This is a genomic window from Haloarcula sp. CBA1115, assembly GCF_000827835.1.
GTDB lineage: Archaea > Halobacteriota > Halobacteria > Halobacteriales > Haloarculaceae > Haloarcula > Haloarcula hispanica.
Window position 1 is genome coordinate 1,681,433 of record NZ_CP010529.1, and the last position, 53,761, is coordinate 1,735,193.

At 65.3% G+C, this 53,761-nt stretch carries 62 protein-coding genes and 1 pseudogene (2 of these 63 cut by a window edge); 32 read left to right on the forward strand and 31 right to left on the reverse strand.

The features are described from left to right. On the reverse strand, positions 1-244 hold the start of the coding sequence (locus SG26_RS08330; RefSeq protein WP_023843053.1) for a DUF99 family protein. Its footprint begins 308 nt before the window's first position; 244 of the gene's 552 nt are visible here — the first part of the coding sequence; it begins with the start codon at positions 242-244; its stop codon lies off the left edge, out of view. After that, positions 241-426 (reverse strand): DUF5786 family protein, encoded by a 186-nt coding sequence (locus tag SG26_RS08335; protein WP_004515979.1) that lies wholly within the window; start codon positions 424-426, stop codon positions 241-243. Before SG26_RS08335 ends, SG26_RS08330 begins: the two co-directional genes overlap by 4 nt. Positions 427-586: 160 nt before the next feature. Between SG26_RS08335 and SG26_RS08340 the strand changes: the two genes are divergently transcribed. Together SG26_RS08340 and SG26_RS08345 are read left to right on the forward strand one after the other, a co-directional pair. Then, a complete protein-coding gene (locus tag SG26_RS08340) occupies positions 587-1,198 on the forward strand; it encodes an MBL fold metallo-hydrolase (RefSeq protein WP_050037333.1) in 612 nt (203 codons plus the stop codon). A 50-nt stretch (positions 1,199-1,248) separates the two neighbouring features. Next, complete coding sequence (locus SG26_RS08345) at positions 1,249-2,154, forward strand: hypothetical protein (protein ID WP_014039108.1); 906 nt, start codon at positions 1,249-1,251, stop codon at positions 2,152-2,154. A gap of 50 nt (positions 2,155-2,204) precedes the next feature. On the opposite strand, the gene SG26_RS20740 is transcribed toward SG26_RS08345, so the two are convergent. Further along, entirely contained in the window at positions 2,205-2,354 is a 150-nt protein-coding gene (locus SG26_RS20740; RefSeq protein ID WP_004960523.1) for a 50S ribosomal protein L40e, read from the reverse strand. Between the two features lie 126 nt (positions 2,355-2,480). Here SG26_RS20740 and SG26_RS08350 point away from each other — a divergent pair, with 126 nt between their 5' ends. Continuing rightward, complete coding sequence (locus SG26_RS08350) at positions 2,481-3,554, forward strand: enolase (RefSeq protein WP_050037334.1); 1,074 nt, start codon at positions 2,481-2,483, stop codon at positions 3,552-3,554. Positions 3,555-3,723: 169 nt separating this feature from the next. On the opposite strand, the gene SG26_RS08355 is transcribed toward SG26_RS08350, so the two are convergent. Then, positions 3,724-4,239, reverse strand: a complete 516-nt coding sequence (locus SG26_RS08355; RefSeq protein ID WP_014039110.1) for a DUF367 family protein — start codon at positions 4,237-4,239, stop codon at positions 3,724-3,726. A gap of 87 nt (positions 4,240-4,326) precedes the next feature. On the opposite strand from SG26_RS08355, the gene SG26_RS08360 reads away from it, so the two are divergent. Together SG26_RS08360 and SG26_RS08365 are read left to right on the forward strand one after the other, a co-directional pair. Beyond that, positions 4,327-6,054 carry a redoxin domain-containing protein gene (locus tag SG26_RS08360; RefSeq protein ID WP_050037335.1) on the forward strand — a complete coding sequence of 576 codons (1,728 nt, stop codon included), beginning with the start codon at positions 4,327-4,329 and terminating at the stop codon, positions 6,052-6,054. Next, entirely contained in the window at positions 6,051-6,428 is a 378-nt protein-coding gene (locus tag SG26_RS08365) for a nuclear transport factor 2 family protein (protein ID WP_014039112.1), read from the forward strand. Before SG26_RS08360 ends, SG26_RS08365 begins: the two co-directional genes overlap by 4 nt. Positions 6,429-6,455: 27 nt before the next feature. Here SG26_RS08365 and SG26_RS08370 read toward each other — a convergent pair whose 3' ends face one another. From SG26_RS08370 to SG26_RS08380, 3 genes are all read right to left on the reverse strand, one after another. Next, on the reverse strand, positions 6,456-7,166 hold the full coding sequence (locus tag SG26_RS08370; protein WP_050037336.1) for a class I SAM-dependent methyltransferase: 711 nt from the start codon (positions 7,164-7,166) through the stop codon (positions 6,456-6,458). A 111-nt stretch (positions 7,167-7,277) separates the two neighbouring features. After that, positions 7,278-8,660 carry a serine--tRNA ligase gene (serS, locus tag SG26_RS08375; protein WP_014039114.1) on the reverse strand — a complete coding sequence of 461 codons (1,383 nt, stop codon included), beginning with the start codon at positions 8,658-8,660 and terminating at the stop codon, positions 7,278-7,280. 85 nt (positions 8,661-8,745) lie between these two features. Beyond that, positions 8,746-9,189 (reverse strand): universal stress protein, encoded by a 444-nt coding sequence (locus SG26_RS08380; RefSeq protein ID WP_014039115.1) that lies wholly within the window; start codon positions 9,187-9,189, stop codon positions 8,746-8,748. A gap of 107 nt (positions 9,190-9,296) precedes the next feature. Between SG26_RS08380 and SG26_RS08385 the strand changes: the two genes are divergently transcribed. Continuing rightward, the gene (locus tag SG26_RS08385; protein ID WP_050037337.1) at positions 9,297-10,205 is read left to right on the forward strand and encodes an MBL fold metallo-hydrolase; all 909 of its coding nucleotides are present in this window, start codon (positions 9,297-9,299) and stop codon (positions 10,203-10,205) included. A gap of 110 nt (positions 10,206-10,315) precedes the next feature. Further along, positions 10,316-12,220 (forward strand): cation:proton antiporter, encoded by a 1,905-nt coding sequence (locus SG26_RS08390; protein WP_014039117.1) that lies wholly within the window; start codon positions 10,316-10,318, stop codon positions 12,218-12,220. Here the strand turns inward: SG26_RS08390 and SG26_RS08395 are convergent. Both SG26_RS08395 and SG26_RS21555 read right to left on the reverse strand, forming a co-directional pair. Beyond that, on the reverse strand, positions 12,217-12,669 hold the full coding sequence (locus tag SG26_RS08395) for a PaaI family thioesterase (RefSeq protein ID WP_050037338.1): 453 nt from the start codon (positions 12,667-12,669) through the stop codon (positions 12,217-12,219). The two genes, SG26_RS08390 and SG26_RS08395, sit on opposite strands and share 4 nt — an antisense overlap. 90 nt (positions 12,670-12,759) lie before the next feature. Further along, positions 12,760-12,906: a hypothetical protein gene (locus SG26_RS21555; RefSeq protein WP_008307084.1), complete on the reverse strand. Its 147-nt coding sequence runs from the start codon at positions 12,904-12,906 to the stop codon at positions 12,760-12,762. A gap of 246 nt (positions 12,907-13,152) precedes the next feature. On the opposite strand from SG26_RS21555, the gene SG26_RS08400 reads away from it, so the two are divergent. Beyond that, positions 13,153-13,620 (forward strand): NUDIX domain-containing protein, encoded by a 468-nt coding sequence (locus SG26_RS08400; protein ID WP_014039119.1) that lies wholly within the window; start codon positions 13,153-13,155, stop codon positions 13,618-13,620. A gap of 111 nt (positions 13,621-13,731) precedes the next feature. Here the strand turns inward: SG26_RS08400 and SG26_RS08405 are convergent, their stop codons facing one another. From SG26_RS08405 to SG26_RS08415, 3 genes are all read right to left on the reverse strand, one after another. Beyond that, a complete protein-coding gene (locus tag SG26_RS08405; protein ID WP_023843054.1) occupies positions 13,732-14,865 on the reverse strand; it encodes a thiolase family protein in 1,134 nt (377 codons plus the stop codon). Between the two features lie 109 nt (positions 14,866-14,974). Next, positions 14,975-15,445, reverse strand: a complete 471-nt coding sequence (locus SG26_RS08410; RefSeq protein WP_014039121.1) for a pyridoxamine 5'-phosphate oxidase family protein — start codon at positions 15,443-15,445, stop codon at positions 14,975-14,977. An 87-nt stretch (positions 15,446-15,532) separates the two neighbouring features. Next, positions 15,533-17,134, reverse strand: coding sequence for a DUF1508 domain-containing protein (locus SG26_RS08415; RefSeq protein ID WP_050037339.1), 1,602 nt, complete (start codon positions 17,132-17,134; stop codon positions 15,533-15,535). Between the two features lie 118 nt (positions 17,135-17,252). On the opposite strand from SG26_RS08415, the gene SG26_RS08420 reads away from it, so the two are divergent. The 4 genes from SG26_RS08420 (at position 17,253) to SG26_RS08435 (ending at position 20,240) form a co-directional block, all read left to right on the forward strand. After that, on the forward strand, positions 17,253-18,602 hold the full coding sequence (locus SG26_RS08420) for an ATP-binding protein (protein ID WP_008307079.1): 1,350 nt from the start codon (positions 17,253-17,255) through the stop codon (positions 18,600-18,602). An 84-nt stretch (positions 18,603-18,686) separates the two neighbouring features. Continuing rightward, a complete protein-coding gene (locus SG26_RS08425) occupies positions 18,687-18,962 on the forward strand; it encodes a hypothetical protein (protein WP_050037340.1) in 276 nt (91 codons plus the stop codon). 44 nt (positions 18,963-19,006) lie between these two features. After that, on the forward strand, positions 19,007-19,882 hold the full coding sequence (locus tag SG26_RS08430; protein ID WP_050037341.1) for an MBL fold metallo-hydrolase: 876 nt from the start codon (positions 19,007-19,009) through the stop codon (positions 19,880-19,882). A 61-nt stretch (positions 19,883-19,943) separates the two neighbouring features. Beyond that, on the forward strand, positions 19,944-20,240 hold the full coding sequence (locus SG26_RS08435; protein ID WP_014039125.1) for a hypothetical protein: 297 nt from the start codon (positions 19,944-19,946) through the stop codon (positions 20,238-20,240). 19 nt (positions 20,241-20,259) lie between these two features. Here the strand turns inward: SG26_RS08435 and SG26_RS08440 are convergent, their stop codons facing one another. The 3 genes from SG26_RS08440 to SG26_RS08445 all read right to left on the reverse strand — a co-directional run bounded on the left by SG26_RS08440 (position 20,260) and on the right by SG26_RS08445 (position 22,468). After that, positions 20,260-21,210, reverse strand: a complete 951-nt coding sequence (locus SG26_RS08440; protein ID WP_050037342.1) for a DUF5787 family protein — start codon at positions 21,208-21,210, stop codon at positions 20,260-20,262. 42 nt (positions 21,211-21,252) lie between these two features. Continuing rightward, positions 21,253-21,429 (reverse strand): hypothetical protein, encoded by a 177-nt coding sequence (locus SG26_RS21560; protein ID WP_175055148.1) that lies wholly within the window; start codon positions 21,427-21,429, stop codon positions 21,253-21,255. Positions 21,430-21,580: 151 nt separating this feature from the next. Then, positions 21,581-22,468, reverse strand: a complete 888-nt coding sequence (locus SG26_RS08445; RefSeq protein WP_050037343.1) for a helix-turn-helix domain-containing protein — start codon at positions 22,466-22,468, stop codon at positions 21,581-21,583. 357 nt (positions 22,469-22,825) lie between these two features. Here SG26_RS08445 and SG26_RS08450 point away from each other — a divergent pair, with 357 nt between their 5' ends. From SG26_RS08450 to SG26_RS08470, 5 genes are read left to right on the forward strand one after another with little or no spacing between them, the layout of a single operon-like run. After that, positions 22,826-24,055, forward strand: a complete 1,230-nt coding sequence (locus tag SG26_RS08450) for a translation initiation factor IF-2 subunit gamma (protein WP_050037344.1) — start codon at positions 22,826-22,828, stop codon at positions 24,053-24,055. Next, the gene (locus SG26_RS08455) at positions 24,055-24,432 is read left to right on the forward strand and encodes a DUF188 domain-containing protein (RefSeq protein WP_014039130.1); all 378 of its coding nucleotides are present in this window, start codon (positions 24,055-24,057) and stop codon (positions 24,430-24,432) included. Before SG26_RS08450 ends, SG26_RS08455 begins: the two co-directional genes overlap by 1 nt. 3 nt (positions 24,433-24,435) lie before the next feature. Continuing rightward, on the forward strand, positions 24,436-25,014 hold the full coding sequence (locus tag SG26_RS08460; protein ID WP_004516007.1) for a DNA-directed RNA polymerase: 579 nt from the start codon (positions 24,436-24,438) through the stop codon (positions 25,012-25,014). Next, positions 25,014-25,211, forward strand: coding sequence for a transcription elongation factor subunit Spt4 (gene spt4, locus SG26_RS08465; RefSeq protein ID WP_004516008.1), 198 nt, complete (start codon positions 25,014-25,016; stop codon positions 25,209-25,211). Before SG26_RS08460 ends, spt4 begins: the two co-directional genes overlap by 1 nt. 1 nt (position 25,212) lies before the next feature. Continuing rightward, entirely contained in the window at positions 25,213-25,752 is a 540-nt protein-coding gene (locus SG26_RS08470) for a GTP-dependent dephospho-CoA kinase family protein (protein ID WP_014039131.1), read from the forward strand. A gap of 28 nt (positions 25,753-25,780) precedes the next feature. Here SG26_RS08470 and SG26_RS21125 read toward each other — a convergent pair whose 3' ends face one another. Further along, positions 25,781-25,936, reverse strand: coding sequence for a rubrerythrin-like domain-containing protein (locus tag SG26_RS21125; RefSeq protein WP_129755853.1), 156 nt, complete (start codon positions 25,934-25,936; stop codon positions 25,781-25,783). Positions 25,937-26,025: 89 nt separating this feature from the next. After that, positions 26,026-27,056: pseudogene (locus SG26_RS08475) on the reverse strand (TIGR01177 family methyltransferase). A gap of 87 nt (positions 27,057-27,143) precedes the next feature. Between SG26_RS08475 and SG26_RS08480 the strand changes: the two are divergent. Together SG26_RS08480 and SG26_RS08485 are read left to right on the forward strand one after the other, a co-directional pair. After that, complete coding sequence (locus tag SG26_RS08480) at positions 27,144-27,533, forward strand: hypothetical protein (protein WP_050037345.1); 390 nt, start codon at positions 27,144-27,146, stop codon at positions 27,531-27,533. Positions 27,534-27,643: 110 nt separating this feature from the next. After that, complete coding sequence (locus SG26_RS08485) at positions 27,644-27,898, forward strand: HalOD1 output domain-containing protein (RefSeq protein WP_014039134.1); 255 nt, start codon at positions 27,644-27,646, stop codon at positions 27,896-27,898. Positions 27,899-27,927: 29 nt separating this feature from the next. Here the strand turns inward: SG26_RS08485 and hisG are convergent, their stop codons facing one another. Beyond that, the gene (gene hisG / locus SG26_RS08490) at positions 27,928-28,776 is read right to left on the reverse strand and encodes an ATP phosphoribosyltransferase (protein ID WP_014039135.1); all 849 of its coding nucleotides are present in this window, start codon (positions 28,774-28,776) and stop codon (positions 27,928-27,930) included. 66 nt (positions 28,777-28,842) lie between these two features. Next, the gene (locus tag SG26_RS08495) at positions 28,843-29,985 is read right to left on the reverse strand and encodes an MFS transporter (protein WP_050038260.1); all 1,143 of its coding nucleotides are present in this window, start codon (positions 29,983-29,985) and stop codon (positions 28,843-28,845) included. 214 nt (positions 29,986-30,199) lie between these two features. Between SG26_RS08495 and SG26_RS08500 the strand changes: the two genes are divergently transcribed. The 4 genes from SG26_RS08500 to SG26_RS08515 all read left to right on the forward strand — a co-directional run bounded on the left by SG26_RS08500 (position 30,200) and on the right by SG26_RS08515 (position 34,731). After that, positions 30,200-31,498 (forward strand): amidohydrolase, encoded by a 1,299-nt coding sequence (locus SG26_RS08500; protein ID WP_050037346.1) that lies wholly within the window; start codon positions 30,200-30,202, stop codon positions 31,496-31,498. A gap of 138 nt (positions 31,499-31,636) precedes the next feature. After that, positions 31,637-32,605 (forward strand): hypothetical protein, encoded by a 969-nt coding sequence (locus SG26_RS08505; protein WP_050037347.1) that lies wholly within the window; start codon positions 31,637-31,639, stop codon positions 32,603-32,605. Between the two features lie 44 nt (positions 32,606-32,649). Then, positions 32,650-33,927: an adenosylhomocysteinase gene (locus SG26_RS08510; RefSeq protein ID WP_050037348.1), complete on the forward strand. Its 1,278-nt coding sequence runs from the start codon at positions 32,650-32,652 to the stop codon at positions 33,925-33,927. Between the two features lie 348 nt (positions 33,928-34,275). After that, entirely contained in the window at positions 34,276-34,731 is a 456-nt protein-coding gene (locus SG26_RS08515) for a DapH/DapD/GlmU-related protein (RefSeq protein ID WP_050037349.1), read from the forward strand. A gap of 103 nt (positions 34,732-34,834) precedes the next feature. Here SG26_RS08515 and SG26_RS21565 read toward each other — a convergent pair whose 3' ends face one another. Continuing rightward, on the reverse strand, positions 34,835-34,987 hold the full coding sequence (locus tag SG26_RS21565; protein ID WP_008307040.1) for a hypothetical protein: 153 nt from the start codon (positions 34,985-34,987) through the stop codon (positions 34,835-34,837). A 291-nt stretch (positions 34,988-35,278) separates the two neighbouring features. Between SG26_RS21565 and priL the strand changes: the two genes are divergently transcribed. Beyond that, the gene (gene priL / locus SG26_RS08520; protein ID WP_050037350.1) at positions 35,279-36,355 is read left to right on the forward strand and encodes a DNA primase regulatory subunit PriL; all 1,077 of its coding nucleotides are present in this window, start codon (positions 35,279-35,281) and stop codon (positions 36,353-36,355) included. Here the strand turns inward: priL and SG26_RS08525 are convergent. After that, entirely contained in the window at positions 36,352-36,561 is a 210-nt protein-coding gene (locus tag SG26_RS08525) for a hypothetical protein (RefSeq protein ID WP_014039142.1), read from the reverse strand. The genes priL and SG26_RS08525 overlap by 4 nt on opposite strands. Before the next feature lie 129 nt (positions 36,562-36,690). On the opposite strand from SG26_RS08525, the gene SG26_RS08530 reads away from it, so the two are divergent. Further along, positions 36,691-37,338, forward strand: a complete 648-nt coding sequence (locus SG26_RS08530; RefSeq protein ID WP_050037351.1) for an SWIM zinc finger family protein — start codon at positions 36,691-36,693, stop codon at positions 37,336-37,338. An 18-nt stretch (positions 37,339-37,356) separates the two neighbouring features. On the opposite strand, the gene hjc is transcribed toward SG26_RS08530, so the two are convergent. Next, a complete protein-coding gene (hjc, locus tag SG26_RS08535; protein WP_014039144.1) occupies positions 37,357-37,875 on the reverse strand; it encodes a Holliday junction resolvase Hjc in 519 nt (172 codons plus the stop codon). A gap of 192 nt (positions 37,876-38,067) precedes the next feature. Here hjc and SG26_RS08540 point away from each other — a divergent pair, with 192 nt between their 5' ends. Beyond that, on the forward strand, positions 38,068-39,018 hold the full coding sequence (locus SG26_RS08540; protein ID WP_175055149.1) for a DUF4382 domain-containing protein: 951 nt from the start codon (positions 38,068-38,070) through the stop codon (positions 39,016-39,018). 13 nt (positions 39,019-39,031) lie between these two features. Here the strand turns inward: SG26_RS08540 and SG26_RS08545 are convergent, their stop codons facing one another. From SG26_RS08545 to nirK, 4 genes are all read right to left on the reverse strand, one after another. After that, positions 39,032-39,643 (reverse strand): hypothetical protein, encoded by a 612-nt coding sequence (locus tag SG26_RS08545; RefSeq protein ID WP_014039146.1) that lies wholly within the window; start codon positions 39,641-39,643, stop codon positions 39,032-39,034. Positions 39,644-39,679: 36 nt separating this feature from the next. Then, positions 39,680-40,576, reverse strand: coding sequence for an alpha/beta fold hydrolase (locus SG26_RS08550; RefSeq protein WP_050037352.1), 897 nt, complete (start codon positions 40,574-40,576; stop codon positions 39,680-39,682). Between the two features lie 6 nt (positions 40,577-40,582). Beyond that, positions 40,583-41,326 carry a DNA polymerase sliding clamp gene (locus SG26_RS08555; RefSeq protein ID WP_004516027.1) on the reverse strand — a complete coding sequence of 248 codons (744 nt, stop codon included), beginning with the start codon at positions 41,324-41,326 and terminating at the stop codon, positions 40,583-40,585. 159 nt (positions 41,327-41,485) lie between these two features. Continuing rightward, positions 41,486-42,571 carry a copper-containing nitrite reductase gene (nirK, locus tag SG26_RS08560; RefSeq protein WP_050037353.1) on the reverse strand — a complete coding sequence of 362 codons (1,086 nt, stop codon included), beginning with the start codon at positions 42,569-42,571 and terminating at the stop codon, positions 41,486-41,488. Between the two features lie 319 nt (positions 42,572-42,890). On the opposite strand from nirK, the gene SG26_RS08570 reads away from it, so the two are divergent. Continuing rightward, positions 42,891-43,682 (forward strand): 23S rRNA (uridine(2552)-2'-O)-methyltransferase, encoded by a 792-nt coding sequence (locus SG26_RS08570; RefSeq protein ID WP_008307020.1) that lies wholly within the window; start codon positions 42,891-42,893, stop codon positions 43,680-43,682. Positions 43,683-43,700: 18 nt separating this feature from the next. On the opposite strand, the gene SG26_RS08575 is transcribed toward SG26_RS08570, so the two are convergent. Both SG26_RS08575 and SG26_RS08580 read right to left on the reverse strand, forming a co-directional pair. Next, a complete protein-coding gene (locus SG26_RS08575) occupies positions 43,701-44,399 on the reverse strand; it encodes a queuosine precursor transporter (protein WP_050037354.1) in 699 nt (232 codons plus the stop codon). After that, positions 44,389-44,565 (reverse strand): ribbon-helix-helix domain-containing protein, encoded by a 177-nt coding sequence (locus SG26_RS08580; protein ID WP_007187877.1) that lies wholly within the window; start codon positions 44,563-44,565, stop codon positions 44,389-44,391. Before SG26_RS08580 ends, SG26_RS08575 begins: the two co-directional genes overlap by 11 nt. A 121-nt stretch (positions 44,566-44,686) precedes the next feature. On the opposite strand from SG26_RS08580, the gene SG26_RS08585 reads away from it, so the two are divergent. Next, complete coding sequence (locus tag SG26_RS08585) at positions 44,687-45,115, forward strand: hypothetical protein (RefSeq protein ID WP_050037355.1); 429 nt, start codon at positions 44,687-44,689, stop codon at positions 45,113-45,115. Positions 45,116-45,145: 30 nt separating this feature from the next. On the opposite strand, the gene SG26_RS08590 is transcribed toward SG26_RS08585, so the two are convergent. Next, complete coding sequence (locus SG26_RS08590) at positions 45,146-47,341, reverse strand: twin-arginine translocase subunit TatC (protein ID WP_050037356.1); 2,196 nt, start codon at positions 47,339-47,341, stop codon at positions 45,146-45,148. Between the two features lie 104 nt (positions 47,342-47,445). Between SG26_RS08590 and SG26_RS08595 the strand changes: the two genes are divergently transcribed. Both SG26_RS08595 and SG26_RS08600 read left to right on the forward strand, forming a co-directional pair. After that, the gene (locus SG26_RS08595; RefSeq protein ID WP_050037357.1) at positions 47,446-49,062 is read left to right on the forward strand and encodes a twin-arginine translocase subunit TatC; all 1,617 of its coding nucleotides are present in this window, start codon (positions 47,446-47,448) and stop codon (positions 49,060-49,062) included. Between the two features lies 1 nt (position 49,063). Further along, positions 49,064-49,693 (forward strand): histidine phosphatase family protein, encoded by a 630-nt coding sequence (locus SG26_RS08600; protein ID WP_050037358.1) that lies wholly within the window; start codon positions 49,064-49,066, stop codon positions 49,691-49,693. Between the two features lie 116 nt (positions 49,694-49,809). Here SG26_RS08600 and SG26_RS08605 read toward each other — a convergent pair whose 3' ends face one another. Together SG26_RS08605 and larE are read right to left on the reverse strand one after the other, a co-directional pair. Then, positions 49,810-50,076 (reverse strand): hypothetical protein, encoded by a 267-nt coding sequence (locus tag SG26_RS08605; RefSeq protein WP_050037359.1) that lies wholly within the window; start codon positions 50,074-50,076, stop codon positions 49,810-49,812. Positions 50,077-50,318: 242 nt separating this feature from the next. Continuing rightward, a complete protein-coding gene (gene larE, locus SG26_RS08610; RefSeq protein ID WP_050037360.1) occupies positions 50,319-51,200 on the reverse strand; it encodes an ATP-dependent sacrificial sulfur transferase LarE in 882 nt (293 codons plus the stop codon). 142 nt (positions 51,201-51,342) lie between these two features. Between larE and SG26_RS08615 the strand changes: the two genes are divergently transcribed. Together SG26_RS08615 and SG26_RS08620 are read left to right on the forward strand one after the other, a co-directional pair. Next, positions 51,343-53,391: a helix-hairpin-helix domain-containing protein gene (locus SG26_RS08615; RefSeq protein ID WP_050037361.1), complete on the forward strand. Its 2,049-nt coding sequence runs from the start codon at positions 51,343-51,345 to the stop codon at positions 53,389-53,391. Between the two features lie 94 nt (positions 53,392-53,485). Further along, positions 53,486-53,761, forward strand: partial view of an ORC1-type DNA replication protein gene (locus SG26_RS08620; RefSeq protein WP_008307001.1) — the start only. The gene runs 852 nt beyond the window's last position; 276 of the gene's 1,128 nt are visible here — the first part of the coding sequence; its start codon is at positions 53,486-53,488; its stop codon lies off the right edge, out of view.

Below are 53,761 nucleotides of genomic sequence, written 5' to 3' on the forward strand. Positions count from 1 at the left end.
CGAGGTCGAGTACGTTGAACCACGCCGGCGCGATGCCCGCCACCAGCAAGTAGCGGACGTCCTCGCGGTCCAGTCTGTCGACCATCGCACACACCGTCTCAGTCGCGTCGCTCCCACCGACTGTGGCAGTACTGAAAACAAAGCCGTCAGCCACTCGACTGGCGCGAACGACGGCACCAGCGAACTGACTGGTTTCAGCCCGATACGACTCCGCCACGCCGAGGGCCCGTGCCCCTGATTTCACGTGTTCTGGTTGTCTTTGATGTCTTCCAGTCTATCGAGTAGTTCGTCGTTCGACGCGGTGAACTCGTACTCGATGTCGCCCTCGTGGGCGTTTTCTTCAGCATCGAGGCCGTCCTCGTCCTCGAAGTCTGTGTCGTACTCCTGATTGTCTTGTTCCGATTCGTCGTAGCTCCCGAACCCCATGGTACGTGTACAACTATGACGTTCTTAGTAAAAAATCACTCGGCGACACTATCGTGTTTGATAACCGATATTTTCTCGGCACTGTGAGCCGAAATACCCTATTCCGGTCGGGTTGCCGGCGGACAGTACACTCAAGCGGGCCGCGCCACAGGCTTGGTGTATGGACGTTCACAACGTCACCGCCGAGGCCGAGACGTTCACCTGCAACGCCTATCTCGCGACTGGCGAGCAGACGACGCTGGTCGATTCCGGCGCGATGCGCGGCGTCGTCGATGTCGTCCGCGAGCACGTCGATGCGCTCGACGCCGTCGTGTTGACCCACCAGCACGGCGACCACGTCCAGCAGCTCGACGCCGTCCTCGACGCCTTCGACGCGCCGTTGTACGCCTACAGCTCCCACCCGCGCCGGGACCACGAACTCGCTGACGGCGACACGCTCACGGTCGGTGACGAGGACTGTGAGGTCGTGTACACGCCGGGCCACGCCGACGACCACGTCTCGCTCGTCTCCGAGTCGTCCCTGTTCTCCGGCGACGTGGTCGTCCACGACGACGGCGCGTTCGAGGGCGGCTCCTTCGGCCGCACCGACCGCCCCGGCCAGTCCCGCGAGCGCCTCATCGAGAGCATCGAGCGCATTCTCGACCGAATGCCGGCAGGCGTCGAACACATGTACTCGGGTCACGGCGGCGTCTTCCACGGCGACGTCCGCGAGGTCGTCGAACGCGCCCTCGACCGGGCGCAACGCCGCGAGCCGAAGTATCCCGACGAGTGACCGCTCGAAACCGGCGCAACGCTCTAGTGATAGGGCCGATATTCGACTCCATGAACCAGCGACTTCTGACGGGGACGGCCCTGGCGCTCTCCGGCGTCGTGCTGGCCGCTATGCAGGCCCTCCATGCGTTCCAGCAAACCCGGATTCCGGTGGCAATTGCAGTCGATGCGCTCCCCTTTGTGGCGATGGGACTGGCGATAGTGTACGCGGGCGTCTGGCTCGTCCGTGACACGACGTTCGAGGGGGCCACGTCCCGGGTGGCCGCGTGGGCCGCCGGCGGGACCGTGGCGTTTGCCGCCATCGCGGCGCTCCTGTTGTTCAGCCAGCGCGTGACCTCCGGGTCACTCGCCCGAGCGTCGTACCTGACGGTGGACCTCGTCACCGTCGGCGCGCTGGCGGGCGTTCTGGTCGGGCTGTACGACGCCCGGAGCCGCAGTCGGCTCCGCGAACTGGCGGCCGAGCGCGACCGTATCGAGGCCTTCGCCGGGAAGGCGGCCGACGTGAACAACTACGGACGCGCCATCGCCAGCGCCCCCAGCGTCGACGGCGTCGCCGCCTTCGTCGTCGAGGCCTTCGGGACGATGACCGGCATGGAGGAGACGGCCGTCATCCGGCTCAAGGACGGCGATGCAGTGGTGCTCGCGAACACGATTCGAACCGTGCCGGTCGACGTTGTCGGCTCGCTCGCACAGGAAGTCCGGACACAGCAACAGGGTGAGATCACTGTTCACGACCGGCCGTTCTCCGTCGACATCCCCGAGTCAGTCACCGACTGCGTGTCGGCGGTGGTTTTGGACGACGAGGGCACGGCGACGGTCGTTCTCTCAGTCACGACGGACGAGACGACTGTCGGGGAAGAAGATCAAAAGCTGCTGGAACTCATCGTCTCACACGCGTCGGTTCGCATGGCGACGCTCGACCGGCAATCAGCGGACAGAGAACCCACTGAGAAGTAGTTGATTGGCGACGAACCGCCACCGGATGCCGGCGGCAACTGACCCGAAAATCAGGCGCTGCGGGTCTCTTTCGCCTTCGGACGCAGGTTGCCGTAGCCGCACTTCCGGCACTGCTGTGCGCGCTGTGGGTTCCGAGCGTTACACCGCATGCAGATCTGCTTGTTGAGGAGTCGGTCGGACGCAGTCTCGAAGCTAGCCATGCGCGCCTCTTTCCGGTGCGCGCGTTTAAGCTTTGAGTTTCGGTACGGGGAGCGGTGACCGTTCGAGCACGGGAATCGGACTCCGGACGTCGCCGGCTTTAGATGCCCGAACGGCGAAGCCAGGGTATGTACAATCAGGTCGCAGACCTGCCAGTTACCGTCGAGAACTGTGCGTTCGAGCGCCGAGAGCGGGCGACCTCCAGCGGGTTCGACCGGGTCACCACTGTTGTCCACCTCTCCGGTGCGGGTGAGACCGGAAGCGGCGAGGACGTGACGTACACGGCCGAGGCCCACGACGCGCTGCAGGACAGCGATACGTTGCAGGGTTCGGACTCCCCGCTGGCCGGCGAGTACACCGTTGATTCGTTTTCGGCGACGCTGGAAGCGACCGATTTGTGGCCCGAGCCCCCCGACGAGGAGCGGTTCCGTCACTACCGCCGCTGGGGGTTCGAGAGCGCGGCGCTTGACCTGGCGCTGCAGCAGGATGACACGGACCTCGGGGCAGCACTCGGCCGACAGTACGACCCAGTGAACTTCGTCGTCTCGACGCGGCTCTCGAACGCCGACGACGACACGCCGCCGACGGCTGACAGACTGGCGATGCTGTGTGAGCGTTACGGCGACCTTTCGTTCAAACTAGACCCCACGCCGTCCTGGAGCGATGCCCTCGTCGACGCACTGACGGACTACGATGTTCGCGTGTTGGACCTGAAAGGGCTGTACGAGGGGACGGACGTCGACGTAGAGGCTGACCCCGAGTTCTACCGCCGCGTCGTCGCCGGCCTCCCCGACGCGCTGGTTGAGGACCCAGACCTGACCGACGCAACTCGGCCGGTTTTCGACGGCGAAGAAGCGCGCGTCACCTGGGACGTGCCTATCACCGGCGTCGAGAGCATCGAGGCGCTGCCGTTCGAACCGGCGTGGCTCAACATGAAACCGTCCCGTTGCGGGACCGTCGAGTCGGTGCTTGCGACCATCGACTACTGTGAGCAACACGGCATCGACCTGTACGGCGGCGGCCAGTTCGAGCTCGGCGTCGGTCGCGACCACATCCAGGCGCTGGCGTCGCTGTGCTATCCTGACGGGCCGAACGACGTCGCGCCCGGCGGCTACAACGACCCCGACCCGGACGCGGAGCTGCCGACGAGTCCGCTTGCGCCACCCGACGCGCCGGTCGGCATCGGAACCGGGTTCTGGTAAACGCCCTTAGAAATGAAGCCGAAGCTACATTGTTGTCTGGAGGCTAACTATTGTCATGCGGTGCCAAGCCTGCGGAGAACGCATCGAAGATGTACTGGAGGCACACGCACGACGGGCCTGTCCACACTGTGATGCGCCGCTCCTCGATAAGCCAGCAACGCCCAAATGACTACTCCTCGGCGAGGTAGTCGTCCTGTACGTCGATGACGTCGCTCGAATCCTCGCAGTTCGCGTACCGCTCTAGCGGTTCCTCGTTCAGTTCAAGGAAGGTGTGGCCCCAGGAGAACGTCGAGAGGATTCGCTCGGCGTGGTCGCGCTCCCCGAGAATGGCGAGCGCACCGGCGAACGCTTCGACGGTATTTAGCTGGAACGCGGTCCCGTAGTTGACCGGATTGCCGGCGACGAGAAACGGGAGCGAGCGGTGCACCCCTTCGAGGTCGAACGCCTCCCGTTCGGCGGTTTCCCAGGAGCAGTCGAGCGCGACCAGTCGGCTGTGTCGAGCGCCGTCGCCGGCGGTCGGCCGGTCCGCTGGAGACAGCGCCTGCTCGGCGAAGGGGTTGAGCACGATGCCGGGCGGCGTCGACCGCGTCGCGCGGTGGAGTTCGGCCTCGTCCATCCGGGCCAGCTTCCGCGCGCTACATTTGTCGGGGTCGTCGTCACCCTCGTACCGGACGTGCAGTTCCACACGAGCGCTACTACGCTGGCGAATAAAAGCGACTCGTTCGGTGACACTGTGCAAACACTGTTATAGCCGGGCTTGGTTGTACAACGTGTGCTTTCAGAGGGGACGACGGCACCACTGTTCGAACTACCGGCGCTCGTCGATGACGACTGCCAGCGAGTCGGACTAGCCGACTATCTCGGCGAGGATGTGGTCATCCTCGCGTTCTATCCGGCGGATTTCAATCCGGCCTGTGACGAGACGTCCTGTGATCTGGACGAACTCGACCTCTTTACGATGCAGAAGGACGTGACTATCCTGGGTCTCAGCCCGGATTCGGTGTACAGCCACCGGGCCTTTGCCGACCGCTACGACCTGAACATCCCGCTGCTGTCCGACACCGACCACGATGTCGCCCGCGAGTATGGGCTCGACTTCGTGGACGACATCGGCCAGCAGCTCATCGAGCGCGCTGTCGTCGTCATCGACCACGACGGCGACGTGCAGTACGCCTGGAGTACCGACGACCTTCAGGAACTCCCCCGTGTCGGGGAGATCAAGGACGCTATCGCCGACACCGGCGGCGACGACACCGCGTTCGCCCGCTACCGCGTCGGCTACGCCCACTACACGGAGGGCCGGCGCGCGTTCACCTCGGCGATGGAGGCCTTCCGCGAGTCGGAGTGGATGGTCGCACAGGGCGACTTCCAGCAGGCACGCGACGAGTTCGCAGACGCCGAAGGCCACTTCGACACCGCGGTCCGGTTCGTCGACGACGAGTCCCTGAAACCGATCTACGAGGACGCAAAGACAAAGGCGAACTCGCTGTGGCAGGCCAGCGACTGGCTCACCCAGGCCGCCCGCGCCTACTCTAGCGGGAACGGAGCCGAGGGCCAGCAACTCCGGGACGACGCGGAGCGCCCGCTCGAAACTGCCCGTGGCTACGAGGAACCGCCCGACCCCGACGATCCGTGGCCACCAGCTCTGGAGACGCTGGAAAAGGAGGAGGACGACGACCGGCCGGCGTTCCTCACACAGGACGAGACCGCTGTGGACACCTCGCTCGACGTGGATATCGACGCGGAAGTCGAACGGACAGACAGCGAACTGTCGGAGACAGCATCGTCGGCTACCGAGTCGGCGCTGGATTCGATGCCATCACCCGAAGCCGCCGATGCGGCCGACGAAATGCGAGACGCAGCCGACGGACCGGCGGCAGAACCAGCTGAGGAGACGACACCAGCGGGGACAGCTGACCAGTCGACGAATCCGCCGCCTTCGACCGACGAACCGACTGCACCCGTAGACCAACCGTCAGCGTCGGAATCTGCGGCAACGTCGGCCGACGACGCGCCGCCGGAGTCAGTGTCGGTACCCGACGGAGAGGGTGATATATCGGACGTCGATGACGCTGATATCGAGGAGATACAGGCCGAACTGGCCGCCAGCGAAGCCGAGACCGAGCCGACGGACCCGCTGGAAGAGACTCCAACCGCAATGGTCGAAGAGCCGCCCGACACGGTCGGCAGCGCGGCCGACGAATCCTCGGCACCGGACGACGACGCCTCGACACAGGACGCACCGGACGACGACGCCTCGACACAGGACGCACCGGACGGCGAGCAGTCGACTGCCGGCCCGTCGCCGGACGTCGCTGCCTCCGAGACAGAGACCGACGACGCAGTCGAACTGGACCTGGCCGACCCGATGGCCGACGACGACACGGGAGCAGCGGTCGACCCCGAGCCGGACGACGGTTCGGGACCGGAAACAGACGGCGAGCCATCTGACACGGAGAGCGATAGAGACACCCCTGAGGAACCCGAATCAGGCCCGTGACGCGACCCGATCTCCGTCAGCGTACACGGGCCTACTACGACGCCATCGACGGCGACGACTACGACCAGTTGGCCTCGCTGCTCGCCCCGTCGTTCGTCCACGACCGCCCCGATCAGACTATCGAAGGCCGGGACCGGTTCGTACAGTTCATGCGTGAAGAGCGGCCCCAGACAGACACCACGCATCCGCTGGACGGCCTCTACTGTCGCCCGGACAGCGTAGCGGAGCCGGCCGACGGCGACGACACGGCGACGGCGGAAGTCGTCGCCCGCGGCCGCCTGCTCGATACCGACGGCGAGTGCATCGTCGGTTTCGTCGACGTGTTCACGTTCGCCGGGGACGATATCGAGCGCATCGAGACGTACACGCGCTGAGGCTCGACTGCTTTCGGATTTGCTGTGTCACTGTCCCGGCAGCGACAGCCGGACGCCGTAAGCCGACCCGTCGGTTTCGGTCCCGACGAACGTGTCCAGGGACCACGGTGTCTCCCGAACCGCGGCGCGGAACTGCGACGGCGTGACCAGCAGCAGGTCGGTCCACGGGCCGGCCAGCCTGTCGTACTCGATGCGGAAGGTGCGGTAGGCGACACCGGGCTGGGCGAGGTGGGCTGCGCCAGTCTCCGGGTCTGCCCGGTCGAGCGTGTCCACGTCGGCGACGAGACGGCCACCGGGCCGTGTCACCGCCGCCAGTTCGCTGAGCGTCGCCCGGAGGTCGGCCAGCGAACTGCCGAGGCCGAGTTGTTTGCCCAGGGCAACGACAGTATCGAACCCATTGCCCGGCGGCCGCCGGAGGTCGCCGACCACTGCATCCGTGACGCCGCGCTCGCTGGCGACCGCGACAGCCCCCGGACTCCGGTCGACCGCCAGCACGCTGTGGCCGCGCTCCTGCAGCGCGAGCGCGTGCCGGCCGACGCCACAGCCGGCGTCGAGGACCCGTCCAGTAACGTCCGAGAGCAGACGCTGTTCGATGGGATGCCACTCGGACGGCGGCTCGAAGTAGCCCGCAAGATGCGCCTCGGTCAAATCGCCGTCGTCGCGGCGATAGCGGGGCCGCTCGGCGAGGTCGTCGCGGTGGAAGTCCAGTACCATCTGCCCGAAAGCGTCGTCCGGCATACTTCGGCGGTGCTGACGAACGAATGTAATAGTGCATTAAAATATGGTGTCGTGTAACGCACCGCATACGGGAAAGCGGGACACCGGCCGAGCGCAACGGACCGCGGCGGCCTACTCTTTCTCGCCGGCTCCGACGGCGCTCTCGCCGATTTTCTCGGAGCCCTCGATAACTTCCTGGCCGCCCATGTACGGGCGGAGGGGTTCGGGAACGGTAATGGTGCCGTCGTCGTTCTGGTAGTACTCCATGATGGCGACGAGGACACGCGGGACTGCCAGACCAGAGCCATTCAGCGTGTGGAGGTAGTCGGCGGATTCGTGCCGTTCGGGACGGTAGCGAAGGCCGGCGCGGCGCGCCTGGAAGTCCTCGAAGTTCGACACCGAGGAGACTTCGAGCCAGCGGCCGCCGCGGTCGGGGCCGTCCGCCATGTCGTCGCCGGGGGCCCACACCTCGATGTCGTACTTCTTGGCCTGTGTAAAGCCCATGTCGCCGGTGCACATGTCAAGCACGCGGTAGGGAAGTTCGAGACGGTCCAGTACCTCGGCGGCCTCGTCCAGTAGGCTCTCCAGTCGGTCGTAGCTGTTCTCCGGCCGGACGAAGTTGACGAGTTCGACCTTGTGGAACTGGTGGACGCGGACGTAGCCTCGCGTTTCTGTCCCGTGTTCGCCGGCCTCGCGGCGGAAGTTCGGCGAGAACGCCTGGTGTTTGACCGGCAGGTCGTCGTCCAGCAGGATCTCGTCGCGGTACATGTTGGTGACCGGCACCTCCGCCGTCGGCAGGAGCCACAGGTCGTCGCTGTCGTAGTCGTCGTCCTGGCGCGCGCCGACGCGGTAGGCGTCCTCGTCGAACTTCGGAAGCTGGCCGGTCCCTTCCATCGAATCGGAGTTGACGGGAATCGGCGGAAGCACGTCGACGTACTCCTGTTCGCGGTGGACGTCCAGCATGAACTGGATGAGGGCGTGTTCCAGACGTGCCCCCTCGCCCTTGACGAACTGGTAGCCGCCGCCGGACACCTTCGCGCCGCGCTCGAAGTCGAGCAGGTCGAGGTCCTCACCGAGGTCGTAGTGAGGAATTACTTCGTCGGGCAGGTCCCGGAGGTCGTCGAACCCCTCGCGGTAGCGCTCGACGTTATCGGCCTCGCCCTCCCCGGTCGGGACCGACTCGTGGGGGACGTTCGGCAGTTCCAGCAGGGCTTTTTCCAACCGGGACTCCAGTTCGTCGGCGCGCTCCTCGACCTCCTGCAGTTCGTCTTTGAGTTCCTGCGAGCGGTCGATGGCCTCCTGTGCCTCCTCGTCTTTGCCGTCCTGTTTCAGCTGGCCAATCTTGCTCGACACTTCGTTGCGTTCTTGCCGGAGGCCGTCGCCTTCGGCCTTCAGTTCCCGCCACTCCTCGTCGATTTCGAGGATTTCGTCGAGGTCTACGTCCGTGACGCCCTTCCGCTCGATAGCGTCACGGACCGTCTCGGGGTGCTCCCGGACGAACTGTCTCGATAACATGGACGACGGTTCTCGGCGGCAGAAATTAGGCGTGTCGGTCCCGCGGTGGGGCTGCCCCCGACTGTCGACTTGTGCGTCTCCTCCGTTACGTTTCGCCGCCGACCTTGACCGCCAGTACCGGCACCGGCGAGGCCCGAACGACCGACTCGGTGACGCTGCCGATGAGTTCCTTGGACGGCCCGGTCCGCCCCTCTGTCGCCATCACGACGACGTCGATGTCGTTGCGCTCGACGTAGTCTACGACTTCCTCGTGGGGGACGCCCTGTTCGACCGCTGTGGTCACGGTGTCGATGCCGGCGTCTTCGGCCTGCGCGCGCAGATCGTCGACGGCCTGCTGGCCGGCGTCAGCGAGGCGGTCGAAGATGCTGCTGTCCTCGAAATCGGGAATCTGTTCGACTACCTGTTCGGTTTCGAGGACGTGCAGCGCGTGCAGACTCGCATCGTGGCGCTGTGCGAGGTCGATAGCGTGTTCGGCCGCAGTTACGGACCCCTCGGAGCCGTCGGTCGGAACGAGTACGGCGTCGTACATACAGTGGTGTTTCTGATTCCGGGTAAATGGCTTTGCCCTTCCTGACTATCGGTTGTCAAGACGGCCACAGCACAACGGTTTTGCCCCCGCCGGTCACGAGGAAGTGTATGGGAATCGGTGACGTTTACGAGGTGACGGTCGGGGACTGCACAGACGTCCACTACGTCGACACCGGGATGTACGACGTAGTCGAGTACGGCTCCGTTTACATCATCGACGCCGAGCGGCCGGCGCTGGTCGACACCGGCATCGGCGCGCGCCACGAGAACATCCTTTCAGCGATGGAGTCAGTCGGTATCGCGCCCGAGGACCTGGAGGTCATCGCGGCGACGCACGTCCATCTGGACCACGCCGGCGGGGCCGGCTACCTCGTCGAGGACTGTCCGAACGCGACGGTGTACGTCCACGAGTCCGGGAAGCGACACCTCGTCGACCCCCAGCGGCTCTGGGAGGGGACCAAACACGCCGTCGGCGACCAGATCGAGTACTACGGCAAGCCGATTCCGGTCCCCGAGGACCGAATCGAGACGCTAACCGACGGCGACGTGATCGACCTGGGCGATCACTCGCTGGACGTCATGCACGCGCCGGGCCATGCCCCACACCAGGTCGTCTTCTACGACCCCGTCGTCGACGGTGTGTTCACCGCCGACGCCGCCGGTATCTACACGCCGGCGACCGACGAGATGCACGTCACGACGCCGCCGGTCAACTTCACGCTGGAGGGGGCCCTCGACGACGTGACGATGCTACAGGACCTCGACCCGGACATCCTCATGTTCGGCCACTACGGCCCGGCCGAAACCGGCGACAAACTGGAGACCTACGCCGAGATCCTGCCCGAGTGGGTTGCCGAAGTCGAGCGCAAGCGCGAGGAACTCGACGACGACGAGGCTGTCATCGATTACTTCCTCAAGCGGGCCGACACCGACCTCTGGGGCGAGCGGAAGGGTCGCGCCGAGATGCGCTTGAACGTCCGGGGCGTGCTCGTGGCCCTCGACAACCGCGAAGAATAGCCAGCGTCACATCGGCCGTGGACTGGGCTCCCGATAGAGCCTTCGTGTGCCGTTGAGTGAGTGCGTTTATACGAGGCCGATACGTTAGGCTGGACAGATGGAGGCCAACTGTGGCTGGTAGTTCGGGGCTACTGATTCCGCTTGTCGCCGGCATCATCGGACTTGGCGTCCTTGCACAGGTCCTCGCCGCGCGCCTGCGGGTGCCCAGTATCATCTTCTATTTACTGGTCGGTGTCATCATCGGCCAGCCCGGACTGGGCATCATCGGTGACGGCACCTTCGGCGGGGCGCTGTCCGCCATCGTCGGCTTAGCGGTCGCAATCATCGTCTTCGAGGGGGCCTACCACCTCCGGTTCGACCGTCTGCGTGAAGCCCCGGCTGCGACGTTCAGACTCGTTACCGTCGGTGCGGCTATCGCACTGGTGGGTACCGCTATCGCCGTCAAGTTCGCGTTCAACTCCGCGGCCGTCTCCTGGAACCTCGCGTTCCTGATCGGTGCGCTGCTGGTCGCAACTGGGCCGACGGTCATCACGCCGATCCTCAACGTCGTTCCGGTTCGGGACCGCGTCGCGGCCGCGCTGGAGACGGAGGGGATCGTCAACGACGTGACCGCGGCGATCATCGCCGTCGTCATCTTCGAGACGGTCAATCCGGCGGCGTCGAGCGAGGGGCTGTTGCGGGCGTTCGCGCTTCGATTGGGGACGGGGCTACTCGTTGGTCTCCTCGTCGCTGGCGTAGTGTACTACCTCCTCCAGTACGTCGACCTCTCGCCCGGTGACGCGCCGCGGAACTCCCGACTGCTCGTGCTCGCCGGGGCGCTCATCGCCTACGCGGGTGCGAACACGATAGCGACCGAGGCCGGCGTCGCCGCCGCCGCGACGGCGGGGATGGCGCTCGGGAACGTCGACCACCCGTACGAGGAGGACATCGAGGAGTTCAAGGGCGACATCACGCTGCTGGTGCTGTCGTTCGTGTTCATCGCGCTGGCGGCCCAGTTGGAGCTCGCGTCGCTCATCGACGTCGGACTGTCTGGCATTATCGTCGTTCTCGCCGTCGCGCTAGTCATCCGCCCGCTGCTGGTGTTCGTCTCGGCCGTCGGCGACCGCTTCACCACGAACGAGAAACTGTTCGTCAGCTTTGTCGGGCCGCGTGGTATTATTCCGGCATCTGTCGCCACGCTGTTTGCCGTCGAGCTGAACGCTGCAGCCGAAGAGGTCACTGGGGCACAGGCCGAACTGCTGGGGACGCAGGCGGATATCCTGCTGGGCACTGTCTTCCTCGTCATCTTTGCGACCGCCCTGTTCGAGGGTGGACTGGCGCGATTCATCGCGGAAAAACTGGATGTGATACCAATGCGAGTCATCATCGTCGGCGGCGGACAGGTGGGCCGAGCGCTCGCCGCACGCCTCGAAGACCGGGGCGAGAACGTCGTCATCATCGAGCAGGAAGAAGAGAGCGTCGAACGAGCCCGCAACGAGGGGTACGCCGTCGAGATCGGCGATGGCACCGACACCGATATGTTGCGGTCGGCCGGTGCGGACAACGCCAAGACCGTCGTCGCGGCGACCGGCGACGACGACGCGAACCTGCTGGTGTCACAGCTTGCGAGTTCGAAGTTCGGCGTCGACCGGGTCATCGCCCGCGCGAACAACCCGGACAACGTCGAGGCCTTCGAGGACCTCGGCGTTCGGACCATCTCCTCGGCGATGGCGACGGCCTGGGCCATCGACAACCAGATCGAGCGCCCGGCCATCGCCCACTGGATGACCGACATCGGTCGCAGCGGGGATGTCCAGGAAGTCGAAGTCAAGAACCCGGACCTCATCGGCAAGCCGATCAGTGAGGTCGGGCCGATGCTGCCCGACGCCTGTCTGGTCGCGCTCGTCAGCGGTGAGCTCCACGAGAATGCCGAAGTACCCACGGCCGACTACGTCCTCGAAGAGGGCGACATGGTGACGCTGCTGGGCCGTCGGGAGTCCGTCCGCGACGGGATGAAAATGGTCAGTGGCGACTAGTCGTCGGTAAGCCGTGTAACGTCTGACTCGTCGACGCCTTCTGTCCACGGCGACTCGCCGCGGTCGCCGTCCGTCTTGTACGTGCCGCGAGCGCTCGCGATGTGATGGCCATCGGTGTCGTACACTTCTGCGTCGACGACGGAGACGCTCCCGCCGCTCCGGATCACCTCCGCCTCAGTCCGCAAATCGGCGGTTGCGGGCGCGAGGTAATCGATCCGCATGTCGACCGTCGGCGAGACGGTGCCGGATTGCGAGACGACGGCCGCCCCGCCGACGGTATCGACGAGCGAGTACGTGACGCCGCCGTGTGCGATTATCGATTCGGGGTTCGAGGAGTGACCGTCCTCCAACGGGAGTTCGCCTGCCGCATAGCCGTCCTCGACGGCAGTTATTTCCATCCCTAACTGCTTGACAAACGGGATGTCGTTGAACATCGATTGGAGACTCATGGCTACCTCCAGGGAACCGAGTCTGATAAGTCTCCGAGAACGAACAACAACGGGTCAGGTGTGGTCGGTTCTACAGAACACGGCTTCCTGTCAGTCGCCCGCGACCGCTCCGTCCACGCTCTCTTCGTCCTCCGTGGCTTCTTCGGGGAGTAGATGCTCCGGGCGACGCAGGTAGCTCGGTTTCTGTGCGAACGCTTCGATTCGTTCCCACTCCTCAGGTGTGATGTGACCGTCCATACACAGTCCTCATGGTTGACACAACTTTAATCCTCGCAATCTAGATTAAAATTAACACTCACTACCCGAAACTGCCACCATCACAGTGCGTATCCGCTACCGAGAATGACGGCGTCAGTGTACTGTGGTGCGCCGCTACCGGCGTACTGCGCCCGCTCACTCCTCTTCTCAGCCATCCGGTGTCCTAATATGATTTTAGGCAGATATGTGGGTAGTACTATATGTCTGCTGTCGCTACCGGATAGTATGCAACCACAGCGGGCGACGTACGTGAAGAAGGCCTGCGCCTACATCACCAGAAACGGATCGGAACTCCTGGTGTTCGACGGACCGGGCCACGACGGGCTACAGATACCGAAGGGAACCGTCGAACCGGGCGAAAAACCGCGGGTCGCCGTACAACGGGAAGCCGTCGAGGAGAGCGGTCTCGCCTCCTTCGAGCGCCTGCAACACATCGCCACCGACGTCTGGACGCGTCGTGAATCACCCCCGAAGCGGTACGTGCGGTCGTTCTACCACCTTCCCGTCCACGAGTCCCGTGATCACTGGGTGCACACTGTCACCGGCACGGGCGAGGAGCGCGGCGCGGAGTTCGAATTCTCGTGGGTCGATCTCCCGACCGACGCCACCTTCGCGCTCGACCTCGACGACTACATCCACTCACTGACGAGTCCCGCCGAGGCGGCGACAGCCGGCGACGTGGCTGCCGATTAGCGACTGTCTTCTCTCGACTCTCGCTCGCGCGAGCGCCTCGACGTTCGCAAATAACGCACTCGAAAACGACGTACTGCGGTAAAATCCCGAAACTGTGCCGATAGCACCCAGTCAGGGCAGTCGGAACTCGATTGCCGCACCCTGGCCGAAGCCGACACACTCCGTCGCCAGGCCGAGCTCCGCGTCGCGGCGGTTCATCTCGTGGACGAGCGTCACCGGAAGGCGCGCGCCGGAGGCCCCGAGCGGGTGGCCGATGGCGATTGCGCCGCCGTTGACGTTGTAGATGTCGTCGTCGAAGCCGAGTTCGCGCTGGCAGTACAGGCACTGGGAGGCGAAGGCCTCGTTGAGTTCCACCAGGTCGTAGTCGTCCGTCTCACGGTCGGTGCGCTCGGTGAGTTTCCGGACAGCGGGGACCGGGCCGATACCCATCACGGTCGGGTCGACGCCGGCGACTTCGTGGGAACCGATCTCCGCCAGGATGTCGAGCCCGCGGTCTTCTGCGAACTCGCGCGACGTGACCATCAGCCCCGCCGCGCCGTCGGAAACCTGCGAGGCGTTGCCGGGTGTGACTGACCCGTCCGACTTGAACACTGTCGGTAGCTGGGACAGCTTTTCGAGCGTGGTGTCCGGGCGGATACCCTCGTCTGCTTCGAGCTGGCCGTCCTCGGTATCGATTGGGACGATTTCGTCGTCGAAGCGACCGGACTCCGTCGCGTCGGCGGCGCGCTGGTGGCTCCGGAGCGCGTACTCGTCCTGTTCCTGTCGGGCGACCTCCATCTCGCTGGCGACCTTCTCGGCGGTCATTCCCATCTGAAGCTCGCCGATATTGTAGTGCTCGGCCAGTCGCGGATGGACGTTGTGGGTGTTCTCGTCCATCTGCACGCGGGACATCGACTCGACGCCGCCGGCGATGAGCACGTCGCGCTGGCCGGCCGCGATGGCGTCGGCGGCCCGCATCAGCGCTTCGGCGGAAGACGCACACCAGCGGTTGATGGTCGATGCGGGGACGCTCTCGCCGAGGTCCGACAACAGCGCGATGACGCGAGCCATGTTGTTGCCCTGTTCCCCGCGCTGCTGGGCACAGCCCCACAGCAGGTCGTCAACGTCCTCGGCCTCGACGCCGGTCGACGCGAGCAACTGGTTGATAAGCGGCACAGAGAGGTCTTCGCTCCGGACGCCGGCGAGTGCGCCGTCCTCCTTTCCCTGTGGCGTTCTGACTGCATCCACGATGACAGGTGTGGGCATGGACAACGGAACGTCTCGGCCTGTGTTAAAACCTGACAAACTCTACACAGTGGGGGAACCGTTGTCTCCGACCGGGCCAACCGCTCCCCGAAACAGTCGGACAGTGGGCTCACTCCTGTTCGAACGCCGGCGGCAGACCGGCGTGTCTGAGCCCCTCCTTCTCGTCGATGTGGAACCGATAGACTGCGATGTCGCCGTCCTCGATAGCGTCCTCGAGCAGTTCCGGCCGCCACGCCGTATCGAGCACGTCTGCGAGTTCGTCCCACTCGGACTCGGGGACGGCCTCGATGCCGCCCTGCAGCAGGACGCTCTCCCAGTGGAACATCGATTCGACCTTGTACACGAGCACGGCCGCGTCCGCTGCCGCCTCGGTCAACTGTTGTTTGCGACTTGCCGACCCACCGATGAAGGTGAAATACAGCGAGCGGTCACCGTCGTACCCGAACGACAGGGGAATCATGTACGGTCCGTTCCCGGTCGGCAGGCCCAGCACGCCGACCCGCTGGTTCGACAGAAACGCCGCGATGTTGCTGTCGTCCATGCGCGTGAGTCCGGCCGCTTCGAGGGTATCTATTGTCATATAGGTGTAACTTCAACTGAAACCTGTTTAATTAATTCGGCTATTCTTCGCTACGGAGAATTGCCCGCCCGGGCGTCTCGGTCGCCGCTACCCTTCCTGTGTTGCACCGGGGGCGTGGCGCTTGATTCGCTCGATGGCGGCGACGGCTTTGTTGCGCTCGGCGTACCCCTCGCCGGAGTCAGCGATGATTTCGCCGTTGCGGTGGCGGAGTCGCCAGCGCCACTCCTCGCCTCTGTCCTCGTACACCTCGAAGGCCGCGCTCCCGATCTCCAGCAGGTCGGCGTCGGCGGCGTAGGACTGGACCCGCTCGACGGCATCCATGGCTTTCGACCGATTTGCGTACCCCTCGCCGGAGTCGGCGACGAGTTCGCCGTTGGCCGCACGCAACCGCCAGCGCCACTCCTCGGCGTTGTCCTGATACACCTCGAAGCCGTCGTCGACCTCGGAGTCGGGCGCGAGTTCGCCGACGCGGCGGGCCGCCCGCCGGGCGTTCGACCGGGAACTGTACCCCTCGCCGCTGTCGGCGAGAATGTTGCCGTTGCGGTGGAGCAAGCGCCAGCGGAACTCCCCGGCGGCGTCGGCGTACACCTCGTACGCCACGGGGTCGATCTTGAGATAGGCCGCACCGGGGACGTACGCGCGGACGCTCTCCAGCGCCCGTCGAACGTTCGACTTCGAGGCGTACCCCTCGCCGCTGTCGGCAAGGATGTTGCCGTTGTCGTGGCGCAAGCGCCAGCGGAACTCCCCGGCCGAATCCTCGAACAGTTCGAACGTCGCGTCGCTTTCGGGGGCCGGCACGACCGGCACGTCCTCGGCGGTGTCGTCCTCGGTCGCGTCCTCGAAGAAGACGACGGCTCCGCCGGCGGCGTTGGACTGGACGCTGCGGAGCCCCTGCATCGCCTTCTGGCGCGACGAATAGCCCTGTGCGCTGTCGGCGATGATGTTCGAGTTCCGGTGGCGGAGCCGCCAGCGGTACTTGCCCGCCGAGTCCTCGAACAGTTCGAACGTCGCCTTGCTGTCCATCGCAGCCGCGATGGTGCCGTGGGCCGCGGCGAGTTCCGCCTCGGTAGCTTCTGTGACCGTCGCCATCTCCTCGCGGGCGGCCTCGCTGGTCGCCAACTTCTCGGCCAGCGTGTCGCGCTCGCGGGCCGCCTGCTCAGCGATTTGAGACTGCTCGCTGGCCGTCTGAGAGGCCTGCTCGGTCTCCTTGGACGCTCGCTCTGCTTCATCTGAGGACCGTTTGGCGGACTCCGTCGCTTCCTGTGCCGTCCGCACGGCCTCGTCGTATGCTTCCTTCCGCCCGGTCAGCAGCGGGGAGACAACCGCGCCGACCGCCATCAGGCCGAGGCCGACGATGTACAGCGTCACCGCCGGGTTCCCCTCGGGGCCGGTCCAGTTCGATGGATAGAACGTGGTGAACCACACCATCGCGACCAGTCCGATTACGGCACCGAGATAGGTGAGTATCAGCCCACGCCGTGTCAGCGGCAGTCTGATTGTCGGTCCCGCAAACAGCAGTATGAGCCCGATAGCTCCCAGCAGATAGCCGAACTGCCGGGGCGTGCTCCGCGATGCTGTCAGGTAAAACAGAAGGAGGCCGACGATACCGAGCACGATGCCGATGACGAACAGCCAGTAGCCGTAGGCCTCGTCGTCGGTCGTCGGCTCGCCGATGCGGTTCCGATACACGCTGATTAATGTGTTATCAGTTGCCACGTTGGGAGTACACAGAGGGGGTATATTACCTTGGTGTCGGACACCGGGGCTTCGAGTGACTTATACCGGTTGCGTGGTAACATCAGTGGGAATGAGCAATCCGGAACTGGATGTCGTTGAGTTTCTGCTGACGGCCACTATCTACAGCGAGCGGCGGGACCTCGAACCGGACGACCTGCCGGCCTCGTACCGGTCCGTCTTCTGGAGCGACGGCGAGATCGAACGGCCGCTGTCGGTCACCAACACGACCGCGAGCGAGGCCACCGGCGTCGAGCGGCCCTGGGCGGCCATCTCCGGCCTGATGTTCACCGACCGCGATGACTTCTCGGGGAGCATCTCCATGACGGACCGCGACCTCGCCGAGGAGTGGTTCCTCGAACGGGTCGATGCCGCGGCCCTCGAAGACAATCCGGTCCTGGCGAAAGCCTTCGAGGACCAAGTCGAGGGCGCTGACTACGAGCGGGCCCGCGAGCAGAACCGACCGTCGCGCGCCGACCGCGCGTTCATCGACGCCAAACTGGAGGAGGCGTTCGACACCGACGACGAGGACGACGAGGAGATGCTGGACCTCGTGGACGTTCGCGCCCCCGAAGAGGTGGAGATGACCCTGGCCGACCTGGTGTTGACCACCGACCAGGAAGACGAGATACAGAAAATCGTCAAAGCCATCGAGCACCGCGACTACCTCGCCCGCATCGGCCTGCGAGAGATCGGGAAACTGCTGTTCGTCGGTCCGCCGGGGACCGGCAAGACCAGCGTCGCCCGGGCGCTGGCCCACGACCTCGACCTCCCGTTCGTCGAAGTGAAGCTGTCGATGATTACCAGCCAGTACCTCGGCGAGACGGCCAAGAACGTCGAGAAGGTGTTCGAGGTCGCCAAGCGGCTCTCGCCGTGTATCCTCTTCATGGACGAGTTCGACTTCGTCGCCAAGACCCGGTCCTCCGACGAACACGCCGCCATCAAGCGCGCCGTCAACACCCTGCTCAAGAGCATCGACGAGATTTCGCTCATCCAAGACGAAGTGTTGCTCATCGGCGCGACGAACCACCCGGACCAGCTCGACGCCGCCGCCTGGCGGCGCTTCGACGAGATCGTGAACTTCCCCAAGCCGGACCACGGGATGCGCGCGGATATCCTCCGTATCGTCACCCAGCAGATGGAGATCGACGACTTCGACCCCGAGACGCTGGCGGAGCTAACCGAGGGACTGACCGGGAGCGACCTCCGGCTCGTGCTCCGTGAGGCTGTCCTCAACGCCCTGACCGAGGAGCGGACCACGCTCACGCAGCAGGACCTTGAAGACGCCATCATCGACTTCGAGGAGCGGGACAACCTCAAGAACATGGACATGATGGACGGCGACGCCGACGCGCTGGTCGCCGGGAGCGGCGGCTTCTCCGGCGACGGCGGCAGCGACCACGACCACGATCACGACCACTGAGCGGCGGATCACCCGTTCGAGCGCCGGCTCTGGCCGTCGTTATGAGCGATTTACTTATCAGTACAGGAACCATTCCCTGTAGCCATGGCTGACGACGACGTGTTCACCGAGACAGACGACCCCGCGGAATCGTGGGTCGACGTTCGCATGACTGACCCCGATGAAGGCGAGTGGGATGTAGACGTAGTTATCGCCGAAAAGCAGGTCGAGTACGTCGACCTGCGCATCCGACCGGCACTGCTCGAAGGGTTCCTCGACTGCCTGTTCGACGATCTCTCCGACGAGCGCGCACAGTCCCTGCTGGCGGCGACGCTGGAGCGACAGGGGGTCGACCCGGCGGACCTGGCTGACACCCAGTAACGAAAGCGAGGGGCTTAGGCGGGTCGCCCTCCGAAGGGACGGTAATGGAGGTCACGCTGCTTGGGACCGGCGACACGACGGGGACGCCCACCGTCCAGTGCGACTGCGAGACGTGCGAACGGGCGCGCGACCCCGACGAGGAACTCCGGACTCGCGCTCGCGAGCGCGGCATCGACCCCACGGACGGCATCGAGCGGTCGCGCTTCTCCGTCGCCGTGGCGAACGACGAAACCGGCGAGTCGCTGCTGATCGATCTGAGCCCCGATTTCCGCCACCAGTTCCTCCGCGAGTCGGTCCCGCTGCCGGACGCGGCTATCGTCACCCACGTCCACTTCGACCATCTCGACGGTCTCGGGAACGCCTATCGCCTGTTCGACGAGCTGCCGGTCCACGCCGCCGACGAGACAGACCCGGTCACGGGCGAGAGTGTCGCAGAGGGCGTCCGGAGCCGCTATGACTACCTCGATACGGTGTCTGTCCACGCACAGACGCCGTTCGAGCCGTTCATCGTCGCCGGCTTCGAGGTGACGCTCGTCCCGGTCACGCACCCGCCGCTGCTGTGCTACGGCCTGCGAATCGAGGAACCACAGACCGGCGCGGTGCTGTCGATCTCCGGCGACACCTGCTACGACGTGCCCGACCGCTCGAAATCAGTGCTGACCGGGGCCGACCTCGCGCTCGTCGAGGGCATCGTCCATCCGGAAGCCTGCGAGTACCACCCCAAGGGCGGCACGCACCACGACGAGGATGGCGTCCCGCGGACGTTCGGCACGAAACACATGACCCTGCCCGGCGCGCGGGACTTCGCCGCCGACATCGAGGCCGACGACTACCGCATCGTCCACACCGCACATTACGTCCCCGCGGACAGGGCCTTCGCCGATGACATCGGTCTCGACGGCGAGCGGTTCACGCTCTAATGGCCGTTCGGCTCCGTGAAACAGGGCGTAGCTTATAGGTACTGGCGGATAATGCCGCTATATGGACAGGCGCGGCATCGCGGAGGTCGGTGGGCTGTCGCTGGCCGGCGGTGTCCTCGCAACCGCCGCCCAGCAGGGCCTCGTGGGTGGTATCGACTGGGTGCTGGTGGTGGGACTGGTGGCCTGTATTGGTATCGCGGCCGCGGCAAACTATCAGGCCAGAACGAAACACGCGGCGCAGGTCGCAACTGAGGCCCCCGAAGTGACAGAAGACAACTACGAACAGCACGGCCGTCCGACAGCCGGCGACGGCGGCGTCCCGCCCGATAACGCGCCGTCAAGCGACGACACCCGGTAGCGGTGACAACTTCTCGTGGCTATCCGAACCGATCCAGTCCCGACTGGCGACGCCTGCGCCCGTCGGGGTCTGCCCGCCACGGCGTCCGCTCGGCCCGGAGTGAGTCGCCGTCGACGGCCGGCGGGTCGGCTGCCTCGTACCCACCACAGTCCGGGCCGCAGTCGTCGCTTTCGCGGACAGCGCGCCCTTTCCACTGACAGTACGGAATCCCGTCGCTGTCGGGCGAACAGCGCTCACACGTCGGGTAGTCGAAACTCCGCCACCCCTTGCCGTAGGCTCGCTCGGCCAGTTTTCGACGGGCACGGGCCTTTTCAGCGGAATCGACGATCCGCACGTCCGTCCGGACCGGCCCCTCCTCCAGCAGTTCGACGCCGGCATCGTCGGTCGGCAGTGGTGTCGCCTCCCGACGGACGTCTATGGTTCCGCTGTCGGGGTCGAACCGCCAGACGCCGACTTCCTCGGGAATCCGGTTGAGGTGCGCGCCGGTGACGTAAGAGGCCGTCGCCAGTACGACGCGGTCGGCGAGCGCGAGCGACACGTCGGTCCGCAACTGGGATTCCAGGTCGCCGGGCCGCCCGAGGTCCGGCTTGTTTTCGATGGCGACGATTCCGTCGAACCAGTCGGGGTACCGCGTCGTTTGTCGGACGTACGTCCGGCCGCCGCGGCGCTCGCGCTCGAAGAATCCACGCTCGGCCGCCAGTTCGACGGCCCGTTCGGCGCGGTCGGGGTGGCAGTCGAAGGCGTCTTTCCAGTACCGCGCCCGGCCCGGCCCGACGTTGCTTTCGATGGCCGCTGTCGGCAACCGTTCGGGAGTGATGGCCGCCCGCTCATCGAACTCGGGCCCCGGCTTGACGACGACAGTGTCGAGGACGCGCCGGCCGTGGACCGCGCCACCGAGTTGGCGGCTCACTAGACGGCCCTCGCGTTCGAGGTGGGCACACAGCGCCAGTTCGAAGTCGAACTCCCGCACGACCGGACGGAGGGCTGGGACGGGCAAAAGCCCCGCGCCCGGTTACCGCCTAGCGACGAAGAGACAGGCCAGCGCCGCCAGTCCGAGAAGTGGACTCAGTGAGAGTATCGCCAGAAGGCCGAGATACACAGTCAGCACTCCGAGGAGGGAACGAACGGTCAGCGGCGGATACGTCGGTCTATACAGTTCGGGGTCGGTGTACGGTGCAGGCTGGTACATTACAGTGAAACGATGGTCCAGAAACGCGATAAGCATAATCTGAATGATATTTCTGCAGGAGGCGCGTACCGGCGCTCTCCTGCAGACGATTTCAGTCAGCGGGAAAATAGCTCGCTGGGCACAGCCCCGACCGTATATCCGGCGAATCGGCTCAGTGCCCGCAGGCCTGCCGCTCGAACTCGACTGGCTGGAGGTCCCTGTCCAGATAGGCGGTCAGTTCCGCCTCGGCCAGCGGAATCCGGACCGCGAGCCGCCACGGGTCGGTGCCTTCGACGGTCGTGTACTGGTCGTCGACACACCAGGGGAGCGTCCAGTAGGGGCGACTCGACAGGTCGACGCCGTGGTCGTCGTAGAACGCCGCGACGCGGGAGTCGTCCAGTAGTGTCAGCCCGACGGGCGAACAGAGTTCGTGTCGACACTGTTCACAGACGAACTCGGCGCGGACCGACACGTCGAGACAGCAGTCGCCATCGCGAGATATCTCCGTCTCCATCCGCCCGGCGCAGTCGGGGCAGACGCCGTCAGCGGCCAGACAGTGGAGGTGGCGCACCCGCTCGGCGAAGGCCGTCGCGACTTCCGCCGGCGTCCGGTCGACCAGACCGCCCGGCGGGAACGGGTACTCGCCGTGGGCCTTCCCGCAGTCCTCGCAGTCGATGGCGAACTGCTCGTCGGCGTACTCGGCCAGCAGACCGCCGCCACACCGCGTACAGGCCCCGGTCACCGGGAACGGGTCGATGTCGGGTGTCCGCGTGAACGTTCCTGCCCGCACCGCGCGGATGACCTGCGCCCCGGCGTGCCGGAGGTCGTATCCGTCCGCTCCCTGGCTGACGAACTGGCCGGTGAGCTCCTGCAGGTGATAGTTGAACTGCCCGCTGTCGGCCAGTTCTACGGCATCGAACAGTTCCGAGAAGCGAACCGGCCGGTCCTCAGCGCGCCACAGCGCCTCTAGGATGTCCAGACGCGTCTCGCTCGCGATGACCGAGAACGCCGTCGCCGGGTCGATGTCGGCATCAGTTTCGGGGGACTCATCGACTCGCATCGTGCGTGAACTTGTCCCCGTGGGAACAAAAGCGTTCACAGAAACACAGTTACGTAACACTGCTGACGAGAGCGGGCTGTAGCCGCACTCACCTCAGCGGCGGACTCTCACTCACCAAACCGGAGCTATCGCAACGGCGACTGCCGGCGTGACATCCGACTCGTACAGCTTGTCGCTCGCACCAACCGACAGGGGTCGCGTCGCTATATCGAGGGCGATACCGAGCAATATGGTGACGTTGCCGCCGTCAGCAGAGACCAAACCGGCGATTGAACCGGGTTCGGCGGGGGTGCTCCGGGCGCAAACAGTAGGTTTATCAGTTGCACGCGGCGAAACTCCACCAAGATTACTCTCGAAATGACATCGAACAAACAACCGGAGGTGAACATCGGACTCGTCGGGCACGTCGACCACGGAAAGACGACGCTCGTACAGGCGCTGTCCGGCGAATGGACCGACCAGCACTCCGAGGAGATGAAGCGCGGTATCTCTATCCGACTCGGCTACGCCGACGCGACGTTCCGTCGCTGCCCGGAGGCCGAGGAGCCGGAGGCCTTTACCGTCGACGAGCACTGCGACGACCACGACGTCGACACCGACCACCTCCGGACGGTGTCGTTCGTGGACGCGCCCGGGCACGAGACGCTGATGGCCACCATGCTGTCCGGCGCGGCCATCATGGACGGGGCCGTTCTCGTCATCTCGGCGACCGAGCCCGTCCCGCAGGCCCAGACCGAGGAGCACCTGAGCGCGCTCGATATCATCGGCATCGACAATATCGTCATCGCCCAGAACAAGGTCGACCTTGTCGACGAGGAGCGGGCGATGCAGAACTACGAGCAGATTCAGGAGTTCGTCGAGGGCACCGTCGCCGAAGGCGCACCGGTTGTCCCCATCAGCGCGGGCCAGGAGGCCAACATCGACCTGCTTATCGAGGCTGTCCAGTCTGAGATTCCGACGCCGGAACGGGACCCGGACGAGGACGCCCGCATGATGGTCGCACGCTCGTTCGACATCAACCGTCCCGGTACGACCTGGGACGACCTGATGGGCGGCGTGCTCGGCGGCTCGCTCGTAGGCGGCCAACTCGAATCCGACGATGAAATCGAACTCCGCCCCGGCCGCGAGGTCGAGGAAGGCGGCCAGACGGAGTGGCAGCCCGTGACGACGACGGTCCGATCGCTACAGTCCGGCGGCGACTTCGTGGACACGGTCACGCCGGGCGGCCTGCTCGGCGTCGGGACCGGGCTCGACCCCGCAATCACCAAAGGCGACGCGCTCGCCGGCCAGGTCGCCGGGCCGCCCGGGAGCCTCCCGCCGGTCCACGAGACGTTCACGATGGACGTCGACCTGCTGGAACGCATCGTCGGCGACGACGGCGGCGAAGTCGACGAGATTTCGACCGGCGAACCGCTGATGCTGACTATCGGTACCGCCACCACAGTCGGTTCGGTCACAAGCGCGCGCGACGAGGAATGTGAAGTCGCGCTCAAGCGCCCGGTCTGTGCGGCCTCGGGCTCGAAGATCGCCATCAACCGCCGTGTCGGCGCTCGGTGGCGGCTCATCGGTGTCGGCACGCTGCGGTGATGATTGTGCTGGACACGAACGCACTGATGATGCCGGTCGAATGCAACGTACGGCTGTTCGAGGAACTCGATAGGGTGCTGCCGGACGCGACGGACTACGTCGCGCCCGCTGCCGTCCGCGACGAACTGGCGAAACTGGCCGACGGGGCCGGTGCGGAAGCGACGGCCGCCTCGGTCGGGCAGGACCTGCTCGACCGGTGTACGGTTCGGGAGACGACGGCGGACTACGCGGACGACGCCGTCCTCGAACTGGCACAGGCAGACGATGCGACACACGCGGTCACGAACGACACCCCCCTCAAACGACGCCTGCTGGACGCGGGCGTTCCAGTAATTAGTTTAAGGGGCCGGAACAAACTGGGTATCACTCAACCATAACACATGTATAAACGGGTACGCCTACGCGATACGGTCGAAGTCCCGCCACGCTTTCTGGCGGAGGTCAGTCCGGGGCTGGTCAAACGGCTCCTGCAAGAGAAGCTCGAAGGTCGAATGGACGAGGACGTCGGCAGCGTCGTCTCCGTCATCGAGGTCCACGACATCGGCACCGGCGCTGTGTTGCCGAACAAGCCCGGCGTCTACTACGAGGCCGAGTTCGACGCGCTCACGTTCGACCCGCAGATGCAGGAAGTGGTCGACGGCGAGGTCGTCGAGGTCGTCAACTTCGGGGCCTTCATCGGCATCGGGCCGGTCGATGGCCTGCTGCACGTCTCCCAGATATCCGACGAGTATCTGGCCTACGACGAGGAGAACCAGCAACTCGCCTCACGGGAGTCCAACCGGACGCTCACCGTCGGCGACGCTGTCCGGGCGCGCATCGTCACCAAGAGCATCGACGAGCGCAACCCGCGGGACTCCAAGATCGGCCTAACAGCGAAACAGGTCGGCCTGGGCAAGCACGGCTGGCTTCAGGAAGAGCGCGAGCGCCGCGAAGGCACGGCGGAAGCCGGTGATAGCTGATGGCGGACCGACTCGTCTGTCGCGACTGTCACCGCGTCCAGGGCGCGGAAATCGAAAGCCAGTGCGAGGCCTGTGGCGGCACCGCACTGACCGAGGACTGGGCCGGCTACGTCGTCATCGCGCACCCGGAGCGGTCCGACATCGCTGAGGAGATGGAAGTGACCGAGCCGGGCAAGTACGCGCTGAAAGTCCGCTAACGTGTCCGACGTCGTTCTCGAACTCCCGAGTGACTTGCGGCACGAGCTGAAAGAGCCGCTCGGACGGATTTATACCGATACAGCGGCGCTGCTGGCCGACGCCGGTGACCCCATCATCGCCGTTGGCGATATGGTCACGTACCACCTCATCGAGGCCGGACGGGTGCCCGACCTCGCGCTGGTCGACGAACGGACCAAGCGCTCGGCCGTCGACGCGGACGTGTCGGCGGCTATCGACGGGTTTGACCGGAAGCGAGACGTGTCAAACCCGGCCGCGACGCTCACCGCCGAACTGCTTGCTGCGCTCAGGGACGGTATCGACAGCGGCGAGACGACACTTCTCGATGTCGACGGCGAGGAGGACCTCGCCACGCTCCCCGCAGTGCTCGCCGCACCTGCCGGTGCCAGCGTCGTGTACGGCCAGCCGGACGAAGGGATGGTGCTGGCAGACTGTGACGCCGAAGCCCGGGACCGGGTCCGGTCGCTGCTGGAGCGGATGGACGGTGACGCCGAGCGGGCGATTGCGCTCGTATCGGAGTAACCGGCGAGAAAACGGGACGCGACCGGTTTTATTCCGGCCGTGGAACGCTGAGGTTCTGCATATCTGTTCCACAGCGACCACAGGAGACCGCCGAGCGCTCGCTACAGAGGCGCTTTCCGCAGTCCGGGCATTCGAATAACTGTTCGTCGTCGTCGCACGGGGCGGGGTCTGACCACGTCGGCATACTTGGTACTAATTAGCATTTGTCATGGCATAAACCTTGCTCATACCGCAATAAATCACAACGTATGTCCAGAGAAGGTGGACGTATGTTCACTCAAGAACGTGGACGTGTCTGACAAGTGAACGGTGGACTCGCCGCTGGAAGTAGTCGGTGACAGTCCAGCCTGCGCCGGTCCCTGCCTCGCGCCAGTCGCGGTCGGCGACCAGCACGCACCGTCCTGCGACGCGGTCGGCTTCGCCGAGTGCACCGGAAACGAGGGGGGCGAGTTCGCCCTCGATACGGGACTGGCGGCCGTAGGGGGCGTCGAAGACGACGGCGTCGACGGCGTCGTCGGCAACCGGTAGTTTGGACGCGTCGGAGCGGAACACCCCCCAGTCGCCCGGGTCGGGATAGGCGTCCCTGTTGGGATGGCCGTTGCCGTCGAGCGCGTAGCTCAGGTTCTCGCGCGTCCCCGAGACCATCTTTTCCTGTGCGTCGCCGCCGACCACGTCGGCCCCGACAAGGCCCGCCTCCAGCAGGAGGCCGCCGGTGCCACACATCGGGTCCAGTATCGTTGCCTCCGGACCTGCTCCGGCGATGTTGACCAGCGCGCGGGCTTCGAGCGGGTCCATGCTGCCGGGCTGGAAGAACGGCCGGTCCGTCGGCTGACGCCCCCGAAATCACGGACGCTCTCGGTGGCGAGCCAGCCCACCGCACAGCAGGCCTCGCCGGTCCCGCCCTCCTCGTCGCCAGCCGGGTCCGAGAGATAGGCGTAGAGGACGTGGTCGGGGTCGTCGAGGTCAACGGCAAAGCCGCGATCGGTCAGCACCCCGCCCAGCGTCCGCTCAGCCTGTTGTGTGTCGATGCCAGTGCTCGCTCGCACGTCAACCGCTCGCACGGCGACGCTCCCCTTGCGGTCGATGGTCGCAGCCGACAGCAGCGCGGCGGCGCTTTCGATGTCGGGGTCCGCGGTTCCGATCAGGTCACAGGCCCGGTGGGTGAACGCGAGGTGGCGAACGCGGTCGCTGATGCCCCGTGCCGTCGCTAGTCCGGGCGCGAGGGTGTCGACGGCGCTCGCGGCGCTTGCTGCCTCCCGCCGCGCGAACGCGTCGTCCTGCCCGCCGAGTTCGAGGACGTACACGCCCGAGCGGTGTGGCCGAGCGGCTATGAGCGTGCCGGTCGCGCCCGGGAACAAAACGCACAAGCGAGCGGCCGCCGAACCTCGAGTATGCTCCAGTCCGGGTTCTCTAGCCTGACCGGTGGCGGTATCCTCGCCGTCCTCGTTACCGTTCTCGTCACCTGGCTCTTCTACGCCGTCACGCTCCACCTGGCCGCGACGTTTTTCATTGGCGACGTGCCCAGCCAGCTCGCGGCCAAAGCCGCCACCGCACCGGCGGTCGTCTCGCTGATCCTCCAGCGCTGGGGGGTCGAGTCCGGAATCGTCTCAGCAGATCTGGGCGTGCTGGTCGTCCTCGTGCTCACAATGCTGGCCGACGGTATCGCGATTAGTACCACGTACCGGCTCTCGACCCGCTCGACAGCCCCGCTCGTGGCGCTGCACCTGGCCTTCGCAGCCGTCCTCGGGTTCGCGCTGAACAACATCTTCAGCTTCGTGTAACCCCCGTTGAGTCCTTGTTGGCGGGCTGTCCGATGTTTCACCCGGATAATAAACAACATGCAGAACGTGAAAACCAGAACTAATTAGATATTTTGAATTATAGGATTAGTATGATTAAACGCGAGGTTCGTTCCGCTGAATCGGTAAGCGAAGCGGTCGTCCTGGCTGTGAGTATCGCTGAGGATTGCCATCCACGAGCGCTCCCCTCACTGTACGGCGTTGTCAATCCCGAATCACTGAATGACTTGTTCAGACAGGACAGCAAACGTGAGACGCCCGAAACCGATTCTATCTCGTTTCGGTTCAGCGAGTCTCTCGTCACGGTCGACGCCGATGAGTGTATCAAAGTCGAGTACGCTCCGTGAGCGCGTGAGAAACAGCACGAGCAAAACGGCTATTCGACCAGCCGCTCTATCTCTGTCACCAGTATGTCACTTGCGCCCACGTCTTTGAGCGAGCTAATCGTCTCGAAGACGGCGCGCTCCTCGACGACGGCGTGAACGGCGAGCTGGTCGGAGCCGGCGATGTCCATCACCGTGGGGCCGCCCATGCCCGGAAGCACGTCTTCCACGTCGTCGAGGGCGTCCTCGGGGGCGTTCATCATCAGATAGCGTTTGTCTTCGGCGGCGAGGACGGAGCCGAGCGCGGTGTCGACCTGCTGGACCTTCTCGTCGTCAGCGGTGTCTTCGCGGGCGAACAGGCGGACAGAGCTTTCGAGGACTTCGTCGACGACGGCCAGCCGGTTCATCCGGAGCGTGGTCCCGGTCGAGGTGATGTCGACGATGCCGTCGGCGATGTCGACGTGGGGTGTCAGTTCCGTCGCGCCGGACACCTCGGTCACGTCCACGTCCACATCGACCCGGTCGAAGTACCGCCGGGTGATTTTGGGGAACTCCGTGGCGATGCGCCCCCCTTCGAAGTCGTACACGGTCTCGATGTCGCTGTCCTCCGGCGCGGCCAGAACGAGGCGACAGCGGCCGAAATCGAGGTCGCGGAGTTCGACGAGGTCGTCGGTGTCGGACTCCCGGACCTGGTCGAGGCCGGTGATACCCACGTCGGCAGCGCCGTCCGCGACGTACTCGGGGATGTCGGCGGCACGGGCGTACAGGACGGTCACGTCCGGGTCGACGGTGTCGGCGTGCAGTTGGCGGTCGGCCCCGTCGACCAGGTGGAGGCCGGCCCGTTCGAGCAGTTCCTCGCTTGGTTCGTGCAGGCGGCCCTTGTTGGGGACGGCGATTCGCATACGCCTACTGGCAGGCCGCGGGGCAACTGTCTTTCCCCTCAGACTGACCAGCTGCGGGCGGAGCCGTTACAGGCGGTCCCGGCGTGGGAGGACGATGAAGGTAGCCGCGGCCAGGAGCGTCAGACCGGCGAGACCGTAGAACGCGAGGGCAAACAGGTTCTGGTCGGCGAGCAGGCCGACAGCGGTCGAGCCCAGCGAACTAATCCCGAAAAAGCCGGTCCGGAGCAGGCCCCAGCCGGTGCCTTCGGCGGCGTCAGGCAGCGTGTCGACGATGTAGGCGTTTGCCAGTGGGCCGACGCTCATCCGAACCCCGATGAGGCCGGAGACGACGGCCAGCGGCACGACGCCGCGGACGGACGGAATGAGTACGAGCGGAACGGTACTGACGAGCGCGACAGCGGTCAGGACACTGGGCGTTCCGTATCGGTCGGCGAGCCGACCGGTGACTGTCTGTGAGAGTGCGCCACCGACGAACAGCACTGAGAGGAGCGCCCCAGCGGTTCCCTGTGAGAGGCCCCGGACCGTGACCAGATACGTGGTGAGGAATGCTGTCACGGCCTGAAAGGCGAACAACATCAGTGTCTTGCCCGAAACCGACAGCACGAGCCGGCGGTCCCGAAAGCCGACGAGGACCGTTCGGAGGTCCCGACGGAGGCTCCGTTCGGACTCGCTGGTCGGACGGTCCGACACCGAGAGCCAGAGCGCGCCGGCGACAAGCATGAACAGCGGGGCGGCGCTGGCAAGCGCCAGCCGCCAGCCGTACCGGGTCGTGACGAACGCGGCGACGGCGGGCAGTGCGGCCGCTCCGAGAGAGCCGGCGGCCATCACGACACCGAAGGCGGTCCCCTCGCGGGCGTCGAACGTCCGCGAGAGGGCGGTCCCGCGGGTGGGGCCGTACAGTCCCGTCCCGAGCCCGAACGCGCCCGTCGCGATGAGGAACAGCGAGAACACCGGCGCGAAAAAGTAGCCCAGCAGCCCGACGCCGGACAGCAACGCCGCGGCCACCAACAGCGTCCGCTCCCCGATCCGGTCGATCAGAACTCCGGCCGGAAACTGTACCGCCGCGTACGTGAGCCAGAGCACCGTGACCGCGAGCCCCGCCTGTGTGTTCGAGATGACGAACTCCTCGCGTATCGTCGGCAGAACCGCAGGCACGACGAAACGCATCCCGAGGACGAGGAACCAGCCGGCAGCGACGGCAAGCAGCATTCGGGCCGGGCTTCCGTGCCGCATCGCGCTGACCCGCTGTCGGATGCGCTCTGCCGTCGCCATGTTCTTGGCCTTCCGAACGCGCCGGAGGGGAAAGACCCCTACGGAACAGGCACCGTCTCGGCGGTCAGCCTGTTCCAGGGATATGGCAACACGCCACACAGCGGCGCTGTGGACCCTGCGAACTAAGACCCGCGGTTGCGAAGCCACCGCCATGAGTGAACTCCTCGTTACCGGCGGGCAGGTCCTCCGGCCGGACCTGACCGTCGAGCGTGCGGACGTACTGGTTTCACAGGACAGCGGCGAGATCGTGGCGGTCGACGAACCGGGCACACTGGACGGCGACGACGAACTCGACGCCAGCGACGGCCTGGTCATTCCCGGGCTGGTCAACGCCCACACCCACGTCGCCATGACGCTGCTGCGCGGCCTCGCGGACGACAAGCCCCTCGACGCCTGGCTGCAGGAGGACGTCTGGCCCGTCGAGGCGGAACTGACCGCCGAGGACATCCGCGCCGGGGCGGAACTCGGGCTGGTCGAGATGATCCGGTCGGGGACGACAGCACTATCGGACATGTACTTCGAGGTCGAGGAAATCGCGGACGCCGTCGACCAGGCCGGGATACGAGCAGTGCTGGGCTTTACTGCAGTCACCGTCGGTAAGGACGACGAGGCCGCACGGTCTGATCTGCAGGAGAGTCTCGACGTGGCTCGGAAACTCGACGGCGCGGCCGACGGCCGTATCCGGACGACGTTCCAGCCCCACTCCCTGACGACCGTCGGTGAGGAATACCTGCGCGAGTACGTCCCGAAGGCCCTCGACGATGACCGCTCGATTCACCTGCATGCCAACGAGACGCGCGACGAGGTGACACCCATCGTCGACGAGCACGACCAGCGCCCGCTCTCTTACGCTGACGACATCGGCCTGCTGGACGGCGACACCTACGTGGCCCACGGCGTCCACGTCGACGACAGCGAGATCGACCTGCTGGCCGAAACTGGTACCGGCGTCGCTCACTGTCCAGCCTCGAATATGAAACTCGCCAGCGGGATGGCTCCGGTACAGGACCTGCTGGACGCCGGCGTCACCGTCGGCATCGGAACCGACGGCGCGGCCTCAAACAACGACCTCGATATGTTCGACGAGATGCGCGACGCGGCGATGATAGGTAAACTCGCGGCCGACGACGCCAGCGCGGTCGACGCTGGCACTGTCGTCGAAATGGCGACGGAAAACGGCGCAAACCTGCTCGGCTTCGACAGCGGCCGTCTCGAAGCCGGCGCGAACGCGGACCTGGCCGTCATCGACCTCGACGCTCCCCACCTGACGCCGGCCCACGACCTCGTCTCGCACCTGGCCTACGCCGTCCACGGGAGCGACGTTCGCCACACGGTCTGTGACGGCGAAGTGCTCATGCGCGACCGCACGGTCGAGGTGTTCGACGAGCAGGCCGTCCGCGAACGAGCGAGCGACCACGCGTCCGCGCTGGTCGAACGAGCCGGTGACTGAGTGAGCGGAATAAACGCTGAGAACGGGTTTTAAACGGTATAACTATATTTCAGGCGGTGTTGTCGATGCTGCGAACGGCGTGAACGAGTTGAACGGGAGGGGGTGTTTATCGCGCTCTCGGCGAACGTATTGGCTACGATGCGCACCAAACTCTTCGCACTGTACGCCGCTGTCGGACTGGCCCTGCTGGCCGTCGGTCCGGGTCTGGCGGCCGCTGCGGACTCAGCCGGTAACACCGACGCAGGGAACACCCTCGCTGTCGGTGTCTCACAGGCTGACGACGGCAGCGCGACGGTATCGGCCACACAGAACGAGACGGCCGTCGAAAACGCCTCAGTTGCCGTGGAGACGGCTGACAACACCTCCTACGCTGGGACCGGAAACTACACGACCGACAGCAACGGGACGGTTGGACTGCCCGCCCCCGAGCAGAACGTGACGGTCGACGTGACGGCGACGGCCGACAATCACACCGCGACGACGACGGCGGACCTGTCCGTCGCGCCGACGAACGCCACCAACGTCACCGAATTCGACACCTTCGGACTCGAAGTGTCGGCCTACGTGAGCGACCTGTTGAGCGACGAGAACCGGACCGGCGGCATCGGCCCGGCCGTCGCCAGCTTCGTGACGGCGAACAACCCCGGCAACGCGCCGGACCACGCCGGCCCGCCCGCACACGTCACCGGTGCAAACGAGTCCGACGACAACGAGACCCACCCCAGCGAACGACAGGGTCCGCCGGCCGACATCTTCGGTGACGACGAGAACGGGACCGAAAACGAGACCGACGACCGACGCGGCCCGCCCGAGGACGCCGGACCGCCCGAGGACCGCGGCCCGGACAGCGATGACGACGAGAACGAAACCGAGGACGACCGGCGCGGCCCCCCGGAAGACGCTGGGCCGCCCGAGGATCGTGATGACGACGCGGAGAACGAAACCGAAGACGACGAGAACGAAACCGAAGCACCGGACGACGAGACTGAGGAGTCAGACGACGCTGACGAGGACGACGATGACGGCGGCAACGGCAACAACGGCAACAACGGCGGCAATGGTGGCCCACCGGACGACGCCGGCCCGCCGGACGAGCGCGGTAACTGAGCGGCTTCGGTAGCGTTTTAGGAACTCTCTCCGTCTGTCGTGACATGACGACGCCTATCTCCGAGCGACTTGACGACCTCGACGAGGCTCGCGATTCCGGCCGCCGAAAGATGGACTGGGCCATCCAGCATATGCCCATCTGCGGCGCGCTTCGCGAGCAGTTCGAGGCCGACCAGCCCTTCGACGGCGAGCGAATCGGCATGGCGATGCACGTCGAAGCCAAGACCGCCGTCCTCGCGGAAATCCTCGCAATCGGTGGCGCGGAAGTCGCCATCACCGGCTGTAACCCGCTCTCGACGCACGACGACGTGAGTGCCGCACTCGACGCCGTCGACGGCATCACTTCCTACGCCGAGCGCGGCGTCGACGACGAGGAGTACTACGAGGCTATCGAGGCTGTCATCGGCCACAAGCCGACCATCACCGTCGACGACGGAATGGACCTCGTCGCGGCCATCCACGAGGACTATCCGGAACTCATCGACACCATCATCGGTGGGGCAGAGGAGACGACGACCGGCGTCCACCGACTGCGCGCGATGGACGATGACGGCGAACTCGACTATCCTGTGTTCGCTGTCAACGACACGCCGATGAAGCGCCTGTTCGACAACGTCCACGGCACCGGCGAATCCTCGCTGGCCTCGATTGCGATGACGACGAATCTCTCGTGGGCCGGCAAGACCGTCGTCGTCTCCGGATACGGTGACTGCGGCAAAGGTGTCGCAAAGAAAGCCAGCGGTCAGAACGCCGACGTGATTGTGACCGAGGTCGAGCCCCGCCGTGCGCTCGAAGCCCACATGGAGGGCTACGACGTGAAGCCGATGGCCGAGGCCGCCGCCGAGGGCGACGTGTTCATCACGACCACCGGCAACCGCGATGTCATCGTTGAGGAGCACTTCGAGGCGATGCAGGACGGCGTCCTGCTCGCCAACGCCGGCCACTTCGACGTAGAGGTCGACCTCGACGCGCTGTCGGACCTCGCCGCCGACACCTACGAGGCCCGCGACGGCGTCCGGACCTACGAGATGGCCGACGGCCGCCGCCTGAACGTGCTGGCCGAGGGCCGGCTGGTCAATCTCGCGACGCCGATTGCGCTGGGCCATCCCGTCGAGGTGATGGACCAGAGCTTCGGCGTGCAGGCCGTCTGTGTCCGCGAACTGGTCGAGAACGGCGACGACTACGAGGCCGGTGTCCACGCCGTCCCGGACCGACTCGACAAGGAAGTCGCGGAGATCAAGCTCGACGCTGAGGGTGTCGACTTCGACTCGCTGACTGACACCCAGGCCGAGTATATGGATTCCTGGCAGCACGGGACGTAGGGCGGCCGACTGAAAGGAGGCCGCCGGAACGCGCAGCGGGGAACGCAGTGACCCGCGAGACGTAGGGCGGTCTGAGCGGAGTGAAGACCGTCTTTCAGTCGAGCGGCGGAGCCGTGAGACATAGCGAGACCGACCAGCGGGAGGCCTCGAATACCCGTGCGGGGAGGGACGACCCGCGAGGGCTTCGGGCGCTCCGAACGAAGCGAAGACCGCCTTTCAGTCGAGCGGCGGCACCCCTCCCAGAGCGCCGACCACTGGCGACTTTTTTCGAGCCGCGCTACGACTCCCATATCCAGTTCCGACACTGGCCGCCGCCACGATGATTACGGTCGGCGCTGACATCCGCATATGCCTGTCCACGAGACCGCCCAGGTCGAGAACGCGACGCTGGGCAACGTCGAGATTCGGGAATACGTGACAATCCACGACGCCGACATCGGCGACGGCGTCCAGATTTACGAAGGGGCATCAATCAAGAAGGCGACCATCCATGGACCGACCGATATCAACGCGAACGCCTACGTCGAGAACGCGACGCTTGGCGAGTCCGTCCAGGTCGGGCCCAACGCCTCCATCGTCGGCGTAACCCACGACCTCACCGACGCGGGCATGGAGTTTCAGAACGACACGTTCGACGAGATAGTCATCGAGAACGGGGCTTTTGTCGGCGCTGGCGCGGTGGTCCTTCCGGGCGTCACGGTCGGCGAAAACGCTGTCGTCGGTGCCGGAACCACCGTCACCGAAGACGTCCCAGCCGAGACCGTGGTCCGGAACGCCACGGAGACGGTACAGCGTTCCCTCTGAACGTCTCCAGAACACCGGTCCCCATCTCCCGGCGGACCGTCCCGGGAGACGGACAGCAAAACCGCTCGCTCCGCTGGTGTCGCCGATAGACCGTCGACTAGCCCTACTCGGTTACGTCGACGAAGACCGTCGACTGAATCCACGCAGACGGGTTTTCGGGGTCGCCGATGTGGGCGACCGTGTCCACGCCGACGTCGTACTCTTCGAATGTCGCTCTGATGCTCTCTTGTGAATCGGTATCGTGCTCGTGCGTCATCGATGTGCTCCGTGTCTCGTCTGGCAGTTCCCTCGTCGGGGATGACTGCACTGGTCCGGTTCCCCGACCGAACCGTGTGCAGTCGCCGACCCGCGTCCTTACCACATCTTATCACTGGAGAGTGGCGGGGATCCGCTTGTCTACTAGCTGTATTCACCCGCCGCCGGCCTGGGACTATATGTATAGCCTCGCGATATCGCCGCACTGACTCTCGAACCGGCTGTCGGGAATCCGACACCGACCGTCCCGGTGACGGCAATTTTATTCGCTCCCATCCGAAAGGTGGTGGCAATGGAACCGCTCCACGCACGCTACCCGTTTCTGGCGCGGTCGCGGGAGGCCGTCGAAGCCGCGGCGGTGGACTTGGGCGAAATCGTCGCCACGGACGAGACGGTCACGGCGCGCGCGCTGGAGCGGGTCGAATCGGCAATCACGGACGGCACTGTCGGGGAGCCACACCGGCGGACCCGCGTCGAACTGCTGTCGTACCCGGTCGCCCGCGTGCTGGTGTCACTCGTCGACGTGCACATCTGCACCCGGAAGTACGCACAGGCTGAGGCCGAGGCGGCCTACGACCGGTTCACCGAGGAGTTCGCGACGACGACGGAGCTGAAATCGACCCAGCGGGAGACGCTGGACCGCACGGAACTCCTCGCGGAGTTCGACCTCGCAAGTGCCGTCAGCGACACTGGTGACGGGTACCGCGTCGAGGTCGGCGCGTATCTCGACCTGGCGGCCGACCAGCGGGGCGATTCCTGGCGGCTGGTCAATCGGCCACTGGCCGACGGCGAGGTCAGGGTCACCGCCGAGGAACTGAACGTCCTCCTGAAACAGGCCATCCGCCATCGGGTCACTGACGGCCTGCCGTTCACCGTCCCCGACGCTATCGCCGATGAGCTAACAGAGGAAGTCGACCGCTTAGAGGAAGTGCTCTCGGAACTGGAACTCACCCGCGAAATCGACACCGTTGTCCCGGAACTGTTCCCGCCCTGCATGAAGTCCCTCCTCGACCGGGTGCAGAAGGGCGAACATCTCGAACACCACTCCCGGTTTGCTATCGCGACTTTCCTCATCGGTATCGGGATGACGACGGACGAAATCGTCGACCTGTTCCAGGTCAACCCCGGCTTCGGCGAGGAGGCGACCCGGTATCAGGTCGACCACATCCGCGGGGAGACCAGCCCGACGGAGTACTCGACGCCGGCGTGTTCGACCATGCAGTCCTACGGCGACTGTGTCAACATGGACGACCTCTGTGAGACGATTTCCCACCCGATGGGCTACTACGAGCAGAAGATAGACGACACCGACGAGGAGGAACTGGTCGACTGGCGCGAGGACGAGGGCGACGAAGAGGCCGACGCCTAGAACTGCTGGCGTTCGAGCCAGAGGCCGGCAGCGGTCATAAACACGACGAAGAGGCCGATTGCGCCGATGAGCGCGTAGCCGCCCGTCGCCTCTACGGTTGACCCGTCCAGATACATCTGTGAGGCGGTGATAGTTGCGCCGACGAACAGCACGACGGCGACCGCCGAGATGACGATTTGCAGGAGCGTCTCCCGCTCGATATCCATGCTCTGCGGTTTCACAGGGCCGGCAAAAAGGGTATCGAAGCGCCGGAGCCCGCTGGCCGAGCCATTTAGGACCGTGTAGCACCTACGTTTCAACTGGACGCATTGGAAAATACAGCCGCGTCCGCACCTATGACGCTTATCGAGCCTTCCGCTGACCGGCACAGTACCGCACTTGCACCGGACCTCCGTTCCCTCCCGGACCGGGCAGCCCGCGCCTGGACCGAGCGCATGGCCGTGCGCCCGCGAGCGGGCAGTACGTACGCTGTGACGACGGAGAGCGAAAGCACGTACCTCGTCGACGTCGCACAGCACTCCTGTACCTGTCCCGACAACCGCATCCGCGGCGAGCACTGCAAACACCTCCGGCGCGTCGCCATCGAAATCACTGCCAAGCGGATCGCGCCGCCCGGGAAGGAACGGGCGACCTGTGACGCCTGTGGTACCGTCACCTTCGTCGCCGCGGACGCACAGGCGCCGCATCTCTGTGGGCACTGCCGACTGGAGACCGGCGACATCGTGCGGGACCGCGAGACGGGCGACAGACTCGTCGTGACGGCTGTCACCGACACGCCAGCCGACGACTGGACCATCGAGGCGACGGGCGAGACAGTCGCCGACTACGACACCAACGATGGCTACCCATCCGACGACCTCGTTGTGCTGGTGACGTATCTCTCGGACGCTGTCCGCGCGACCGACCCGCGAGAGTACGCCTTTCCCCTGTCGCGGCTCCGCCGCGTCGAGGACGCCGAACTCATCGGCAGTGAGACCCAGTAATCGAACGCCTGCGAACCGCTACTCCAGCATCGCCGCAGCTTCTTCCTTGTCGAGGTCGCCGCGCTCGAAGGCCGACAGCACGTCCAGCACGCTCTGGTCGGGGCCGTCGTCGCCCACCTCGTCCAGCGTGACCTTCTCGGAGTTACCCACGAACTCGTCGAAGTCAGTCCCGTCGGAGAGGGCCTTCTCCTTCTTGACGCGGTAGTTGCCGCCGTCGGTCGTGTGGAGGTCCGCCGGGTGGAAGAAGTACCAGTCCTCGCGGTCGAACCGGACGCCGATACGCGGCTTCGCGCCGAAGTTCCGGGCGAAAAACAGTAGCGCCTCGACCTCCTCGCCGGTGAGATAGATGGGGTCGCCGGCGCTGGATTTCGCCTCGATAGCGTAGAACGTCTCGCCGTCGCCCGAGAGCACGTCCGGCAGTTCCCGCTCGGTCGCGCTGCCGCTGGCCGGCGCGCGCATCACCGCAAAGCCCGCCTCGTCGAGTGCGTTGACCAGTTCGCGCTCGCGGCGGTCGCCCTTCGCGTTCGAGTTTGCCATTATCAGGACGTGGAGCGACGGGGGTAAAACCGTTCAGATACGGCCAGACCGTTCATTCCGTTCAAAGGGCCGTACATCGATTTGACCTATCGCGGGGCATATACGCACCAGTCCCATCCCACGTCATGGAATGATTTCGTTCGCAACAGCAGAGACAGTAATGATAGCGGCGCAGAACGGGGAGCGACGCCAATGAGACGACGACGATTCATCGCCACGGGCGCGGGCGTCGGGGTCGGTCTCCTCGCCGGCTGTTCCGGGTCGAGCGACTCCGGCGGGTCTGACGGGACCAGCGGTGACGGAACCAGTGACGGCGGCTCCACCGACGAGGACGCGATGACGGACGACGGCGGAACCGTTGGGACGTTCCGGCTGCTGATCAGCGACCAGCCCGCGGCTATCGGCGACTTCGACTCGCTCGACGTGTCCTTTTCACGGGCCCGCATCTTCCATGCAGGCGGGGAGGATACAGGGAGTGAGACCGAAGCCACGGAGCCGGCCGGGGCAACCGAGACGAACGAAACTGCCACGACGGAGGCGACAGAGACAAACGAGACTGCAACGGCCGAACCGACCGAGACGGCGGAGATGGACGACGTAGACCAGCCGGAGGACGAAGCCGACGAAGATGAGACGGAAGACGAGGAGGGCGACGACAACAACGGCTTCGTCGTCCGCGACCTCGACGGCGCGACCGTCGACCTCACCGAGGTCGTCGGCGACAAGGCCATCGGCGTCCTCGACGGCGAACTCGAAGCGGGCCGCTACAGCAAGATCGAACTGTACGCCGAATCCGTCGACGGGGTCGTCGACGGGGCGTCGGTCGACGTGAAGATCCCGAGCGAGAAGCTCCAGCTCACCAAGCCGTTCGAAGTCGTCGCCGGCGAATCGGTCGACTTCGTCTTCGACATCAACGTCGTCAAGAAGGGCAACGGCGGCTACAACCTCCTACCGGTCATCTCGGAGAGCGGCGTCGCTGGCAAGGACGTTGAGGTGGAGGAAGTCGGCGAAGGTACAGATGCCGACGACAATGACGATGACGACGAGGAGACCGAAGTCGAGACGACGGAAACCGAGGAAACGGATCGCGACTCGATGACGGAGTCGGACCAGCGCGGCAACGAAACGACGGCCGCCGAGTAACGCTCAGCTACGCTTAGTCTTCGATTCGGGACTCCAGTTCCTGAATGACCTCGTCGGTCGTCCCGCCGTCGCCGCGAACCGCCTGCGTGTAGCGTTTGTATTCTTTGGGAGACACCTGGACAGTCTTGGTCTCGCCTTTGTGCGAAATTTCCAGTTTCACGGTGCCGTGTGGGTTGTTCCGTCGCCGGAAGCTCGCCATCGCCGTGAAGACGAACCAGAACGCCACGCACGTCCCGATGAAGTACGCCATCGTCGTTTCGAACGCCAGCGTCTGTCCGCCCACCGTCCAGTTGTAGGGATATGCTACCTGAAACAGCCCGACGCCGACCAGACAGAGGAATGCGCCGACGGTGACACCGCTCTGTTCCCGGCGGCTCGAGGGGAGCACGGCGACGACACTCAGGAACATTGCGGGGATTCCCAGCCCACCCAGCGTCCCGCCGAGTTTCTCGGCGGCGTGGGGTGCAGTTGCGCCGACGACTGCCGACAGCGGCGTCGTCACCAGAAGTATCGCCACGACCACCGCCAGCGCGCCGACGAACCCCAGGGTCGCACCGGCAACGACGCGGCGGGGATCGCGTCCCTCCCAGCGCCGGTCGTTGTACGCGTCCCCGAGATTCTCCATACCGGCCCGTTGGCACCCGACCCACAAAACGGTACGTCAGACGCGTGTGCGACGCTGTACGGCGGCCAGCGCGCCGTCGCCAGCAGCTGTCAACGTACCGAGATGGTCGCTGTCGACGAGGTCGAGCGAGGCGTCCGGAAGCCGCTGGGCGAGGGCTTTCGCCGTCGACGGGGCGACGTTGGCGTCGTTTCGTCCCTGAAACACAGTAACCGGCACTGAAATGTCTTCGAGGGCAAACGGCCATGGCTGTGAGAGGAGTCGCTGCTCGCGGATGATCCCGCTTGGACCGCGTGCCATCGACGTGAGCATATCCGCACGGACGACCCGAGCCACCTCGTCGGCTGCCAGGGCGTCTGTTTCCGGTGTCTCCTCGGCAACGAACCCGACAGCGTAGGACGGATCCCGGCGGAGGGCGAACCATCGTTGCAGCCGGAAGAGTCGCCCGAGCGCCCACGGAGCGTGTCGGGACAGCGACCCCACGAACTGCTGGACGCGCCCCGTCGAACCGATTGACGGTGGGCCGCTGCTGCCCAGGAGCGCGATTCGCTCTATCTCGGGCAGTCGGTGACAGGCCAGCGCGAACGCGCCGCCGCCGGAGAAGCCGACGGCACCAGCCGCGTCGACATCGAGATGGGACAGGAGGTTCGCGGCGTCGTCCGGCCAGTCCTCGAACGTAACAGCTGCGTCTTCGGAGTTCCCGATGCCCGGCCGGTCCGGAGCGATGAGGTTGATGCCGCGTTCGCGAGCCGGCGCGGCGAGCAGCCGTGCGGCGACGTGTGATCCGGGGGTACCGTGACAGAAAAGGACCGGATAGCCGTCGGCGTCGCCGTAGGTGGCGTAGGCCAGCCGCCGACCGTCAGGGAGCGAGAGCGACTCGGTCTCGGAATCGTTCGGCAGCCAGTCGGTGGCCGGAATCGGCGGCGCGGACCCCATCCGTCGTTATTCGCTCTGGATGCGCGGTGCGAGCATGTACGTGACTCGGCCCTGCCCCTCGGCGAAGCTGAAGTGCATCTTGACCGGGAACTCCTCGCCGAGTTCCATCTCGACCTCGGCGTCCTTCGGGATGGCCTTGTTCATGTTCTTCAGGTAATCCAGCGAGAACAGCGAGTGGGCGTCCCCGGGAGTGAGGTCGATGAGGTCGTCGCGGGTGAGTTCGAGGTGGACGTCGTCGGTGTCGCCCTCGGCGTCGACGTAGAACAGTTCCTCTGTCGCGTCGACGCCCAGCGCGATGTGGTCGCTGACCATGTCCGCGGCGGTGACCGACCGGTCGATGTCCTTCCCCTCGATGACGATGTTCGCCGAGAGGTCCAGGTCCGGGAGGTCGGGCTCCTGACGGATGGAGTCGGGGTCGATAAGGGCGAGGGTGTATTCCAGGCCGTCGATAGAGATGTGGAGCTTCCGTGTCTCTTCGTCCAGATCGAGGTGGACGAGCTGGCCGGCGTCGGCCATACCGGCGATGTCTTCGAGGCGGGAGAGGTTGACGCCGATGAGCCCACCATCAGTCTCGTAGGACTCGAACGCCGCCGCGTCGAGTCGCAGGTCGACCATTCCAACGTTTGCCGGGTCGACTGCCCGGATTTCCAGCCCGTCTTCTTCGAGGTGGATCTTGCACTCGTCCACCAGCACGCTCACAGAGTCGAGAGTCGCCTGGAGCGTGTCTGCGCTCACGATGGCGTTGAACATCTTGAACCGGACTATGCCCCCATCCATTAAAAAGTCCCTCATTGAAACCGCGTGCGCGCGAGCGACCGCGGACGGGCCAGCGGTTACGAGCGACACCGGTTATCGAGTAATCGGGCCGAACGCGAAGCGGCAGTGCGGAGCGTTACTCCGGCGAAGCGGTCAGACCTCCGGTTCGAACACGTCGGGGTTTGCCGCCCCTTCACGGTTGATGACAGCCATCATGCCCTTGCGGGCGACCCGGGAGAGCGCGTGGTCGACCAGTTTGATGGGTCCAGGCACCTCGGCGTGGAGGTTCGCGATGGCACAGGACCCCGGCTTGACCGGCGTGGTCTGGACGTACTTGTTCGGCGGCCCAGCGATAGAGCCCTGCTGCCAGACCTCGTCCCAGACGGAGCCGATGGGGTGGAAACTGGAGTCGAGGTTCGGACCGCCGGTCACGAAGTACACCCGGGCTGTCTCACCCACCTGCATGCTGGGCGCGCCGTGAACGTCCGGCGTGATTGCGTACTTCTCGCCGTTCATCAGGACGTACGTCGGCTCTTCGGCCGCCATCGCCTCCATGTCGAAGTCGTGGTGCCCCTTCTCGCCGGTGTCGCCGGTGGTGTACAGTTCGTGCTGGCCGAAGTAGAACTCGTGGTCCACTTCGGGCAGCCCCTCTTTCGGCTCAACGAGTATCATCCCGAACATCCCCGAGGAGATGTGCATATCGAGGTTCGGGACGGCGCAGTGGTAGATGAACGCGCCGGGGTAGGTGGCCTTGAACCGGAACGTCTTGGTCTGGCCCGGCGTGACCATCGACGCCTCAGCACCGCCACCGGGGCCGCGGACCGCGTGGAGGTCGATGTTGTGGGGCATCGAGTTCCCCTCCTCGTTCGTGATGGTGAGTTCGACGGTGTCGCCACGGCGGACTCGGATCATCGGGCCGGGAATCTGGTCGCCGAAGGTCATGTACGTGTAGGTGACGCCCGGCTCAATCTCTGCGACCTGCTCTTTGCTGGTCATCTCGACCGACACGGTCTTTGGCTCCGACCGGTCGATTGGGTCCGGGATTGCGGTCGGGTCCGCGGCAATACGGTCGACGTCAGTCTGTTGTGCGGCGTTCATAGCTGGCTCCTGTGGGGTCGTCTTCGCCTCGGTCGGTTGCTCTTTTGCGCCCGGTGCGCTGGCACAGCCCGCAAGCGCGGCCGTGCCGACGCCCAGGGCTTCTAACACCCGCCTCCGCGTCGCCGTCGGAATGGTTGACATTGGGAGGTCACTTCCTACAGATAGGACTCAGCGCGTGACCTGTATATATGGGGACGGCAAATCTCAGCCGCTGAGACGCGTTCTTGCGCGGTAAGAATGGCTCTGAACGTGTTCGGCTTGATGGTAAAGCACGTAGTCACGTCCTTGGCGCTTGCCCTGATTGTCGGTGCGGCAATCGACTGGCGACTGTCGTGCCGTGGCTCGGCCGGAAACTTCGAGTCGGCATCCATTTCAGCGCTGACCGCCTTCCCACTACTATGACTGCGATTTCGCCGCATTTCGGCGCTCAAAACGTGTCACAGCGCGGTGTGTGGTAACCATGTCGGGCAAAGACGACTACTACAACAGAGCGAAGCAGGAGGGGTACCGCGCGCGGTCGGCCTACAAGCTCCAGCAGCTAGACGACACGGCCGGCTTGCTGGGCGAGGGGCGGACCGTCGTCGACCTCGGGGCTGCCCCCGGCGGCTGGATGCAGGTCGCGGCCGAGCGCATCGGCGAGCGCGGGACGCTGGTCGGCGTCGACCGCCAGACCATCGACGAGCTGGAGGACCCCGAACCGACCGTCGAGTACGTCCGCGGCGACATGACCGAGGACAGTACGAAAGACGAGATCCGCGAGATCGTTGGCGAGGGAGACGGCAGCGGCGGCCCGGTCGACGTGGTCATCTCAGACATGGCCCCGAACATGACTGGCCAGTACGACCTCGACCACGCCCGGTCGGTCCACCTGGTCCGGCAGGCCTTCGAGGTCGCGACGGACCTGCTCGACGCGGGCGGGGACTTCTGTGCGAAGGTGTTCGACGGACAGGACCTCGACGACCTCATCGCCGATATCGAACCGGAGTTCGAGTACGTCCGTGAGGTCCGCCCCGACGCCTCCCGTGACTCCTCCTCGGAGCTGTATCTGGTTGCGAAACACCGCCTGACCGGGCCGGTCCGCGAGGGCGACATCGTGGAGGTCACCATCGACGACATCGGCGAGGAGGGCGACGGTATCGCTAAAGTCGAGAACTTCACTGTGTTCGTCAGCGGCGTCGAAGCGGGTGAGACCGTCGAGGTCCGCATCGACGACGTGAAGCCCCGGTACGCGTTCGCCGAACCGGTCGAGTGAGCCGCTGGCAGTCGTTTTTCAGTCGGCCCGTGCCGGGGTCGGTGCGACGTCGTTCCGCCGAGCGAAGCCGACGACGGCGTAGACAAAGGGCGTGTCGAGGACGGCGATAGCGAGCTTCAGCAAGTACTGGCCGACGATGAGCGCCAGCGCTTCGGCCGGCGGGACGCCCTGAAACAGGATGAAGCCGACGCCGACGAAGATGACCGTATCCAGTAGCTGGCTCGTGGCTGTCGAGCCGATGTTACGGAGCCAGAGTTTCTCGCCGTCCGTTCGGTCCCGAAGCCAGTGGAAGACGAACACGTCCCAGTTCTGGCTCACGACGTAGGCCGACAGGCTGGCGACGACGATGGCCGTGCTGGCCCCGAGCACGTTCCGGAACGCCGCGAGATCCACCGGCTGGGCCGCCTGCGGGAGCCCGGGGGCGAAGATGGTACTCCAGACCAGCGCCAGCAGGACGAAGTTCATCGCGAAGCCGACGTTGACGACGATCGTCGCGGCCCGCCGGCCGTACAGTTCGGCGTAGCAGTCGGAGGCGAAGAACGTCAGCGCGTACGCCAGCGCGGCCCCGGGCAGGACGAGCGTCGACCCGGCGAGCGGGAGCGAGAACGGCAGCGAGAACGCGAGCAGCTTCGAGGCGGTCACCTGTGAAGTGACCAGTGCTGTCACGAACAGCGCGACGAGGCCGACGCGCACCGCCTCCGACCGCTCACTGGTCATCGTCGAGTCGTCCCTGCCGTTCATCGATGTCGTCGAGCATATCGAGAGTCTTCCGAACCGAGGCGCGGATTGCTTCGCTTCGGTTGACGAACTTCCCGTCTTCGCCGACGTGCTTGTCGATGTCGTCCAGCAGTTCGGCCGGGACTTCGACGCTTATCTTGGGCATATCTGAAGAATATATCAAGAGTATCTTATGGGCTGTGGTTTGACGACCGGCGGTGAATAGACGGCGTGCGCTGAGACAGCTCTCCGATAGCTTTTTATTCTGCATTTATTTACAGAAAAATATGAGGAAGTTGAAGCGACGCACAGTACTCGGCAGCGTCCCGCTGATGGTCGGACTAGCGGGCTGCAGTAATGAGAACAGTGCTGAAGAAGACGACACCGCGACCGAACGTAACAGTTCGACGGACACTCGTCCGACGACAGCGGATTCGACTCCTGTCAGTGAAAACACTATCCGCATGGGCGTCGATGATGAAAACCACGTCGCGCCAGACAGAATCACTATTCAGTCCGGAGCGGGCGTCCACTTTCAGGCAGTTTCCGGAAACCACGAAATCTACTGCACTCACGACAGGCCGGACGGGGGCAAAGCCTGGAGCTTCAGTCTAGAGGAAGGGGAGTCTCGGGGGATTGTCATCGAGGTCACGGGCCGTTACGAGTATCACTGTGCGTTCCACGACCGGAACGGCGGCACAATAATCGTCGAATAACGGTCGACGTGTCGCCGCTACGAACAGCTATCAGTCAGCCGGTTCGCTGCGGCGGTTCGTCGTCCGCCGGCCGCCGAGCGTGTACACCCAGAGGATGCCGAGGCCGAGCATGTACGAAAGCGCCGTCGGAATGCCGACGATGAACATCGTGAAGATGCCGCTGGGCGAGAGAATCGCCGAGAGGGCGACGATGGCGATGACGACCTCCCGCCAGCGCTCGTACATCAGGTGGAACGGGATAATCCCGCCCTTGTGGAACAGGAACATCGTCACCGGGATCTCCGCCAGCAGGCCGATCCCGATGGTGAGGAAGAACACGAGCCAGCCGAACTTGCTCACCCGGTAGGCGATGACCATGTTCGAGTTCAGCTGGTCGTAGGCGATCCAGGAGATGGTCATCGGGGCCACGTAGAGGAAGCCGAGCAGGCTCCCGCCGATGAGCGCGGCGAACAGCGTCCCGCCCCAGATGCCCAGGATGTTGCGGTTGCCGATGACGAGGCCGCGCTCGCGCATCGCCGGCCACGCGAAGTACAGCACAACGGGGATGACAGAGACGGCCCCGAGTATCGTCGAGAACTTGACGATGAACACCAGGTGCTCGACGGGGTGGAGCGTGACGATGCTCACGTCGGCGGCCATCTCCGGCGGGAGCCGGCTGACGAACGTCCGCTGTATCGACCCGATGCCGCCCTGATAGAGGAACAGGAACGCGGCGGCGAGCACTGCCCCGAAGATGCCCAGAATCACGAACGCCCGGGAGGCCAGCGCGCTGAGGATGAACTGAATGTCGTAGTAGTAGCCGCCGATTTCGTCTTCCGTAGTCTCGTCCTCGGTGAAGGCATCGACCATGCCAGCGGTCGTCGACGTGAACACGCCCGCTTCTTCCTCGTCCGCTTCGGCGGTCCCGTCGGCACCATCGCCCTCGCCCTCCGGCTCTGGGTCGTCCTGGTGGGCCATGTCCCAGCGGTCGAGGACGGCCTGAGCTTTCTCCTTGTTGTCGTCCGCAAGAGCGCTGTCGGCGTGAGCAAGCGCCTCGTCCTCGGTCATCTCCTCGAACACTTCCGGCGGAGCAACCTCGACGGCCGAGGCGTTGAGTTCGTCGATGTCGATAGCCGTCGGGTCACCGACCTGACCGGGACCGGCCTTCTCCGAGAGGGCGGTCAGGACGTGGTAGTAGAGGACGACGACAGCACCGATGACACCGAACACGGCAGCGAGAAGCAGTGCCGTGCTCTCGACGGGGAGTCCGAACAGCGCCGGCGGCTGGATGTCGCCGGTGAGCCGGTCGGAGGGGAACACCTCGGCGAACTGCTGGATGTACTGGAATGCTGGCGTCGCCAGGACATAGTACACCACGCCGCCGCCCAACACTGCACCGCCGAGAATCGTGTTCCAGTGCCCGCGAGCGACGGCGCTGGTACTGACGAGGTCACCGGAACGCCTGACCAGCATCGCGAGCTTCGCCAGCGCGAGGCTGATGCCGTAGAGACCACACAGCGGCGCGGCCCACATAATCTGGGTGAAGGGGTCCGGCGGCGAGAACAGCGCGCCGAAGGCGAAAATCCCCATTACCGCGTAGCGCCACTTGTCCCGGAACGTCTCGTAGGGGATGATCTCGGTGTAGGAGAGCACCGTCATCACGAGGGGCAACTGGGCGGCGAGTCCGAAGGAGACGGCCAGCAGGAAGACGAACTGGAACCACTTGACGATGGAGTACTGTGGCGTGAAGCCGGCCTTGAACGCGTCCCCGGCGAGGAAGTTGAACATCAGCGGGAAGAACAGTTCGTAGGCGTAAGCCACGCCGCCGAAAAACAGACCTAAGCTGATCGTGACGAACAGCGCACCCTTCCAGGTCGGGATGTGCTCGGCCGGCCACCAGCCGCGCTGGCGGAGTCCGTCGCGGCCGAAGTAGATCAACAGCGGCAACGACATGAGAATCCCGATGACGGCCCCGATTTTCACCTGGAGGAGGATGACGTCGAAGGGCGTGACCGCGACGATGCTCGTGGCCTCCTGCGTGGTGAGGTCCATCTGCGAGTACAGGAGATCGGCGCGTAGCGTGTCCCAGACGCCGTACTGCAGTCCCATGATCGTGCCGATCATCCCGATGACGAAGACGATGAACACCTTCTGGAGGTGCACCTGCGCCGAGCGGAGCATCGCGCCGAGCGTCGCGCGCCCGCTCTGGACCGTCTGGACGGTGTCCTCGTCGATAGCACTCGCCATCTTCTCTGTGCCTAGCCCAGTGGGCGTTATCAATTTATTCATCCCGGTGACGGTCACTGCTCGAAAAGAAAGTTTACAACACCCACCGTCTAAGCCCGGAACAGATGGAGGACGGTGACGAAGACGACGAGCGGCGCGGGTCCGAAGAGCCGCCACTGCCGTCCGACGACGAGTCCGACGAGTCGTCGATCCCCACCGACCCCGTGGCCGAGGCCGATGCCGATCGGGAGACGGACGAAGTAACGAGCCCCGGTCCCGCGCCGGCCGGCGGCAATGAGGATACCGTTGGCTCTCACGCCACGCCGACTGAATCCGAATCCAGCGCCGGGCTGTTTGACCGGGACGCATCGGACATTGCCGCCGCTGTCCCGGCAGATGTCCCGACCGACTGGGGCAAGTCGACGCCGTCACCGGCTGGTGGCAGTGCCACACCGACCCACGGCGGCGGGAACGCACCCACCTACGACCCAGATGAGGACATCGTCGACGAGGGCGCGCCCGACGACGAGGAGATGCCCCTCGCCGACCACGTCGAGGAGATGGCGATGCGGCTGTTCGTCGTCGTCGGCGTGATGGCCGTCGTCGCCGTCATCGCCCTGCCGTACTCCGACGAACTCATCAATTTCCTGTGGTACTCCTTCCTCGATGGCCCAGCAAGCCAATGCGGTCAGGTCGCGACGAATGCCGATGGCAGTGTCGTCGAAGGGGCGGACTGTCCGAACGTGTACAACCCGCTCGCGCTGATTCTGGCGCGGCTGAAAGTGTCCTCGCTAGTCGGCTTCATCGCCGCCTTGCCGGTGTTCGTCTACCAGACGTACCTGTTCATGCGGCCGGGACTGTACCCCCGCGAGCGTCGCTACTACCTCGCCGCAGTGCCGACGAGCCTCGTCCTCGCAGCCGTCGGCGTCGGCTTCGCGTACTTCGCCGTGCTGCGGGCGATGTTCGACTACTTCATCACCTACTCCGACCGCGCGGCCGACCTGGCCTTCGGCCTGAGCGAGACGTTCAACCTCATCATCCTGATGCTCGGGCTGTTCGCGCTCATCTTCCAGATCCCGCTGTTCGTGATGCTTGCGGTGATGATGGGCGTGACGACGCGCCAGTGGCTCCAGGACCGGCGGCTGTACTTCTGGGGTGGCTTCGCCGCCGTGGCGTTCCTGTTCAGCCCGGACCCGACCGGGATGGCCCCGCTCATGGTCGCCGTGACGATGATCGGCCTGTTCGAGGGGACCCTGCTGCTCCTCCGGTGGACCGGCAGCACGTCGCCGGTGCCGACGGCCGACGACCTCGCCGCTCGCCGTCCCGCCGCGTGGCTGGTCTTCGGTATCGCCGGCTACCTGCTCAGCCCCGCGCCGGTCCCGACGGGCTACTACGAGCGGCTTCCGGCCACCGTCACCGAGACGCTGGCGACCGTCGGCCTCGGGAACGCCACGCCGATGCTCGTCGGCGGCGGGATGATCGTCCTGTTCGAGGCGCTGGCGTACCTGAACAAGAACTACTACGGTTCGGTCAGACTCTGGCGCGGGTTCCGGGCCGCCCGCCTGCCGGTGTGGGCCGTCGCCATCGTCGTCGGCTACCTCGGCAGCCCGGACCCGACGCTGTTCCGCCTCGTGAACCAGTTCAGTCTCCCGCGAAACGCCGCCATCGCCGTCGCCGCCGGCCTCGTCCTCCTGTACGAGGGGACTATCGCCGTCGCGCGCTGGCGAAACCGGGGTGAATAAGATGGGAACCCTACTTGTCGCCCGGCACGGCGAGACGACGTGGAACCGCGACGGGCGCATCCAGGGATGGGCGCCGAGTCGGCTGACCGACCAGGGACAGGAGCAGGCCACGGCGCTCGGGGCGTGGCTCGATGAGCGCTACGGCGTCGACCGCGTCTTCGCGTCGGACCTCCGACGCACCCGCGAGACGGCCGCCGCAGCCAACGACGGCTACGGTGGCCTGCCCGACCCTGAGTTCGAGACTGACTGGCGTGAGCGCGGCTTCGGAACCATGCAGGGCCTGTACGCGGAGGAACTGCTCGATGAGTTTCCCGGCCACGACCGGGACGCGAGCGTCATCTCACTCGATGCGGCCCCGGAAGGCGGCGAGGGCATCCCGACCTTCCGCGGACGGGTCGAGTCGGTCTGGGACCGGGCAATCGCGACGACCGACGCCGGTGAAACCACGCTGGTGGTCACCCACGGCGGCGTCATCAAGGTCCTGTTGGCGAAACTCACGGATATAGACCCGGACGCGGCGCTGGCCGAGGACTCACAGCTGAACTGCGCCGTCAACGAGATTCGGCTCGACGGTGACGAGCCGGAACTGGTCGGCGAGGAACTGACCGGCTGGCAGGCGCTGCTTGACTGACTGCGTGGTGTCGCCGTTTCTCGATGCTATCCCGACCAGAAGTATCATTCTGTGCTCCCACCGGTGACCACTGCAAGTACCAGCGACTGCGGATGGTCGACGCGCCGTGGCTCTGATTATCTTATTAACAGAAGATAGAGGGCAACGAGTGTCAGTACTACTGCCCCGATAGCACTGTCAACGGCCGGTGTCACCGTAACGAACCGTCCCGGAACGAGTTTCGAGAGCACGTACGCAATAACAATCAATAGTGGTGCAATACGCTCCAACTTGTACTCGGATTCCGCGTCTTCGGTCGATTGTGCGAGAACCCACGGGATAGCGAGCAACGAGCCGACACCGAGTACGAGAAGCGCCGAATCAATGAGGAGGGCGAGTTCCATGTGGTAGCGTGGTATACCTGCGGTGTTTGGGTAGCTGGCCGCACGGATGGCCGAAACTGGTTCCGAATCGATTCCAGACCTGCCGCGGTCTGCTGCCGTCTGAGATACTCACCTCGACGGCATCCCAGTACTTGTGTGTTATCGTACACTCCCAATCACAATGAAAGTGCCACTCTACGTGCCTGATCGTCTCGCGGAGCAACGATGGCTGACTGACGTACTCGTCAGAGAAGATAGCGTCGTCAGTCGACGGACGGGTAGTCGGCGTCGAACACGTTGCTGACCACGTCTTCGGTCTCTTCTTCGGCTGATTCTTCCGTTTCTGGGCTCACACTTCCTGTCTCGTAGCCGTGGAGATCCAGCGTTACGTGGTCGAAGCCACAGTCCTCGATGTGGTCGCGGGCGGTGCGAACGAAGTCGGGATCAAGTGCGGTTTCGAGTTCTTCCTCGCCGACTTCGATGCGGGCGAGGCCGTCGTGGTCGCGTACGCGGAACTGCTCGAAGCCCCACGTTCGCAGGAGGCGCTCGGCCTTCTCGACGCGGGAGAGGCGTTCCTCCGTGACTTCGAGCCCAGTCGGAATCCGCGATGAGAGACACGCCATCGAGGGCTTGTCGGCTACGGAGAGGTCGTACTCGCGGGCGATTTCGCGGACTTCGGACTTCTCGATGTCGTGTTCCAGCAGCGGGGAGTAGGCGTCCAGTTCTTCGACGGCGCGCAGGCCGGGGCGGTGGCCCTCGCCCACGTCGGAGGCGTTCGTCCCGTCACACACCACGTCGATGCCGAGTTCGCGGGCGCGGTCGTACATCGCGCCCAGGCGCATCGACCGGCAGTGGTAACACCGCATGTCGTCGTTCTGGATGAACTCGTCGCTGTCGAGTTCGGAGAACTCCACGATTTCGTGACGGATACCGATCTCCTCCGCGACGCGCGTGGCGTCCGTCAGTTCGGCAGCGGGGAGCGTCTCGGACTTGGCGGTACAGGCGATAGCGTCGTCGCCGAGGGCGTCGTGAGCCAGTGCGGCGACGACACTCGAATCGACACCACCGGAGAAGGCGATCAGCACGCCGTCTCGCGATTCGAGGTCTTCGCGGGCGGCCGCTAGCTTCTCCGAAACAGCAGACATGGGATTCCTTTCTCGGTGGAGCGCAAAAACGCCTTCGCGTTCGGTGTTCAGCTGACGTGGTCGAAGCGGTGTCGGACGCCCACTCCGCCGCCGGAGCCGCTGGCAACGGGTTTTTTCTCGCTGGCGTCGAATGGGCGGGCAGATGGAGCTCGAATCGGTTCCGGGCGTCGGGGCAAAGACAGCCGCGGCGCTCCGGGAACTAGACGATCCGGAGGCGGCACTCCGGGACGGCGACGTGGCGTCGCTCGCACACGCACCGGGCATCAGCGAGGGTCGGGCCGCCCGCATCGCTCGCGGTGCGATCCGGGCCGAACACGACGACCCCGGTGGGTTCACCGCGACGAAACGCGCCCGAGAGATCCACGAGGATGCACTGGCCCTGTTGACCGAGCGGACAGTGACCGACTACGCCGCGAAGCGACTGGAGACGATCTATCCCAGCGGCGTCCGCAGCCGCATCGAGGAGGTCCGGGCGTTCGCCGAGTCGGCGATGGCCCGCGACCCCGACCCGGCAGTTCTCGACGCCCTGTCGGCCGTCGAACCGCTTTCTGAACCCGGCGACGTGCGGGTCCGGGACCGCTGTCTGGCGACCCGCGACGCCGAGCGCTACGCCGACGCGCAGGCCGCGATTCCGGAGGTCAGTGTCGAGGTCGTCGACGACGCCCGCCAGCTGGCCGAACTCGCCCGCTCGTACTCGACGGTCGTCGCGCTGGACGAGGCCTTCGCCGGTGTTGACGTGGATGGCGATGTCCGGGTAGAACCGAACGCGCTCGAAGAGCCCGAATCCGTCGTGCCCGAACGCGTGCTCACCTTCTTCGCTCGCAACCGCGACCGGATACGGGCCGCTGCCGAGGTCCACCGCGTCGCCGACCTCGATTCGCCGTGTGACCTGGAGACGCTCCTGTCGGCGCTCGACCAGCTCGACGAGGACGGGAGCGTCAGCGGCGACGAGGAGCTCGACCGCCTCGCCACCGCCGTCGACGACCTCGACGCGGCGGTCTCCACGGCTGAAAGCGTCGCCAACGACCACCTCCGGGAGGCCATCGAGGAGCAGGACGTGACCATCGAGGGGACGGACCTGCTGTCGCTGGTCGAACGCGGCGCGGGCGTCGACTCGCTGCTCCAGCGGGAACTGGCCGACGAGTACGCCGCCGCCGTCGAGAAAGCCCGCGACCACCTCGTCGACGCGCTGGCGCTCCGAGACATGGAGGCGACGGCGCGCCGGGCCTTCCCCGACGAGCCGGCCTACCCGGTCGAACACAGCGAGGACGTCGTCGCCCGTCTCCGCGAGGAACTGACCGCCGCGCGCGACCAGCGCGCGACCCGCCGGAAACGGGAGCTGGCCGACGACCTCGCCGAGATGCGCGAGGCAGCCGAGTCGCTGGTCGACGCGACGCTGGAACTGGACGTGGAGCTGGCCATCGCCCGCTTCGCCGCGGACTTCGACTGCACGATGCCGGACCTGACCGAGTCCGAGGGCGTCGCCATCGAGGGCGGGCGCTCGCCGCTGCTGGATGTCCCCTTCGAAACAGTCGAGCCCGTCGACTACGCTGTCGAGGGCGTCACCGTCCTCTCGGGGGTCAACAGCGGCGGCAAGACCTCGACGCTGGACCTCGTGGCGCTGGTGACGACGCTCGCCCACATGGGCCTGCCCGTCCCGGCGGAGTCTGCCCGCGTCGGCCGGGTTTCGGAACTCCACTACCACGCCAAGACCCAGGGCACGCTGGACGCCGGCGCGTTCGAGGCCACGCTGCGGGAGTTCGGGGACCTCGTCGCGGACGTCGATCACCGCAACCCGGGACGAGACGACGGTGCCGCTACCGACGGCCCAGCGGCCGGGACCGACGACCGCCCGGTGATGGTGCTGGTCGACGAACTCGAGTCGATAACCGAACCCGGGGCCAGCGCGAAGATTATGGCCGGCATCCTCGAAGCGCTCGGCGAACGACAGGCCACGGCGATTTTCGTCTCCCACCTCGCACGCGACATCAGCGAGGCCGCCGAGACCGACATCAGCATCGACGGTATCGAAGCCAAGGGGCTGGAGGACGGCGAACTGCGCGTCGAGCGCTCGCCTGTCAAGGGGAAACTTGCCCGCTCGACGCCGGAACTCATCGTCGAGAAGCTCGCCGACGACGGTGCCGACGATGCCGATGGGTTCTACAGTGATCTACTCGGGAAGTTCGAGTAGCGACGGCCGGCGAAACCGCGGCCCCTCGTGTACCTGTCACTGCTCGTGAAGCTGTGGCAAATGGTTAAGTGGGCCGCGAAGCTCGGTGAAAGTGATGAGCGACGACCCCGAGGACCGGATGCTCGGCTGGGACGAGTCCGTCTTTCGGGACGAACACGTCTTCGAAATCGACTGGCTCCCGGAGACGTTCAAACACCGGGACACCCAGATGGAGACGCTGAAGTACGCGCTCCGGCCGGCCGTCCGCGGGTCGCGCCCGCTCAACGTCATCGCCCGCGGACCGCCCGGAACGGGGAAGACGACGGCCGTCCAGATACTGTTCGACGAACTCACCGCCCAGACGGACGTGAAAACCGTGCGGGTGAACTGC

Excerpts from the sequence above, each read along its gene's own strand:
- SG26_RS08335 (WP_004515979.1), bottom strand. The coding sequence starts at position 426 with ATGGGGTTCGGGAGCTACGACGAATCGGAACAAGACAATCAGGAGTAC.
- SG26_RS08430 (WP_050037341.1), top strand. The coding sequence starts at position 19,007 with ATGGAGGTCACGCTGCTTGGGACCGGCGACACGACGGGGACGCCCACC.
- hjc (WP_014039144.1), bottom strand. The coding sequence starts at position 37,875 with ATGGCAAACTCGAACGCGAAGGGCGACCGCCGCGAGCGCGAACTGGTC.
- SG26_RS08400 (WP_014039119.1), top strand. The coding sequence starts at position 13,153 with ATGCAACCACAGCGGGCGACGTACGTGAAGAAGGCCTGCGCCTACATC.
- serS (WP_014039114.1), bottom strand. The coding sequence starts at position 8,660 with ATGTTATCGAGACAGTTCGTCCGGGAGCACCCCGAGACGGTCCGTGAC.
- SG26_RS08605 (WP_050037359.1), bottom strand. The coding sequence starts at position 50,076 with ATGGAACTCGCCCTCCTCATTGATTCGGCGCTTCTCGTACTCGGTGTC.
- SG26_RS08445 (WP_050037343.1), bottom strand. The coding sequence starts at position 22,468 with ATGCGAGTCGATGAGTCCCCCGAAACTGATGCCGACATCGACCCGGCG.
- SG26_RS08485 (WP_014039134.1), top strand. The coding sequence starts at position 27,644 with ATGATTAAACGCGAGGTTCGTTCCGCTGAATCGGTAAGCGAAGCGGTC.
- SG26_RS20740 (WP_004960523.1), bottom strand. The coding sequence starts at position 2,354 with ATGGCTAGCTTCGAGACTGCGTCCGACCGACTCCTCAACAAGCAGATC.
- SG26_RS08455 (WP_014039130.1), top strand. The coding sequence starts at position 24,055 with ATGATTGTGCTGGACACGAACGCACTGATGATGCCGGTCGAATGCAAC.
- SG26_RS08595 (WP_050037357.1), top strand. The coding sequence starts at position 47,446 with ATGGAGGACGGTGACGAAGACGACGAGCGGCGCGGGTCCGAAGAGCCG.
- SG26_RS08495 (WP_050038260.1), bottom strand. The coding sequence starts at position 29,985 with ATGCTGCTTGCCGTCGCTGCCGGCTGGTTCCTCGTCCTCGGGATGCGT.
- SG26_RS08480 (WP_050037345.1), top strand. The coding sequence starts at position 27,144 with ATGCTCCAGTCCGGGTTCTCTAGCCTGACCGGTGGCGGTATCCTCGCC.
- SG26_RS08510 (WP_050037348.1), top strand. The coding sequence starts at position 32,650 with ATGACGACGCCTATCTCCGAGCGACTTGACGACCTCGACGAGGCTCGC.
- SG26_RS08550 (WP_050037352.1), bottom strand. The coding sequence starts at position 40,576 with ATGGGGTCCGCGCCGCCGATTCCGGCCACCGACTGGCTGCCGAACGAT.
- spt4 (WP_004516008.1), top strand. The coding sequence starts at position 25,014 with ATGGCGGACCGACTCGTCTGTCGCGACTGTCACCGCGTCCAGGGCGCG.
- SG26_RS08585 (WP_050037355.1), top strand. The coding sequence starts at position 44,687 with ATGAGGAAGTTGAAGCGACGCACAGTACTCGGCAGCGTCCCGCTGATG.
- SG26_RS08600 (WP_050037358.1), top strand. The coding sequence starts at position 49,064 with ATGGGAACCCTACTTGTCGCCCGGCACGGCGAGACGACGTGGAACCGC.
- SG26_RS08395 (WP_050037338.1), bottom strand. The coding sequence starts at position 12,669 with ATGAGTCTCCAATCGATGTTCAACGACATCCCGTTTGTCAAGCAGTTA.
- SG26_RS21560 (WP_175055148.1), bottom strand. The coding sequence starts at position 21,429 with ATGTACCAGCCTGCACCGTACACCGACCCCGAACTGTATAGACCGACG.
- SG26_RS08450 (WP_050037344.1), top strand. The coding sequence starts at position 22,826 with ATGACATCGAACAAACAACCGGAGGTGAACATCGGACTCGTCGGGCAC.
- SG26_RS08530 (WP_050037351.1), top strand. The coding sequence starts at position 36,691 with ATGACGCTTATCGAGCCTTCCGCTGACCGGCACAGTACCGCACTTGCA.
- SG26_RS21565 (WP_008307040.1), bottom strand. The coding sequence starts at position 34,987 with ATGACGCACGAGCACGATACCGATTCACAAGAGAGCATCAGAGCGACA.
- SG26_RS08555 (WP_004516027.1), bottom strand. The coding sequence starts at position 41,326 with ATGTTCAACGCCATCGTGAGCGCAGACACGCTCCAGGCGACTCTCGAC.
- SG26_RS08515 (WP_050037349.1), top strand. The coding sequence starts at position 34,276 with ATGCCTGTCCACGAGACCGCCCAGGTCGAGAACGCGACGCTGGGCAAC.
- SG26_RS08380 (WP_014039115.1), bottom strand. The coding sequence starts at position 9,189 with ATGTACGACGCCGTACTCGTTCCGACCGACGGCTCCGAGGGGTCCGTA.
- larE (WP_050037360.1), bottom strand. The coding sequence starts at position 51,200 with ATGTCTGCTGTTTCGGAGAAGCTAGCGGCCGCCCGCGAAGACCTCGAA.
- SG26_RS08505 (WP_050037347.1), top strand. The coding sequence starts at position 31,637 with ATGCGCACCAAACTCTTCGCACTGTACGCCGCTGTCGGACTGGCCCTG.
- SG26_RS08540 (WP_175055149.1), top strand. The coding sequence starts at position 38,068 with ATGAGACGACGACGATTCATCGCCACGGGCGCGGGCGTCGGGGTCGGT.
- SG26_RS08615 (WP_050037361.1), top strand. The coding sequence starts at position 51,343 with ATGGAGCTCGAATCGGTTCCGGGCGTCGGGGCAAAGACAGCCGCGGCG.
- SG26_RS08435 (WP_014039125.1), top strand. The coding sequence starts at position 19,944 with ATGGACAGGCGCGGCATCGCGGAGGTCGGTGGGCTGTCGCTGGCCGGC.
- SG26_RS08405 (WP_023843054.1), bottom strand. The coding sequence starts at position 14,865 with ATGCCCACACCTGTCATCGTGGATGCAGTCAGAACGCCACAGGGAAAG.
- SG26_RS08350 (WP_050037334.1), top strand. The coding sequence starts at position 2,481 with ATGTACAATCAGGTCGCAGACCTGCCAGTTACCGTCGAGAACTGTGCG.
- SG26_RS08525 (WP_014039142.1), bottom strand. The coding sequence starts at position 36,561 with ATGGATATCGAGCGGGAGACGCTCCTGCAAATCGTCATCTCGGCGGTC.
- SG26_RS08420 (WP_008307079.1), top strand. The coding sequence starts at position 17,253 with ATGAGCAATCCGGAACTGGATGTCGTTGAGTTTCTGCTGACGGCCACT.
- SG26_RS08345 (WP_014039108.1), top strand. The coding sequence starts at position 1,249 with ATGAACCAGCGACTTCTGACGGGGACGGCCCTGGCGCTCTCCGGCGTC.
- SG26_RS08570 (WP_008307020.1), top strand. The coding sequence starts at position 42,891 with ATGTCGGGCAAAGACGACTACTACAACAGAGCGAAGCAGGAGGGGTAC.
- nirK (WP_050037353.1), bottom strand. The coding sequence starts at position 42,571 with ATGTCAACCATTCCGACGGCGACGCGGAGGCGGGTGTTAGAAGCCCTG.
- SG26_RS08500 (WP_050037346.1), top strand. The coding sequence starts at position 30,200 with ATGAGTGAACTCCTCGTTACCGGCGGGCAGGTCCTCCGGCCGGACCTG.
- SG26_RS08410 (WP_014039121.1), bottom strand. The coding sequence starts at position 15,445 with ATGACAATAGATACCCTCGAAGCGGCCGGACTCACGCGCATGGACGAC.
- hisG (WP_014039135.1), bottom strand. The coding sequence starts at position 28,776 with ATGCGAATCGCCGTCCCCAACAAGGGCCGCCTGCACGAACCAAGCGAG.
- SG26_RS08340 (WP_050037333.1), top strand. The coding sequence starts at position 587 with ATGGACGTTCACAACGTCACCGCCGAGGCCGAGACGTTCACCTGCAAC.
- SG26_RS08385 (WP_050037337.1), top strand. The coding sequence starts at position 9,297 with ATGGGAATCGGTGACGTTTACGAGGTGACGGTCGGGGACTGCACAGAC.
- SG26_RS08575 (WP_050037354.1), bottom strand. The coding sequence starts at position 44,399 with ATGACCAGTGAGCGGTCGGAGGCGGTGCGCGTCGGCCTCGTCGCGCTG.
- SG26_RS08545 (WP_014039146.1), bottom strand. The coding sequence starts at position 39,643 with ATGGAGAATCTCGGGGACGCGTACAACGACCGGCGCTGGGAGGGACGC.
- SG26_RS21125 (WP_129755853.1), bottom strand. The coding sequence starts at position 25,936 with ATGCCGACGTGGTCAGACCCCGCCCCGTGCGACGACGACGAACAGTTA.
- SG26_RS08370 (WP_050037336.1), bottom strand. The coding sequence starts at position 7,166 with ATGCCGGACGACGCTTTCGGGCAGATGGTACTGGACTTCCACCGCGAC.
- SG26_RS21555 (WP_008307084.1), bottom strand. The coding sequence starts at position 12,906 with ATGGACGGTCACATCACACCTGAGGAGTGGGAACGAATCGAAGCGTTC.
- SG26_RS08425 (WP_050037340.1), top strand. The coding sequence starts at position 18,687 with ATGGCTGACGACGACGTGTTCACCGAGACAGACGACCCCGCGGAATCG.
- SG26_RS08580 (WP_007187877.1), bottom strand. The coding sequence starts at position 44,565 with ATGCCCAAGATAAGCGTCGAAGTCCCGGCCGAACTGCTGGACGACATC.
- SG26_RS08590 (WP_050037356.1), bottom strand. The coding sequence starts at position 47,341 with ATGGCGAGTGCTATCGACGAGGACACCGTCCAGACGGTCCAGAGCGGG.
- priL (WP_050037350.1), top strand. The coding sequence starts at position 35,279 with ATGGAACCGCTCCACGCACGCTACCCGTTTCTGGCGCGGTCGCGGGAG.
- SG26_RS08460 (WP_004516007.1), top strand. The coding sequence starts at position 24,436 with ATGTATAAACGGGTACGCCTACGCGATACGGTCGAAGTCCCGCCACGC.